Annotated in this window: 58 protein-coding genes, 2 pseudogenes and 2 riboswitches (2 of these 62 cut by a window edge); of the genes and pseudogenes, 39 read left to right on the forward strand and 21 right to left on the reverse strand. The window is 75.0% G+C overall.

Going from position 1 to position 55,751, the window contains the following annotated elements:
• Both BLT39_RS04875 and rnhA read left to right on the forward strand, forming a co-directional pair.
• A protein-coding gene (locus BLT39_RS04875; protein WP_091059808.1) for an amidohydrolase family protein crosses the window boundary here: on the forward strand, positions 1-462 show its 3' portion. The gene continues 834 nt to the left of window position 1, outside the view; only the last 462 of its 1,296 coding nucleotides appear in the window; its start codon lies beyond the left edge, outside the window; the stop codon is at positions 460-462.
• 73 nt (positions 463-535) lie between these two features.
• Positions 536-1,081, forward strand: a complete 546-nt coding sequence (rnhA, locus tag BLT39_RS04880; protein WP_091059812.1) for a ribonuclease HI — start codon at positions 536-538, stop codon at positions 1,079-1,081.
• Here rnhA and BLT39_RS04885 read toward each other — a convergent pair.
• A complete protein-coding gene (locus BLT39_RS04885) occupies positions 967-1,764 on the reverse strand; it encodes an MBL fold metallo-hydrolase (RefSeq protein ID WP_131801410.1) in 798 nt (265 codons plus the stop codon). The two genes, rnhA and BLT39_RS04885, sit on opposite strands and share 115 nt — an antisense overlap.
• Positions 1,765-1,774: 10 nt before the next feature.
• Positions 1,775-2,278, reverse strand: coding sequence for a low molecular weight protein-tyrosine-phosphatase (locus tag BLT39_RS04890; RefSeq protein ID WP_207507624.1), 504 nt, complete (start codon positions 2,276-2,278; stop codon positions 1,775-1,777).
• A gap of 43 nt (positions 2,279-2,321) precedes the next feature.
• Here BLT39_RS04890 and BLT39_RS04895 point away from each other — a divergent pair, with 43 nt between their 5' ends.
• The 3 genes from BLT39_RS04895 (at position 2,322) to BLT39_RS04905 (ending at position 6,806) form a co-directional block, all read left to right on the forward strand.
• Positions 2,322-3,836: a TldD/PmbA family protein gene (locus BLT39_RS04895; protein ID WP_091059816.1), complete on the forward strand. Its 1,515-nt coding sequence runs from the start codon at positions 2,322-2,324 to the stop codon at positions 3,834-3,836.
• Complete coding sequence (locus tag BLT39_RS04900) at positions 3,833-5,245, forward strand: metallopeptidase TldD-related protein (protein ID WP_091059819.1); 1,413 nt, start codon at positions 3,833-3,835, stop codon at positions 5,243-5,245. The genes BLT39_RS04895 and BLT39_RS04900 overlap by 4 nt, the downstream gene beginning before the upstream one ends.
• Before the next feature lie 35 nt (positions 5,246-5,280).
• Positions 5,281-5,362: riboswitch (ZMP/ZTP riboswitch) on the forward strand.
• A 16-nt stretch (positions 5,363-5,378) separates the two neighbouring features.
• On the forward strand, positions 5,379-6,806 hold the full coding sequence (locus BLT39_RS04905) for a glycine hydroxymethyltransferase (protein WP_091059822.1): 1,428 nt from the start codon (positions 5,379-5,381) through the stop codon (positions 6,804-6,806).
• Positions 6,807-6,905: 99 nt separating this feature from the next.
• Here BLT39_RS04905 and BLT39_RS22015 read toward each other — a convergent pair whose 3' ends face one another.
• Complete coding sequence (locus BLT39_RS22015; protein WP_091059825.1) at positions 6,906-9,185, reverse strand: beta strand repeat-containing protein; 2,280 nt, start codon at positions 9,183-9,185, stop codon at positions 6,906-6,908.
• Between the two features lie 246 nt (positions 9,186-9,431).
• A complete protein-coding gene (locus BLT39_RS22260) occupies positions 9,432-10,637 on the reverse strand; it encodes a hypothetical protein (protein ID WP_091059828.1) in 1,206 nt (401 codons plus the stop codon).
• Between the two features lie 152 nt (positions 10,638-10,789).
• Between BLT39_RS22260 and BLT39_RS04920 the strand changes: the two genes are divergently transcribed.
• The 4 genes from BLT39_RS04920 (at position 10,790) to BLT39_RS04935 (ending at position 13,005) form a co-directional block, all read left to right on the forward strand.
• A complete protein-coding gene (locus BLT39_RS04920; RefSeq protein WP_242658169.1) occupies positions 10,790-11,050 on the forward strand; it encodes a hypothetical protein in 261 nt (86 codons plus the stop codon).
• Positions 11,038-11,403, forward strand: a complete 366-nt coding sequence (locus BLT39_RS04925; protein ID WP_091059832.1) for a hypothetical protein — start codon at positions 11,038-11,040, stop codon at positions 11,401-11,403. The genes BLT39_RS04920 and BLT39_RS04925 overlap by 13 nt, the downstream gene beginning before the upstream one ends.
• A gap of 100 nt (positions 11,404-11,503) precedes the next feature.
• Positions 11,504-11,806, forward strand: a complete 303-nt coding sequence (locus tag BLT39_RS04930) for a hypothetical protein (RefSeq protein ID WP_091059835.1) — start codon at positions 11,504-11,506, stop codon at positions 11,804-11,806.
• A gap of 212 nt (positions 11,807-12,018) precedes the next feature.
• Entirely contained in the window at positions 12,019-13,005 is a 987-nt protein-coding gene (locus BLT39_RS04935; RefSeq protein ID WP_242658170.1) for a C40 family peptidase, read from the forward strand.
• Positions 13,006-13,143: 138 nt separating this feature from the next.
• Here the strand turns inward: BLT39_RS04935 and BLT39_RS22910 are convergent.
• Positions 13,144-13,611 (reverse strand): annotated as a pseudogene (locus BLT39_RS22910) (DedA family protein); the annotation flags it as partial.
• Between the two features lie 61 nt (positions 13,612-13,672).
• Positions 13,673-14,884, reverse strand: a complete 1,212-nt coding sequence (locus tag BLT39_RS04945; protein WP_091059841.1) for a saccharopine dehydrogenase family protein — start codon at positions 14,882-14,884, stop codon at positions 13,673-13,675.
• 160 nt (positions 14,885-15,044) lie between these two features.
• Here BLT39_RS04945 and BLT39_RS04950 point away from each other — a divergent pair, with 160 nt between their 5' ends.
• Positions 15,045-16,565 (forward strand): APC family permease, encoded by a 1,521-nt coding sequence (locus BLT39_RS04950; RefSeq protein WP_091059844.1) that lies wholly within the window; start codon positions 15,045-15,047, stop codon positions 16,563-16,565.
• 25 nt (positions 16,566-16,590) lie between these two features.
• A complete protein-coding gene (locus BLT39_RS04955) occupies positions 16,591-17,007 on the forward strand; it encodes a universal stress protein (RefSeq protein ID WP_091059847.1) in 417 nt (138 codons plus the stop codon).
• A gap of 114 nt (positions 17,008-17,121) precedes the next feature.
• Here the strand turns inward: BLT39_RS04955 and BLT39_RS04960 are convergent, their stop codons facing one another.
• Positions 17,122-18,510, reverse strand: coding sequence for an aspartate aminotransferase family protein (locus tag BLT39_RS04960; RefSeq protein WP_091059851.1), 1,389 nt, complete (start codon positions 18,508-18,510; stop codon positions 17,122-17,124).
• A gap of 95 nt (positions 18,511-18,605) precedes the next feature.
• Positions 18,606-19,175 carry a YdeI/OmpD-associated family protein gene (locus BLT39_RS04965; protein ID WP_207507625.1) on the reverse strand — a complete coding sequence of 190 codons (570 nt, stop codon included), beginning with the start codon at positions 19,173-19,175 and terminating at the stop codon, positions 18,606-18,608.
• Between the two features lie 50 nt (positions 19,176-19,225).
• Here BLT39_RS04965 and BLT39_RS04970 point away from each other — a divergent pair, with 50 nt between their 5' ends.
• The 4 genes from BLT39_RS04970 to BLT39_RS04985 are packed head-to-tail and all read left to right on the forward strand — an operon-like array spanning position 19,226 to position 21,830.
• The gene (locus BLT39_RS04970) at positions 19,226-19,948 is read left to right on the forward strand and encodes a histidine phosphatase family protein (protein ID WP_091059854.1); all 723 of its coding nucleotides are present in this window, start codon (positions 19,226-19,228) and stop codon (positions 19,946-19,948) included.
• A complete protein-coding gene (locus BLT39_RS04975) occupies positions 19,932-20,804 on the forward strand; it encodes an NAD(P)H-hydrate dehydratase (RefSeq protein WP_091059856.1) in 873 nt (290 codons plus the stop codon). The genes BLT39_RS04970 and BLT39_RS04975 overlap by 17 nt, the downstream gene beginning before the upstream one ends.
• A gap of 25 nt (positions 20,805-20,829) precedes the next feature.
• Entirely contained in the window at positions 20,830-21,471 is a 642-nt protein-coding gene (locus tag BLT39_RS04980) for an SRPBCC family protein (RefSeq protein WP_091059859.1), read from the forward strand.
• Positions 21,468-21,830, forward strand: coding sequence for an ArsR/SmtB family transcription factor (locus tag BLT39_RS04985; protein ID WP_091059863.1), 363 nt, complete (start codon positions 21,468-21,470; stop codon positions 21,828-21,830). The genes BLT39_RS04980 and BLT39_RS04985 overlap by 4 nt, the downstream gene beginning before the upstream one ends.
• Here the strand turns inward: BLT39_RS04985 and BLT39_RS04990 are convergent.
• Positions 21,797-22,351 (reverse strand): CGNR zinc finger domain-containing protein, encoded by a 555-nt coding sequence (locus BLT39_RS04990; RefSeq protein WP_091059866.1) that lies wholly within the window; start codon positions 22,349-22,351, stop codon positions 21,797-21,799. The two genes, BLT39_RS04985 and BLT39_RS04990, sit on opposite strands and share 34 nt — an antisense overlap.
• 80 nt (positions 22,352-22,431) lie before the next feature.
• On the opposite strand from BLT39_RS04990, the gene BLT39_RS04995 reads away from it, so the two are divergent.
• The 3 genes from BLT39_RS04995 to BLT39_RS05005 all read left to right on the forward strand — a co-directional run bounded on the left by BLT39_RS04995 (position 22,432) and on the right by BLT39_RS05005 (position 24,226).
• Positions 22,432-23,400 (forward strand): EamA family transporter, encoded by a 969-nt coding sequence (locus tag BLT39_RS04995; protein WP_091059871.1) that lies wholly within the window; start codon positions 22,432-22,434, stop codon positions 23,398-23,400.
• A 70-nt stretch (positions 23,401-23,470) separates the two neighbouring features.
• Positions 23,471-23,752, forward strand: a complete 282-nt coding sequence (locus tag BLT39_RS05000; RefSeq protein WP_091059873.1) for a hypothetical protein — start codon at positions 23,471-23,473, stop codon at positions 23,750-23,752.
• Between the two features lie 75 nt (positions 23,753-23,827).
• On the forward strand, positions 23,828-24,226 hold the full coding sequence (locus BLT39_RS05005) for an RNA polymerase-binding protein RbpA (RefSeq protein WP_242658171.1): 399 nt from the start codon (positions 23,828-23,830) through the stop codon (positions 24,224-24,226).
• Positions 24,227-24,228: 2 nt separating this feature from the next.
• Here BLT39_RS05005 and BLT39_RS05010 read toward each other — a convergent pair whose 3' ends face one another.
• Positions 24,229-24,492, reverse strand: a complete 264-nt coding sequence (locus BLT39_RS05010) for a DUF1905 domain-containing protein (protein WP_091059877.1) — start codon at positions 24,490-24,492, stop codon at positions 24,229-24,231.
• Between the two features lie 48 nt (positions 24,493-24,540).
• On the opposite strand from BLT39_RS05010, the gene BLT39_RS05015 reads away from it, so the two are divergent.
• Entirely contained in the window at positions 24,541-25,086 is a 546-nt protein-coding gene (locus tag BLT39_RS05015; RefSeq protein ID WP_091059882.1) for a gamma carbonic anhydrase family protein, read from the forward strand.
• Here the strand turns inward: BLT39_RS05015 and BLT39_RS05020 are convergent.
• Positions 25,055-26,635, reverse strand: a complete 1,581-nt coding sequence (locus BLT39_RS05020) for a peptide chain release factor 3 (RefSeq protein ID WP_091059886.1) — start codon at positions 26,633-26,635, stop codon at positions 25,055-25,057. The genes BLT39_RS05015 and BLT39_RS05020 overlap by 32 nt on opposite strands.
• 386 nt (positions 26,636-27,021) lie before the next feature.
• On the opposite strand from BLT39_RS05020, the gene BLT39_RS05025 reads away from it, so the two are divergent.
• From BLT39_RS05025 to BLT39_RS05080, 12 genes are all read left to right on the forward strand, one after another.
• Positions 27,022-29,388 carry a chemotaxis protein CheA gene (locus BLT39_RS05025; RefSeq protein ID WP_091059889.1) on the forward strand — a complete coding sequence of 789 codons (2,367 nt, stop codon included), beginning with the start codon at positions 27,022-27,024 and terminating at the stop codon, positions 29,386-29,388.
• Position 29,389: 1 nt separating this feature from the next.
• Positions 29,390-29,836 carry a chemotaxis protein CheW gene (locus BLT39_RS05030; protein ID WP_091059893.1) on the forward strand — a complete coding sequence of 149 codons (447 nt, stop codon included), beginning with the start codon at positions 29,390-29,392 and terminating at the stop codon, positions 29,834-29,836.
• Positions 29,837-29,926: 90 nt separating this feature from the next.
• A complete protein-coding gene (locus BLT39_RS05035) occupies positions 29,927-31,555 on the forward strand; it encodes a methyl-accepting chemotaxis protein (RefSeq protein WP_242658172.1) in 1,629 nt (542 codons plus the stop codon).
• A gap of 40 nt (positions 31,556-31,595) precedes the next feature.
• Positions 31,596-33,206, forward strand: a complete 1,611-nt coding sequence (locus tag BLT39_RS05040) for a methyl-accepting chemotaxis protein (RefSeq protein WP_242658173.1) — start codon at positions 31,596-31,598, stop codon at positions 33,204-33,206.
• A 41-nt stretch (positions 33,207-33,247) separates the two neighbouring features.
• Positions 33,248-34,867, forward strand: a complete 1,620-nt coding sequence (locus BLT39_RS05045) for a methyl-accepting chemotaxis protein (protein ID WP_242658174.1) — start codon at positions 33,248-33,250, stop codon at positions 34,865-34,867.
• A 9-nt stretch (positions 34,868-34,876) separates the two neighbouring features.
• Positions 34,877-35,782, forward strand: coding sequence for a hypothetical protein (locus tag BLT39_RS05050; RefSeq protein WP_207507627.1), 906 nt, complete (start codon positions 34,877-34,879; stop codon positions 35,780-35,782).
• An 82-nt stretch (positions 35,783-35,864) separates the two neighbouring features.
• On the forward strand, positions 35,865-36,953 hold the full coding sequence (locus BLT39_RS05055) for a protein-glutamate methylesterase/protein-glutamine glutaminase (protein WP_091059897.1): 1,089 nt from the start codon (positions 35,865-35,867) through the stop codon (positions 36,951-36,953).
• Complete coding sequence (locus BLT39_RS05060; protein ID WP_091059900.1) at positions 36,950-37,780, forward strand: CheR family methyltransferase; 831 nt, start codon at positions 36,950-36,952, stop codon at positions 37,778-37,780. Before BLT39_RS05055 ends, BLT39_RS05060 begins: the two co-directional genes overlap by 4 nt.
• Position 37,781: 1 nt before the next feature.
• Positions 37,782-38,177 carry a response regulator gene (locus tag BLT39_RS05065; RefSeq protein ID WP_091059904.1) on the forward strand — a complete coding sequence of 132 codons (396 nt, stop codon included), beginning with the start codon at positions 37,782-37,784 and terminating at the stop codon, positions 38,175-38,177.
• Positions 38,174-38,656: a chemotaxis protein CheX gene (locus tag BLT39_RS05070; RefSeq protein WP_091059908.1), complete on the forward strand. Its 483-nt coding sequence runs from the start codon at positions 38,174-38,176 to the stop codon at positions 38,654-38,656. Before BLT39_RS05065 ends, BLT39_RS05070 begins: the two co-directional genes overlap by 4 nt.
• Positions 38,653-39,015, forward strand: a complete 363-nt coding sequence (locus tag BLT39_RS05075; protein WP_091059911.1) for a response regulator — start codon at positions 38,653-38,655, stop codon at positions 39,013-39,015. The genes BLT39_RS05070 and BLT39_RS05075 overlap by 4 nt, the downstream gene beginning before the upstream one ends.
• The gene (locus BLT39_RS05080) at positions 39,012-39,500 is read left to right on the forward strand and encodes a hypothetical protein (protein ID WP_091059914.1); all 489 of its coding nucleotides are present in this window, start codon (positions 39,012-39,014) and stop codon (positions 39,498-39,500) included. The genes BLT39_RS05075 and BLT39_RS05080 overlap by 4 nt, the downstream gene beginning before the upstream one ends.
• A gap of 3 nt (positions 39,501-39,503) precedes the next feature.
• On the opposite strand, the gene metX is transcribed toward BLT39_RS05080, so the two are convergent.
• The 3 genes and pseudogenes from metX to BLT39_RS05095 all read right to left on the reverse strand — a co-directional run bounded on the left by metX (position 39,504) and on the right by BLT39_RS05095 (position 43,776).
• Positions 39,504-40,514, reverse strand: a complete 1,011-nt coding sequence (gene metX / locus BLT39_RS05085) for a homoserine O-acetyltransferase MetX (RefSeq protein WP_091059918.1) — start codon at positions 40,512-40,514, stop codon at positions 39,504-39,506.
• Between the two features lies 1 nt (position 40,515).
• Positions 40,516-41,808, reverse strand: a pseudogene (locus BLT39_RS05090) (bifunctional o-acetylhomoserine/o-acetylserine sulfhydrylase); the annotation flags it as partial.
• Positions 41,809-41,847: 39 nt separating this feature from the next.
• A riboswitch (SAM riboswitch) is annotated at positions 41,848-41,965 on the reverse strand.
• A 26-nt stretch (positions 41,966-41,991) separates the two neighbouring features.
• On the reverse strand, positions 41,992-43,776 hold the full coding sequence (locus BLT39_RS05095) for an ABC transporter ATP-binding protein (protein WP_091059925.1): 1,785 nt from the start codon (positions 43,774-43,776) through the stop codon (positions 41,992-41,994).
• Positions 43,777-43,852: 76 nt separating this feature from the next.
• Here BLT39_RS05095 and BLT39_RS05100 point away from each other — a divergent pair, with 76 nt between their 5' ends.
• The 4 genes from BLT39_RS05100 to BLT39_RS05115 are packed head-to-tail and all read left to right on the forward strand — an operon-like array spanning position 43,853 to position 46,803.
• Entirely contained in the window at positions 43,853-44,266 is a 414-nt protein-coding gene (locus BLT39_RS05100; protein ID WP_091059927.1) for a MarR family winged helix-turn-helix transcriptional regulator, read from the forward strand.
• Positions 44,267-44,295: 29 nt separating this feature from the next.
• Positions 44,296-44,589 (forward strand): Sec-independent protein translocase subunit TatA, encoded by a 294-nt coding sequence (tatA, locus tag BLT39_RS05105; RefSeq protein ID WP_091059930.1) that lies wholly within the window; start codon positions 44,296-44,298, stop codon positions 44,587-44,589.
• A gap of 38 nt (positions 44,590-44,627) precedes the next feature.
• Positions 44,628-45,764: a MalY/PatB family protein gene (locus tag BLT39_RS05110; RefSeq protein WP_207507629.1), complete on the forward strand. Its 1,137-nt coding sequence runs from the start codon at positions 44,628-44,630 to the stop codon at positions 45,762-45,764.
• 22 nt (positions 45,765-45,786) lie between these two features.
• Positions 45,787-46,803 (forward strand): zinc-binding dehydrogenase, encoded by a 1,017-nt coding sequence (locus BLT39_RS05115; RefSeq protein ID WP_091059940.1) that lies wholly within the window; start codon positions 45,787-45,789, stop codon positions 46,801-46,803.
• A gap of 125 nt (positions 46,804-46,928) precedes the next feature.
• Here the strand turns inward: BLT39_RS05115 and BLT39_RS22265 are convergent, their stop codons facing one another.
• Both BLT39_RS22265 and BLT39_RS05125 read right to left on the reverse strand, forming a co-directional pair.
• On the reverse strand, positions 46,929-47,405 hold the full coding sequence (locus tag BLT39_RS22265) for an Rv3103c transmembrane domain-containing protein (protein WP_091059944.1): 477 nt from the start codon (positions 47,403-47,405) through the stop codon (positions 46,929-46,931).
• Positions 47,402-48,307 carry a mechanosensitive ion channel family protein gene (locus tag BLT39_RS05125; RefSeq protein ID WP_091059947.1) on the reverse strand — a complete coding sequence of 302 codons (906 nt, stop codon included), beginning with the start codon at positions 48,305-48,307 and terminating at the stop codon, positions 47,402-47,404. Before BLT39_RS05125 ends, BLT39_RS22265 begins: the two co-directional genes overlap by 4 nt.
• 43 nt (positions 48,308-48,350) lie before the next feature.
• Here BLT39_RS05125 and BLT39_RS05130 point away from each other — a divergent pair, with 43 nt between their 5' ends.
• The 4 genes from BLT39_RS05130 to BLT39_RS05145 all read left to right on the forward strand — a co-directional run bounded on the left by BLT39_RS05130 (position 48,351) and on the right by BLT39_RS05145 (position 51,963).
• Positions 48,351-49,337 (forward strand): acyl-CoA dehydrogenase family protein, encoded by a 987-nt coding sequence (locus tag BLT39_RS05130; protein ID WP_207507631.1) that lies wholly within the window; start codon positions 48,351-48,353, stop codon positions 49,335-49,337.
• A 90-nt stretch (positions 49,338-49,427) separates the two neighbouring features.
• Entirely contained in the window at positions 49,428-50,429 is a 1,002-nt protein-coding gene (locus BLT39_RS05135) for an iron-siderophore ABC transporter substrate-binding protein (RefSeq protein ID WP_091059952.1), read from the forward strand.
• A 17-nt stretch (positions 50,430-50,446) separates the two neighbouring features.
• Complete coding sequence (locus BLT39_RS05140) at positions 50,447-51,481, forward strand: iron-siderophore ABC transporter substrate-binding protein (protein ID WP_091059955.1); 1,035 nt, start codon at positions 50,447-50,449, stop codon at positions 51,479-51,481.
• Positions 51,482-51,540: 59 nt separating this feature from the next.
• Entirely contained in the window at positions 51,541-51,963 is a 423-nt protein-coding gene (locus tag BLT39_RS05145) for a hypothetical protein (protein WP_091059959.1), read from the forward strand.
• 7 nt (positions 51,964-51,970) lie between these two features.
• Here the strand turns inward: BLT39_RS05145 and BLT39_RS05150 are convergent, their stop codons facing one another.
• From BLT39_RS05150 to BLT39_RS05170, 5 genes are all read right to left on the reverse strand, one after another.
• The gene (locus BLT39_RS05150; RefSeq protein ID WP_091059964.1) at positions 51,971-52,261 is read right to left on the reverse strand and encodes a DUF1540 domain-containing protein; all 291 of its coding nucleotides are present in this window, start codon (positions 52,259-52,261) and stop codon (positions 51,971-51,973) included.
• 79 nt (positions 52,262-52,340) lie between these two features.
• The gene (locus BLT39_RS05155; RefSeq protein WP_091059967.1) at positions 52,341-53,174 is read right to left on the reverse strand and encodes an ABC transporter ATP-binding protein; all 834 of its coding nucleotides are present in this window, start codon (positions 53,172-53,174) and stop codon (positions 52,341-52,343) included.
• Positions 53,175-53,188: 14 nt separating this feature from the next.
• Positions 53,189-54,283 (reverse strand): FecCD family ABC transporter permease, encoded by a 1,095-nt coding sequence (locus BLT39_RS05160; RefSeq protein WP_091059969.1) that lies wholly within the window; start codon positions 54,281-54,283, stop codon positions 53,189-53,191.
• A 10-nt stretch (positions 54,284-54,293) separates the two neighbouring features.
• On the reverse strand, positions 54,294-55,379 hold the full coding sequence (locus BLT39_RS05165) for a FecCD family ABC transporter permease (RefSeq protein WP_242658175.1): 1,086 nt from the start codon (positions 55,377-55,379) through the stop codon (positions 54,294-54,296).
• 87 nt (positions 55,380-55,466) lie between these two features.
• Positions 55,467-55,751 carry the final stretch of a TetR/AcrR family transcriptional regulator gene (locus BLT39_RS05170; RefSeq protein WP_091059976.1) on the reverse strand. Its footprint extends 303 nt past the window's final position, so the window shows 285 of its 588 coding nt (coding positions 304-588); its start codon lies off the right edge, out of view — the gene reads right to left on this strand; its stop codon occupies positions 55,467-55,469.

Raw genomic sequence — 55,751 nt, forward strand, 5'->3', positions numbered from 1 at the left:
CGCCTGCGCGACATGCTCGACCGCGGCATCCGGGTCGGGATCGGCACCGACGGCCCGGCGTCCAACGACAACCTCGACCTGTTCGAGGACCTCCGGCTGGCCGCGCAGCTGGCCCGCCTGCGCGAGCGGGACGCCCTCGCCCTCACCGCGCCCGAGGCGTTCTGGCTGGCCACCGGCGCGGCGGCCGCGGCGATCGACCGGCCCGACCTCGGTCAGCTGGAGGTGGGCCGCCGGGCCGACCTGGTGCACGTGGACACCGACGACATCGCCTTCACCCCGGTCGGGGACCTCACCGACCTGGTCACCCACCTGGTCTGGTCGGTCGGCTCGCGGCACGTCCGCGACACCTGGGTCGCCGGCCGCCAGGTCGTCCGCGACGGCGTCTCCACCACCGTGGACGAGGCGGAGCTGCGCGCCCAGGTGCAGGAGCGCGGCCTGCGCCTGGCGGCCGAGGCACGCTGACTCCCTCCCGGCTCCCTCCCGGCTGGACGTAGGGTCCCGCGGCGTGGCGGAACCAGCACTCCCCGTGGTGAGCATGTGGACCGACGGTGCGTGCAAAGGCAACCCAGGAGTCGGTGGCTGGGGCGTGCTGCTGAGGTCCGGCGTGCACGAGCGGGAGCTGTTCGGCGGCGAGCAGCAGACGACGAACAACCGCATGGAGCTCACCGCGGTCATCCAGGGCCTGGGTGCCCTGACCCGGCGCTCGTCCGTCGACCTGCGCATCGACTCCACGTACGTCATGAAGGGCATCCAGAGCTGGATGGCCGGGTGGAAGCGCAACGGCTGGCGCACCGCGGCGGGGGCGCCGGTGAAGAACGAGGACCTGTGGCGTGCCCTGGACGCCGCGGTGGCCGGGCACGAGGTGCGGTGGACCTGGGTCAAGGGGCACGCAGGCGACCTCGGCAACGAGCGGGCCGACGCGCTGGCCAACCTCGGGGTCGACCAGGTGCGGGCCGGGGGAGCGGGTCACGCGGTGAGCGGCACCGTCTGGCCGCGGACGACGGGGCGCAGCGTGCCGGGCAGCCGGCGCCGGGCCACCTCCCGGACGACGGTGCCCAGCGGGTCCTTGAACAGGCCGTAGTCGTCGTAGTGCACCGGCACGGTCACGCCCGGCCGCAGCAGCTCGACCAGGTCGGCGCCCTGCCGGCCGTCCATGGTCACCAGGAACGGGCCGAGCTTCGTGCCGCCCAGGTGCGGCACCAGCGCGTCCAGCGGGCCGCACCGTTCGAGCACCTGGGCCAGCGCGGGCCGGAACAGGGTGTCGCCGGTGACGTAGCCGCGCCAGCGCACCTCGCCGTCCCGCACCAGCTCCAGCACGCTGCCCATCACCTGCGGCAGCAGCCGGGCCAGCGGGCCCGGGCCGTGCACGCCGGGCACCGAGGTGACCCGCACGGTGACGCCGTCCCGCTCGACGCTGGTGCTCTGCCAGGGCCGCAGGTCCTCGGTGGCGGTGAACCCGCGCTCGGCCAGGCAGCGGGAGGCCTCCGGGGTGGTCACCACCCGCTGGGGCGCCGGCAGCCCTCGGGTGGCCCGGCGGTCCCAGTGGTCGCCGTGCATGTGCGAGAGCAGGACGGCGTCCAGCTCGGGTAGGTCCTCGGGCTGCAGGGCCGGGTCGGTGAGCCGGCGGCTGGACAGGCCGTAGCCGAGGTGGGCGCGCTCGCCGCGGCGCAGGAAGTTGGGGTCGGTGAGGAGGGTGACCGGGCCGAGCCGGAGCAGGGTGGTCGCCGTCCCGCCGAAGGTGAGGGTGACGTCGTCGGAGGACACCCCCGACCCCCTACCCCGCCGCGCGCCGGTCCATGAGTGCCGGCAGCTGCGCGACCAGACCGGCGCACGCGGCCTCGACCTGCCGGTAGACGGTGCTGAAGCCCCCGGGGCCGCCGCCGTAGGGGTCCGGGACGGACTGGTCCGCCTCGCCGTCGGGGTCGAAGTCGCGCAGCAGCACCACCTGCGGGTGCGGCCGGTCGCCGACCATGTCCAGCAGGTCGTCGCGGTTGGCGCGGTCCATCGCCACCAGCAGGTCGAACTCCTCGACCCGCCGCGCGGTCATCTGCTGCGCGACGTGCTGCGACGCGTCCAGGCCGTGCTCGGCCAGGACGGCGGCCGAGCCGGGGTCCACCGGGTCGCCCACGTGCCAGGGCCCGGTGCCGGCCGAGGTGACGACGACGTCCAGGCCCTCGGCCTCGACCATCCCGCGCAGCACCACCTCGGCGATCGGGGAGCGGCAGATGTTGCCCAGGCAGACCATCGAGACGCGGTAGGGACCGGTAGCCGTGCTCACGAACTGCAGTGTCCCCGCCGTCCCCGGCTGGTAGGAAGGACGGGTGGCAGAACCCCGTTCCGTGGACGCGTCGTTCCTGGCCCTCCCGCTGTCCGCGCTCACCGACGCCGCGCTCACCCGCGCCGTCGACCTGGGCTGCGAGCACGCCGACATCCGGGTCGAGCGCATCCGCACCCAGACCATCCGGCTGCGCGACGCCCGGGTCGAGGCAGCCGCCGACGGCGAGGACCTCGGCCTCGCCGTCCGCGTCGTGCACGAGGGCACGTGGGGGTTCGCCGCCGGCGTCGTCCTCACCGCGGCCGAGGCGGTCCGGCTGGCCGAGGAGGCCGTGGCCGTCGCCCGGGTCTCCGCGGCGCTGAACACCGACCGGGTGGAGCTGGCCCCCGAGCCGGCCTACCCCGACGCGGAGTGGGTGTCGGCCTACGACGTCGACCCGTTCGAGGTGCCCGAGGCCGAGAAGACCGGCCTGATGGTGGAGCTGTCCGAGCAGCTGCTGGCCGCCGACGGCGTGGAGCACGTGCAGTCCGACGTCATGCACGTCAAGGAGCAGAAGTACTACGCCGACACCGCCGGCACCCGCACCCGCCAGCAGCGGGTGCGCATCCACCCGACCTTCACCGCGCTCACCGTCGACCGGGTCACCGGCGGCTTCGAGTCGATGCGCACGCTGGCACCGCCGGCCGGCCGCGGCTGGGAGTACCTGACCGGCACCGGCTGGGACTGGCGCGGCGAGCTGGCCGAGATCCCCGAGCACCTGCGGGAGAAGACCAAGGCGCCGTCGGTCGAGCCGGGCCGCTACGACCTGGTCGTCGACCCGTCCAACCTGTTCCTCACCATCCACGAGTCGATCGGCCACGCCACCGAGCTCGACCGCGCGCTGGGCTACGAGGCCGCCTACGCCGGGACCTCGTTCGCCACACCGGACAAGCTCGGCAGCCTGCAGTACGGCTCGTCGCTGATGAACGTCACCGGCGACCGCACCGCCGAGCACGGCCTGTCGACCATCGGCTGGGACGACGAGGGCGTCGCGGGCCAGCAGTGGGACATCGTGAAGGACGGCGTGCTGGTCGGGTACCAGGTCGACCGCAACATGGCCCGCCTGCGCGGCATGGGCCGGTCCAACGGCTGCGCCTTCGCCGACTCCGCCGGGCACGTGCCGGTGCAGCGGATGGCCAACGTGTCGCTGCAGCCGGCCCCCGACGGTCCCTCGACGGAGGAGATCATCGCCGGCGTCGAGCGCGGCATCTACGTCGTCGGCGACAAGAGCTGGTCGATCGACATGCAGCGCTACAACTTCCAGTTCACCGGCCAGCGGTTCTACCGGATCGAGGGCGGCAAGCTGGCCGGCCAGGTCAAGGACGTCGCCTACCAGGCCACCACCACCGACTTCTGGGGCTCGATGAGCCGGGTCGGCGGGCCGCAGACCTACGTCCTCGGCGGCGCCTTCAACTGCGGCAAGGCCCAGCCGGGCCAGGTCGCCCCGGTCAGCCACGGCTGCCCCAGCGCCCTCTTCGAGGGCACGACCATCCTCAACACGGTGCAGGAGGGCGGCCAGTGAGCGCTCAGTCGAAGTCGCAGACCGGTCAGCAGGTCGTCGAGGCCGCACTCGCCGCGTCCACCGCCGACGGGGCCGTGGCCTACGTCGTGGACAGCTCCGAGGCCAACCTGCGGTGGGCCGGCAACAGCCTCACCACCAACGGCGCGATGCGCTCGCGCCAGGTCGTGGTCATCTCCTTCGTCGACGGCGGCGCCGGCATGGCCGCCGGCACCGTCGCCCGCACCGGGACGCCGGACGTCGCCGAGCTGGTCGCCGCCAGCGAGCAGGCCGCCCGCGACGCCGGGCCGGCCGAGGACGCGGTGCCGCTGATCGGCCCCGGCGACCCGATGGCCCCGGTGTCCACCGGCGACTGGGACGCCGACCCGGCCACCACCTCGATCGAGGTCTTCCGCGACGTCGCCCCGGCGCTGGGCCAGGCCTTCGGGGAGGCCGGCGGCCGCGACGAGCTGCTGTTCGGGTTCGCCGAGCACCGGATGTCCACCACCTGGCTGGGCACCTCCACCGGGCTGCGGCTGCGGCACGACCAGCCCACCGGCCGGGTGGAGCTCAACGGCAAGAGCCGCGACTTCGGCCGGTCGGTGTGGGCCGGCGTCGGCACCCGCGACTTCTCCGACGTCTCGGTCGAGGCGCTGGCCGCCGACGTGCAGCGCAAGCTGGCCTGGTCGCGGCGCCGGGTCGACCTGCCCGCCGGCCGGTACGAGACCCTGCTGCCGCCGTCGGCGGTCAGCGACCTGATGATCTACGCCTACTGGACGATGGAGGCCCGCGACGCCGACGAGGGCCGCAACGTCTACGCCCGGCCCGGCGGCGGCAACCGCATCGGCGACCGCATCTGCGGGCTGCCGCTGACGCTGCGCAGCGACCCGGCCGAGCCGGGGCTGGAGTGCGCGCCGTTCCAGGTGGTCGGCGGGTCCTCGGGTGCGGCGTCGGTGTTCGACAACGGCATGGCCACCCCGGCCACCGACTGGATCTCCGGCGGCGTGCTGACCAACCTGGTCCGGCCCCGGGCGTGGGCGCTGCAGCAGACCGCCCCCGCGGTCGCCGCACTGGACAACATCGTGCTCAGCGACCCCGGCGCCACCGCGACCACCGACGAGATGATCGCCTCGACGCAGCGCGGCCTGCTGCTCACCACGCTCTGGTACATCCGCGAGGTCGACCCGCAGACGCTGCTGCTCACCGGGCTCACCCGCGACGGCGTCTTCCTGGTCGAGGACGGCGAGGTGACCGGTGCGGTGAACAACTTCCGCTTCAACGAGTCGCCGGTGTCGCTGCTGGGCCGGGCCACCCAGGCCTCGGTCACCGAGCGCACGCTGCCGCGCGAGTGGAACGACTGGTTCACCCGGGCGGCCATGCCGATGCTGCGGGTGCCGGACTTCAACATGAGCTCGGTCTCCCCGGCGAGCTGAGCTGGTGGGGCCCGGCGGCGGGGTGGGTACCCTCGTCGCCGGGCCGTGACTGGCGCACAGGTGGGCCACCACCGGGGAGCGGTCCCGACGGAACCGCCGCGCGCCTGGGCACCAGCGATCCCGGAGGAGCCCCATGACCACCACCACGTCCCGCGAGAGCACCGCCTTCCAGACGGCGCTCGAGGTCATCGCCGAGGTCGAGCCCGGGGTGGCCGCGGCCATCGGCCAGGAGCTCGCCGACCAGCGCAGCAGCCTCAAGCTCATCGCCAGCGAGAACTACGCGTCGCCGGCGACGCTGCTGGCGATGGGCAACTGGTTCAGCGACAAGTACGCCGAGGGCACCCCCGGCCGGCGCTTCTACGCCGCCTGCCAGAACGTGGACACCGTGGAGCGGCTGGCCGCCGAGCACGCCCGCGAGCTGTTCGGCGCGCAGTACGCCTACCCTCAGCCGCACTCGGGCATCGACGCCAACCTGGTCGCGTTCTGGGCGATCCTGGCGCACCGCGTCGAGACCCCCGCGCTGGCCGAGGCCGGGGTGAAGAACGTCGACGCCCTCGGCGAGGCCGACTGGGCGCGGCTCCGCCGGGCGCTGGGCGACCAGCGCATGCTCGGCATGAGCCTGGACGCCGGCGGCCACCTCACCCACGGGTTCCGGCCCAACATCAGCGGCAAGATGTTCGAGCAGGCCAGCTACGGCACCGACCCGGCCACCGGCCTCATCGACTACGCCGCGCTGCGCGCCCAGGCCAAGGAGTTCCGCCCGCTGATCCTGGTGGCCGGCTACTCGGCCTACCCGCGGCGGGTCGACTTCGCGAAGATGCGGGAGATCGCCGACGAGGTCGGCGCCACGCTGATGGTCGACATGGCCCACTTCGCCGGGCTCGTGGCCGGCAAGGTCTTCACCGGTGACGAGAACCCGGTCCCGTTCGCCGACGTGGTCACCACCACCACGCACAAGTCGCTGCGCGGCCCGCGCGGCGGCATGGTGCTGGCCACCGAGGAGTACGCGCCGTCCATCGACCGCGGGTGCCCGCTGGTGCTGGGCGGCCCGCTGGGCAACGTGATGGCCGCCAAGGCGGTGGCGTTCGCCGAGGCCCGCCGGCCCGACTTCGCCGACTACGCCCAGCGGGTCGTCGACAACTCCCGGGCGCTGGCCGAGGGGCTGCTGCGCCGCGGGGTCACGCTGGTCACCGGCGGCACCGACAACCACCTGGTGCTGGCCGACGTCTCCGGCGCCGGGCTCACCGGCCGGCAGGCCGAGGCGGCGCTGCTGGAGAGCGGGCTGGTCACCAACCGCAACGCCGTCCCGGGTGACCCGAACGGGCCCTGGTACACCTCCGGCGTCCGGCTGGGCACGCCGGCGCTGACCACCCGCGGGCTGGGCACCGCCGAGCTGGCCGAGGTCGGCGACCTCATGGCCGACGTCCTGGAGGCCACCTCCGCGGTCGGCGACTCCAAGGTCAAGTTCACCATCGCGGACGGCGTGGCCGAGCGGGTCCGCGCCCGGGCCGCGGAGATCGTCGACGCCCACCCGCTGTACCCCGGCGTCGAGCTGGTCTGAGCAGGCCGACGGCCCGCCCCCCGGGGACAGGGGAGGGCGGGCCGTCGAGCTGGTGACCGGTCCGCCGTCCCGGGGCGCGGGACGGCGGCCCGGGGTCGATCAGGCCGCCGAGCGGCGACGGCCGGCCAGGGCCAGGCCCAGGCCGCCGGCCAGGGCCAGCAGGCCCAGGCCGAGCGCGTCGGAGACGTCGGCACCGGTGTAGGCCAGCGAGGCCGGGGCCGAGTACGACGCCGCGTTCGACGCGGAGTAGGACACCGCGTGCGACGCGGTCACCGCGGTGCCGTGGCCGGAGCCGGCGACGACCGGGGCGACGTGCTGCACCGGGGCGGCCGGGGCCGGGTGCTCCGGCTGCGCCGGGGTCCCCGGCTGGGCCGGGTGCTCCGGCTGGGCCGGGGTGGTCGGCTCCTCGGAGGCGCAGCCCGAGCCGGCGGTGGCGCCGTTGGCCGAACCGCCGACGGCGGAGGTGCAGCCGCCGACCGTGGTGTCGCCGACGTGGTTGGAGGCGTTGCCGCCCTCGTTCACGACGGTGGCGTCACCGCTGGTGGTGACCGGGTTGCAGTTGTTGTCGCTCTTGTAGTTGAAGCAGTGCACGATCACCGTGTTGCCGGAGTTCGCCCAGCCCTCGTTGCCGCCGGACCACGCGTACTGGCCCGGGGCGACGAGCACCCAGTGGCCCTCGGCCGAGGCCGAGCCACCCGTGGCCGAGTTGTCGACGGAGGTGCTCGAGCCGGAGCCGGAGCCGGAGCCGACGGTGAGGCTGTCGGCGGAGCCGGTGGCGCTGCCGGAGGTGGCTGAGCCGCCGGTGGCGGAGGTGCTGCCGCCGACGGTCGTGTCGCCGACGGTGTTGCTCGCGTTGCCGCCGGTGTTGGTCACCGAGGCGTCGCCGCTGGTGGTGACGGGGTTGCAGTTGTTGTTGCTCTTGTAGTTGAAGCAGTGGACGACGACGGTGTTGCCGGAGTTGGCCCAGCCCTTGTTGCCCTCGGACGAGGCGTACTGCTCGGGGGCGACGACGACGACGTGGCCCGCGGAGTCGGCCGAGCCGCCGGTGGCGGAGTTCCCGACCGAGGTGGAGGAGCCACCGCCGTAGCCGTGGCCCACGCTGGCGCTGTCGGCGGAGCCGGTGGCGTCGCCGGTGGTGGCGCTGCCGCCGGTGGCGGAGGTGCTGCCGCCGACGGTGGTGTTCCCGACGGTGTTGCCCGCGTTGCCGCCGTTGTTGGTGACCAAGGCGTTGCCGCTGGTGGTCACCGGGTTGCAGTTGTTGTCGGACTTGAAGTTGATGCAGTACACGTGGACGGTGTTGCCGCTGTTGGCGTAGCCCTCGTTCCCGCCGGCGTAGGCGCCCTGGGACGGGGCGACCGCCACGCCGTGGCCGTAGGCCTCGGCGTAGCCGCCGACGGCCCCGGAGAAGACGTCGGTGGAGGACCCACCGCCCGCCAGCCAGGCCTCGAGCATCTCGTAGAACTCGGCGAGGTCGACGCTGTCCGCCGAGCCCGAGGCGTCACCGGTGGAGGCGTTGCCCCCCGTGGCGGTGGTGTTCCCGCTGACCGTGGTGTCGCCGACGGAGTTGCTGGCGTTGCCGCCGGTGTTGGTCACCGAGGCGTTGCCGCTCGTCGTGATCGCGTTGCCGCAGGTGGTGACGTCCTTGAAGTTGATGCAGTAGACGGTCACGGTGTTGCCGCTGTTGGCCTCGCCGTGGTTGCCCGCCGCACTCGCCTCCTGCTCGGGGGCGACGACCACCACGTGGCCACCGGCGGTCGCCGAGCCACCGGCGGCACCGGTGCCCACCGTGGTCGAGGAACCACCCGAGGACCCGGACGTCGACCCGGACGACGAGGACCCGGAGGTCGAGGACCCGGACGACGAGGACCCGGACGACGAGGACCCGGACGACGAGGCGGACGCGTCGGCCTCGCCGGTGCCCGAGCCACCGCCGACGGACACGGAGTCCGAGGACCCGGTGGCGTCACCGCTGGATGCGCTGCCGGCCGTGGCGGTGGTGTTCCCGCTGACCGTGGTGTCCCCGACGCTGTTGCTGGCGTTGCCGCCGGTGTTGGTCACCGAGGCGTCGCCGCTGCTGGTGGTCGGGTTCCCGGAGTCGCTGCTGTGCGCGCCCTCGGACTCGACCGAGACGGTGTTGCCGCTGTTGGCGGCGCCGCTGTTGCCCCCGCTCTCGGCGGACTGGGTCGGTGCGACGGTGACGTCGTGGCCGACCGCGTCGGCGTCGCCGCCGACGGCCTCGGAGGAGGAGCTGCTGGACGCGGATCCGTTGACCGCGTCGGCGGTGGCCCCGGTGTCTGCCGAGGCGACCGCCTGGCCGAGGAGCCAGATGCCCCCGGCCATGGTGGCAACGGCGAGGCCGTTGCGCACGGTTCGGTTCATGGTGGGTCCTTCGTGCTGGTGTGCGTCGTTGCGCACGAGCTGGTGGTGCGGATGGGTGGTGCGGGGTGGTGCGGTCGCGGGGCCCCGTGGGGACCGCTGACCCGTGGTGCCGGCGTGCCGAGCGGCGCTCGGCGGAGGCGGGGCTGCTGCGCGGGTGCCGGGCCGGCCCGGCCCGGGGTGGCCGCCCGTCGTGATGTGCCCCCCGTGGGCACACCGGGGACGGGGCGGGACCGCGCTGCGGGGCGGTCAGTCCGGGCGGGAGCCCGGGTCGTCGTCGCTGTCGACGACGGTGGCCACGGCGGCGAGGGTGCGCGCGGTGGCGGTCCCGGCCGCGGTGGCGGGGACGTCGGAGCCGAGGACGGCGGAGGCGCTGCCGCCGCCGTTGAGCGGGTGGGCGGTCGAGGTGCCGCCGGTGGAGGCGCAGGGTGCCGGGACGGCGACCGGGCCGTCGGGGGAGCCGGGCGCCGGCACGGGCGCGGGGGCGCCGGGGGCCGCGGGGCCGGCCGGGGCGACGGGGAGGGCCCAGGGGCTGGCGGCCGGTGGCGCCGCGATGACGGAGTGCTGGGTCAGCGCCGTCGTGCGGGCGGCCGGCGCGGCCGCGGTGCGGCCCGGGCCGGCGGTGGCCGCGACGGGGGCGGGCAGGTCGGCGGGGGAGCAGACCGGGCCGGGGGCGACCGTGGCGGACGGCGCGGCCGGGGTGGTGCCGGCGTCGGCCTCGGCGACGGCGGTCGCGGCGTCGGCCGTGACCGGGCCGCCCGCGGCGGCGGTGCCGTCGGTGCCGGCGGCCGGGACCGCGGTGGCCCCGGGGTCGGCCGCCGTGGTCGCCTGGTCGGTGGACGTGGTCGCCGCGGTGGTCGCCGTCGTGGTCGCCGTCGTTGTCGTCGTGGTGGTCGCCGCGGTGGTGGCCGACGTGGTGGTGGCCGGCGAGGACGCCGTCGTCGAGCTGCCGGCCGGGGAGGAGGCCGGGGCCTGGTCGGTGGCCGGCGGGGTGCCGGCCCCGTCCGCGGTGGTGCCCGTCGTGGTCGCCGCGGTGTCGCTGGTCCCGCCCCCGGTGGAGGCGTCCCCGGCCGGGGCCGGCTCGGCGGGTGGCGGGCCGGCCGGCGCGGTGTCGGCGGGTGGGTCGCCCGGGCTGGGCGCCGGGGCCGGGTCCGCCGGTCGCGGCTCCGGTTCGGGGGAGGTCACCACGTAGGTCGTGACGGAGCTGTCCGGTCCCGGCTCGGCGGCCGGGCCGGACGCCGGTGCGGTGCCGTCGGTGGAGCCCGGTGCGGGGGTCTCGACGGCCGTGCCGTCGGCCCCGCCGCTGGTGGTCTCGTCGGCCGACGCGGGTCCGGCGAGCGCGACCCACGCGGCCGCCGACCCCAGGCCGAGGACCGCCCCGGTGAGCAGACGACGGCGCCACGGCCGACCACCGGACGGCGGTCGGCCGTCCACGGCGGGGTCGGCCTGGGTCACGGGGTGGAAGCTAGGGAGGCCGCAAGCCCCTGACCACGAAACGAGTCGCGAGCGGTCCGGTTGTCGGCGTGTCGGGCCACGGGGATCGACGGACCGTTCCTTCCCGGTCACGCTGGGTGGACCGTTCCCCCGAAGGTGTGATGCGTGACACCATGCCGGTATCACCGGAACGGGTCGGTGCGGTGGGCGAGGGGGCCCCGGTGGCGATGACGCTGCGGCTGTCGGCCGCGCAGAGCGAGGCGCTGCGCATCCAGGCGCGCGCCGAGGGTGTGTCGATGCAGGACGTCGCGAAGCGCGCGGTGGCGGAGTACCTGGCCGGCCACGGGCGGACGACGCCGCTGGAGCTCGTCCTCGACGCCGAGCTCGACCGCTACGCCGATGCCCTGAGGGAGCTGGCCCGGTGGACGGACTGACCGTCGACGACCTGCTGCAGGTCGCCGCCCGGGTGGTCGGGCCCGACGTCGCGGTCGCCGACCACGGCCTGCTCGCGGCGGCGGTCGCGCGGGTGGGGGCGACGGTGGACGGCGAGGACGTCTACGCCACGCCGGTCGAGAAGGCGGCGGCCCTGCTGCACTCCCTGGCCCTGAACGGTCCGCTGGTCAGCGGCAACCGGCCGTTCGCGCTGGCCGCCGCGCTGGTCCTGCTGGGGCTGCACGACGAGCCCGCGGGCATCTCCGGGCCCGACGCGGTCGCGCTGGTCACCGGCGTGATGACCGGACGGGTCGAGACCGTCGGGCAGATCGCCCGTGCGCTGCGGGGGCGCTGAGCCGGAACCCACCCGTCACGGCGGCGTCACCGCGCGGGAACGCCGCGCCGCGAGACTCGGGGTCCGGTGCCCGCAGCGGGGCCCGGCCGAGGGAGGCAGCGTGGTGCGGGAGCAGAAGCCGTCGATCTTCCAGCTCGGTGCGGTCGAGGGGGCCGACGGGCAGGTCGTGGTGTCCGGCTGGGGCCTGGGCATGTGCGCCCCGCGGTGCGCCTGCCACCGCGACCCCGCCGACGGCCAGCTGCGGATCAGCGAGGACCGGGTGGCCGGCACGCTGGGGCTGCACAGCTTCCGGCCGGCGCCGTGCGCGTGCTGCCGGCCGTGGACCACCGACGAGCTGCGGGCCGTGCTCCGCGACGCGGCCGCCGTCGCCGCGCTCGAGGCGCGGGAGCGCACGGCCGGCTGATGGACGCCGTCGCCGGTCGGCGACCAGGCGGTGTGACGGATGAGGCGGATGGGACAGACACGCCTCCCGGGGTGTCCGTACGGGCAGCATTCGTCCACCTACGTTCAGTTCCGACCTGCTCGGCGACGTCACCCCTCCCCGGGTGCGCGGGCGGGGACCGGAGGCACCTCATGGCACCGCGATCGACCGCGCGACGCTGGTCCCGGACGGCGGTGCCCGCCGTCGCGGCCGGCGTCCTGCTCACGCTGACGGCCGGTCCGGCGACCGCCGCCCCGACGACCGCCGCCGAGGCCGCCGACGCGGTCACCGAGGCCGCGCAGCAGGTCGAGGCGCTGGGCGAGCAGGTCAACGACGCCGAGCTCGCCGTGGCCGACAAACAGGCCGAGGCGGCCGCCGCCACCGCCGCCGCCGACACCGCGGCCGCCGCGGTCACCGCGCTGCAGCCCCAGGTGGACGCGATCGTGCGCAGCGGCTTCGTCGACGGCGTGCCGTCGGGCCTGGAGACCATGCTCAGCAGCGACTCGGCCGACGACGTGCTGCAGCGCGTCTCCACCATCAACCAGCTCACCGACCACACCGACGCCGTCCTCGGGCAGCTGGCCGCCGCGCAGCAGGCGGCGGAGCAGGCCCGCGCCGACGCCGACGCCGCCACGGCCGCCGCGGCCACGGCGCTGGCCGACCTGCAGGCCCAGCAGGACCAGGTGCAGGCCCAGCTGGCGACCTACCGGGCCGACTACGCCCGGCTCTCCGGTCCGGAGCAGGCGCAGGTCGACCGCGCCGTGGCCGGCCCGGAGCTGTCGGCCGCGTCGATGGCCGACGCGGCCGCGGCGGCGCCGGCGGCCGCGCCGACCGCGGCGGCGGGGGTCGCCATCGAGGCCGCGCTGGCGCAGCTCGGCAAGCCCTACGTCTGGGGCTCGTCGGGTCCCGCCGGCTTCGACTGCTCGGGCCTCATGCAGTACGCCTACGCCGCGGCCGGGATCTCGCTCCCGCACTCCAGCCGCGCGCAGTCCGGTCTGGGCACCCCGGTGTCGCGTGCCGACCTGCAGCCCGGTGACCTGGTGTTCTTCTACTCACCGGTGAGCCACGTCGGGATGTACATCGGCAACGGGCAGATGGTCCACGCCAGCGTCACCGGCCGGCCGGTCGCGGTCACCAGTGTCGACCAGCGGGGGTACGTCGGCGCGCGCCGCGTCGCCTGAGCCCGTCCGGGACCGCCGCCGGCGCACCCGGTACGCGACGACGACGGCGACCACCACGACGGCGGCGACCACCGCGCCGGTGGTGCCGACCTTGGACGCCACCGTCTCCCAGGACGCCCCGGCCAGGTAGCCGATGAGCACCGCACCCACGCCCCAGACCAGGCCGCCGAGGGCGTTCCAGACCAGGAAGGTGCGGTAGCGCATCCGGGCGACGCCGGCCAGCGCCGGGGTGACCGCACGCAGGAACGCGGTGAGCCGGGCGAGGAACACCGCCGGACCGCCGCGCCGGGCCAGGGTGTCCCGCGCCGAGTCGATGCCGTCCTGGTGCCGGTGCGCGATGCGGGTGGCGAGCAGGCGCGGCCCGGCCCGGCGGCCGACCTCGTAGCCCAGGCTGTCGCCGATGACCGCCGCGGCGACCACCAGCGCGCCGAGCAGCCACACGTCGACCCGGCCCTGGGAGGCGGCCACACCGCCCAGCACGACCGCGGTCTCGGCGGGCACCACGAAGCCGACGAACAGCGCGTCCTCGACGACGACCAGGGCCACGACCACGACGTAGACCCAGATCGGCGGGATCGACAGCAGGCGTTCCAGCAGCGCGGTCATGGGGTCGGTCGTGCCCCACCGACTGGGTGCAGGCTGTCGGTCCCCTGTGGGCTCCCTGGGATCAGCCGCCCTCGCGCATGCCCCACGGGGAGCCGTAGGCGGTCAGCAGCTCCAGGAACGGCACGGCGTCGAACGCCTCCGGGCCGAGCACGCCCGAGCCCGACCAGGTGCCCTCGGCGAGCAGCTCCAGCGCCACCACCGGGTTCACCGCGGTCTGCCAGACCACGGCCTGGTGGCCGTACTCCCGCATGGACCACTCGTTGTCGACCACGTGGTACAGGTAGACCTGCCGGGGCCCGCCGTCGGTCCCCGTGCCGGTGACCCACAGCCCCGCGCAGGTCTTGCCCGACATGCGGTCACCCAGCCGGGCCGGGTCGGGCAGGCACGCCGCGACCACGTCCCGCGGGCTGACCTGCACGCCCTTGACCGTCACCGGGTCGGTGCGGTCCAGACCGACCTTGTGCAGCGCCTTGAGCACGTCGATGAACTCGGTGCCCAGCCCGTACTTGAAGGTGACCCGGCCGGCGTCCACCCAGCGCGGCATGAGGAGCACCTCCTCGTGCTCCACGTTGACGCACTCGACCGGCCCGATGCCCTCGGGGAAGTCGAAGACCTCGGGCTCGCTGAAGGGCGGGGTGGTGAAGAAGCCGCGGCCGGCCTCGTAGACCACCGGCGGGTTCAGGCACTCCTCGATCGTGGTCCAGATGCTGAACGACGGCGCGAAGTCGTAGCCGGCGACCTCGAGGTTCGCCCCGTCGCGCACGCCGAGCTCGTCGATGGAGGAGAACAGGTGGTCGGCGGCGTACCGGGCGAACACGTCGGACAGGCCCGGCTCCACGCCCATGCCCACCAGCGCCAGCTGCCCGGCGGCCTCCCACTCCCCGGCCATCGCGAACTGCTCGTCGCCCAGCTTGACGCCGGTCTCGGCGTAGGGGTTCTCCGGGTGCGGGCGGGACAGCGACATGGCCATGTCCACGTAGGTGGCGCCGCCGGCCAGCGCCGCGCGGAACAGGGGCATGACGAAGCGCGGGTCGACGGCGTTCATCAGCACGTCGCAGCGGTGCTCGGCGAGCAGGGCGGCCACCGCGTCGGCGTCCCCGGCGTCCACCGACCCCGCCGAGGTGAACCGGGCGTCGCCCACGGCCTCCGCGGTGGCCCGTGCCCGGTCGCCGTCGTAGTCGGTGACCACGACCGCCTCGGGGAAGGAGCGGCGGGCGGCGATGGCGGCGAAGGCGCTGCCGACGCCGCCGGCACCGACCAGGAGGATGCGCATGGGGACCTTCTTCTGTCGCGGACGGGTGGCCGGAGCGTAGGGGAGGACGCGCTGATCGGCGACGGCTTCCGTCGCTGCACCAAGTCGTAACACGCGAAAACCTTGTGGAGAAGGTCTCAACCTGCGATAACCGTGGGATGACGGACAGTCTGTGCGCCTCATGAGCACCCCCGCCCCGGAGCCGCAGCTCAAGCAGGGCGCGATCGGCTTCGTCGACGCGCTCGTCATCGGCCTGGCCTCCACCTCGCCGGCGTACTCGCTGGCGGCGGTGGTGGGCGCCGTGGTCGCCCTGGTCGGCGTCTACGCGCCGGGGGTCTTCCTGGCCTCCTTCGTCCCGATGCTGCTCATCGCCTCGGCCTTCTACTACCTGAACAAGGCCGACCAGGACTGCGGGACGACGTTCTCCTGGGTCACCCGGGCCATGGGTCCGTGGGTGGGCTGGATGGGCGGGTGGGCCATCTCGATGACCGGCGTGCTGGTCATCGGGTCGCTGGCCGACACCGGCGTCCGGTTCGGCCTGCTGGCCCTGCAGCTGGACGGCCTGGCCGAGAACACCTTCCTGGTGCGCACGCTGACCGTGCTGCTCATCTTCGCGATGACCTGGATCTGCGTGATCGGCACCGAGACCAGCGCCAAGCTGCAGAACGGGCTGATCATCGCCCAGGTCGGCGCGCTGCTGGTGTTCGCCGTCGTCGCGCTGGTCGCGGGGCTCTCGGGCAACGGCGAGTCCGACGGCGGCAACCTGACCCCGTCGATCGACTGGCTGAACCCCTTCGGCGCCGGCGGTGCCGCCCTCACCGGTGGGTTGCTGCTCGGCGTGTTCATCTACTGGGGCTGGGAGTCCGCGGTCAACCTGACCGAGGAGACCTCGGACGCCGAGTCCACCCCCGGCAAGGCGGCGATCGTGTCCACCGTCGTCCTGCTGATCACCTACCTCGGCGTCACGATCGCGATCCTCAGCTACTTCGGCACCGACTTCCTCGCCTCGCGCGAGGACGAGGCCGAGACGATCTTCGCCACCATGGCCACCGAGGTGCTCGGTGGCTGGGACTGGGTGCTGCTGCTGGCCGTGGCCACGTCGGCGATCGCCTCGACGCAGACCACGATCCTGCCCGCGTCGCGCACCGGCCTGTCGATGGCCCGCCGGCACGCGATGCCGCAGTCGCTGGCCCGCATCCACCCCCGCTTCCGCACCCCGGACGTCTCCACCTGGCTGGTCGCGGTCATCGCCGCCGCCTGGTACGTGGTGGTGAACCTGATCAGCGAGAACGCGCTGTTCGACTCGCTGACCGCGCTGTCGCTGCTGATCGCCTTCTACTACTCCCTCACGGGCATCGCCTGCGCGGTGTTCCACCGCCGCCAGCTGACCCGCAGCGCCAAGGACTTCCTGCTCATCGGCGTCGGCCCGCTGGTCGGGTCCGCGCTGCTGATCTGGCTGCTGGTGGAGTCCATCGGCGACCTCGCCGACCCGGCCAACTCCGACCTCGGCACCGCCTGGTTCGGTCTGGGCCCGCCGCTGGTGATGGGCATCGCGATCTTCCTGGTCGGCGTCGTCTTCATGCTCTTCTGGCGGGTGCGGGACCGCCGGTTCTGGGCGGAGCAGACGACCACCTCCGACCGCATGCAGGCCGACATCGCCGCGGGCCGGTCCGCCGCCTCGGTCGAGGACCCCGCCCCGTGACCGCCCCGCGTACTGGAGAGCAGCGATGAGCATCGTGCTGGGCTACGACGAGTCCCCGGGCGCCCGCCGGGCGCTGTCCCTGGCCATCGACCTGGCCGGCCGGCTGGACGAGGAGCTGGTGCTGGTCTTCGGCGCGGCGCCGCCCGGCACCGTGGGCGAGGAGGCCGGCGCCCACGCGCAGGCGCTGGCCGAGATCGGGGGGACGGCGGTCGCCCACGCGGTGGAGGCCGCCGACGCCGCCGGGGTGCGCACCGTGGTGGAGGTGCTGCCGGCCAAGCCGGTGGACGCCCTCCTGGACGCGGCCGAGCGGCACGACGCCCGGGTGGTCGTGGTCGGCACCTACGGCGAGACCCCGCTGCGCGGCGCCATCCTGGGGTCGGTGCCGCACAAGCTGCTGCACCTGTCCCCGCGCCCGGTTCTCTGCGTCCCCGCCGAGGCCTGAGCCCGGGTCGCACGGTGATCAGGTGACCTGATCACCGTGCGTCCACCCGCACGGACGTTCGTGTGGTCGGCCGGACAGTGATCAGGTCACCTGATCACTGTCCGGCGGGCGACGTCAGAGGCGGGACCAGGCCTCGGTGAGGACGCCGCGCAGGATCTGCTCGATCTCGTCGAACTCGGCCTGGCCGGCGACCAGCGGCGGGGCCAGCTGCACGACCGGGTCGCCGCGGTCGTCGGCGCGGCAGTAGAGGCCGGCGTCGAACAGCGCCGCGGAGAGGAACCCGCGCAGCAGCCGCTCGCTCTCGGCGTCGTCGAAGGTCTCCTTGGTCGCCTTGTCCTTGACCAGCTCGATCCCGTAGAAGAACCCGTCACCGCGGACGTCGCCCACGATCGGCAGGTCGTGCAGCTTCTCCAGGGTGCGGCGGAAGTCGTGCTCGGTGTCCAGCACGTGCTGGTTGAGGCCCTCCCGGTCGAAGATGTCCAGGTTGGCCAGCCCGACGGCGGCCGACACCGGGTGCCCGCCGAAGGTGTAGCCGTGCGGGAAGGAGACGCCCGGGCGCAGGAAGGGCTCCATCACCCGGTCGCTGGCGATCATCGCGCCGATGGGGGAGTAGCCCGAGGTCATCCCCTTGGCGCAGGTGATCATGTCCGGCACGTAGCCGAACTTCTCGCAGGCGAACGTGGTGCCCAGCCGCCCGAAGGCGCAGATGACCTCGTCGGAGACCAGCAGCACGTCGTGCCGGTCGCAGATCTCGCGCACCCGGTCGAAGTAGCCGGGCGGCGGCGGGAAGCAGCCGCCGGCGTTCTGCACCGGCTCCAGGAACACCGCGGCGACGGTGTCGGGGCCCTCGAACAGGATGGCCTGCTCGATCTGGTCGGCCGCCCACTGGCCGAAGGCCTTCGGGTCGTCGCCGAAGTAGGGCGCCCGGTAGATGTTGGTGTTGGCCGCGCGGAAGGCGCCGGGCACCAGCGGCTCGAAGTCCTGCTTGAGGGCCGGCAGACCGGTGATCGACAGCGCCCCCTGGGTGGTGCCGTGGTAGGCGATGGCCCGGCTGATCACCTTGTGCTTGGCCGGCTTGCCGATCAGCTTGAAGTACTGCTTGGCCGCCTTCCACGCCGTCTCGACGGCCTCGCCGCCGCCGGTGGTGAAGAAGACCCGGTTCAGGTCGCCCGGTGCGGCGGCGGCCAGCCGCTGGGACAGCTCGATGGCCGCGGGGTGCGCGTAGGACCAGATCGGGAAGAAGGCCAGCTGCTCGGCCTGCTTCGCGGCGGCCTGGGCGAGCTCCCGGCGGCCGTGCCCGGCCTGGACGACGAACAGCCCGGCCAGCCCGTCGAGGTACTTCCGGCCGCGGTCGTCCCAGATATGGGCGCCCTCGCCCTTGACGATGACCGGCGGGGCCTGCTGGCGGTAGCCGCCCATGCGGGAGAAGTGCAGCCAAAGGTTGTCGACGTCGGCCGGGCCGTAGTGCCCGGGTTCGGTGACCGGCTGCTCGGTGGTGGTCATGCTGGGACTCCATCCCGCTGCGGATTCCGTCGTCGGAAGACGGCTCGACGATCCGGAGCGTAGCGAGAACACCCCCTGGCTGACGAGACCGTTCGTCAGATCGGTGTGCCCGAGGCCAGTCGGTCGACCAGGTCGGCGATCGTGGACGCCCGGCCGGCGGCGGTGCGCTTGGTGTGCACCCGGTGCAGCACCGAGTAGCGCCCCGCGGCGCCGAGGGCGTCGAAGGCGGCCTGTGCACCGGGTGCTGCGGCCAGCGCCGCCGCCAGGTCGTCGGGGACCGGCATGGCCGCCGACCCCGGGTAGGCCGCGGCCCACCGGCCGTCGGCCTGCGCCGCCTCGACCTGGGCGAGCCCGGCCGGGCGCATCCGGCCCTGCTCGACCAGCCGGGCCACCGTGGCCACGTTCTTGGCCGACCAGATGCTGCGCGGACGGCGGGGGGTGACCCGGATCGTCCAGCTCTCGTCGTCGAACCGGTTGGCCCGGCCGTCGATCCAGCCGTGGCACAGCAGCCCCTCCACCAGCTCCTCCCAGGTCACCGACGCGAACCCGGCGCCCTTCCTGGCCAGCCGGACGTAGAGGCCCGGCGCGGACCCCGCGTGCTCGGTCAGCCAGGCGTCCAGCTCCGCCCCGTCGGCGAAGCTGCGCACCTCGAACTCCCGCTCCACCCCGACCCCTCCCGCGTTTCGGAACCCCTCCGGACGGTCACGGGTCGACGGTGACCCGACGACCTCCCGGCCCGGAGCAACTGTGGCTGGTCCGGCACGGGGAGAGCCAGGGCAACCTCGCCGACGCCCGCGCGCACGAGCTCGGCGTCGACCGCCTCGACCTGGACGTGCGCGACCCCGACGTCCCGCTGTCGCCCGCCGGGGAGCGGCAGGCCGACGCGCTCGGTGCCCACCTGACGGGCCTGCCCGAGCGGCCCACGGCCGTGCTGTCCTCGCCCTTCACCCGGGCGGCTGACACCGCCCGCCGGGCCGCGGCGGCGCTGGACCTGCCGGTCCGGTTCGACGAGCGGCTGCGCGAGCGCGACTTCGGCGCCTTCGACGGGATGACCGCCCGGGGCATCCGGGAGCGTTACCCGGAGGAGGCCGACCGCCGGCAGCTGCTCGGCAAGTTCTGGTACCGCCCGCCCGGGGGCGAGAGCTGGGCCGACGTCGCCCTGCGGGTGCGCAGCGTGCTGGCCACCGAGGCGCTCCGGCACGACGGCGAGCGGCTGCTGGTGGTCAGCCACCAGGCCGTCGTCATGGTGTTCCGGTACGTGCTCGAGGAGCTGTCGGAGCAGCAGCTGCTCGAGGTGGACCGCCACCAGCAGGTCGCCAACGCCTCCCTCACCCGCTACCGCGCCGGCGCCGCCGGCTGGGAGCTGCAGGAGTTCAACACCGTCGAGCACCTGGCGGACGCACCCGTCACCGAGGAGCCCGATGTCCCCCACCCCTGACCTGGTCACCCCGCAGCTGCTGCGCGGTTGGCGGCTGCCCGAACCCACCGGCGGCAAGGAGGCCCGCGGCTCGGTCCTGGTCGTCGGCGGCAGCACCGAGACGCTCGGGGCGGTGCTGCTGGCCGCGGAGGCCGCACTGCGCTCGGGGGCCGGGAAGCTGCAGGTCGCCGTCCCCCGCAGCCTCGCGCCGGTGACGTCGTCGGCCCTGCCGGAGGCGCTGGTGCGCGGGCTGGCCGAGACCGACGACGGCGCGGTGCGGGCCGACGCGGCCGAGCGCGTGCTGGACCTGGCCCGGCAGGCCGCCGCCGTGCTGGTCGGGCCCGGCATGGTCGACGAGCCGCAGACCCGGGAGCTGGTCCAGCGGCTGCTCCCCGAGCTGTCCGGCCCGCTGGCGCTCGACGCGCTCGGGCTGGCCGCGGTCACCGCCGACCCGAGCTGCCTGCACCACCTCGGTGGCCGGGTGGTGCTCACGCCCAACCCGACGGAGCTGGCCTTCGGCCTGCACGTGGACCAGGTGGACGACGCCCCGGCCGCCGCGGTGGAGATGGCCGCCCGGGCGCAGGCCGTCGTGGCGCTGGGCGGCGCGACGAGCTGGGTGGCCGCCCCCGACGGCCGGCTCTGGCAGGACGAGAGCGGCGGGGCCGGCCTGGGGGTGTCGGGCTCCGGCGACGTCCGGGCCGGGGTGGTCGCCGGGCTGCTGGCCCGCGGCGCGGACCCGGTGCAGGCCGCGGTCTGGGCCGGCCACCTGCACGGCCGGGCGGGCGAGCGGTTGGCCGCCTCGGTGGGCCGGCTGGGGTTCCTCGCGCGCGAGCTGCCGGCGCAGCTGCCCCGGGTGCTCAGCGAGGTGGACCTGTAGGTCGGCAGACCATAAGCTACCGCTTATGCTCACCGACCCCGTCGCCACTGCCGGCCTCGTCGTCCGGGAGGTGCGCACCGGCTCCCGGGACGGCGCCACCACCCGGCTGGTCGTCGCCCGCCGCCGCTACCGCACCGACCGCGCCGACCTCTGGCAGGCCGTCACCGACCCCGAGCGGATCCCCCGCTGGTTCCTGCCGGTGACCGGCGACCTGCACGAGGGCGGCCGCTACCTGCTGCAGGGGAACGCCGGCGGCGTCGTGCAGCGCTGCACCCCGCCGGAGTCGTTCACGGTGACCTGGGAGATGGGCCCGATGGTCTCCTGGCTGAGCGTCTCCCTCGCCGAGGCCGACGGCGGCACCGACCTGGAGCTGGTGCACGAGGCGCCGGTCGACCCGCAGCTGTGGGACACCTACGGCCCCGGCGCGGTCGGCGTCGGCTGGGACCTGGGCCTCATGGGGCTCGGCCTGCACGTGGACTCCGGTGCCCCGGTCGACCCCGAGGAGGGCCTGGCCTTCGCGACCACGCCCGAGGGTCGGGCGTTCGTGGGTGCCAGCGCGGCCGGGTGGGCCGACGCCGCGACGGCGGACGGCGACGCCCCGGACGCCGCCCGGTCGGCCGCGGAGCGGACCACCGCCTTCTACACCGGCGCCGCGCCGGCGCAGTGACCACCGACCCCTTCGACGCGCTCGGCGACCCCACCCGCCGGCGGATCCTGGAGCTGCTGGCCGGCACGGAGCGGACCGTCGGGGAGGTGGTCGGCGCGCTCGGCCGGATGTCCCAGCCGGCGGTCTCCCAGCACCTGGCCGTGCTGCGGGACGCCGGTCTGGTGCGGGTCCGCGCCGAGGGCACCCGCCGTTTCCACGCGGTCGACGAGGCCGCCGTCGCGGCCGCGGGCGACTGGCTCGCCCGTCTCCTCGACCCGTTCGGGCAGCCGCTGGACGCCCTGGCCACCGAGGTCGCCCGTGGCCGGCGGGCGCGGGCCCGGGCCGCTCAGCCCGCGGAGGAGGCCCGGCGGGCGCGGTAGGCGGCGGCGTGCGTCCGGTTGGCGCAGCTGGAGTCGCAGAAGCGGCGCGACCTGTTCTTGGTGAGGTCCACCAGCGCGGCCCCGCACCCCTCGGCCTCGCACCGCCCGAGCCGGTCCAGCTCCTCGGCGCGCACCAGGTCGGCGACCGCCATCGCGGCCTCGACCGCCATCCGGTGCGCCAGCGGCGCGTGCGGCTCGGTGGCGTGGATGTGCCAGCCCCACTCGCCGTGCCGGACCAGCTGCGGCTGGGCGTCGCCGTCGCGCAGCAGCCGGTTCACCGTGCCGACGACGGCGTCGGACTCGTCGTCCCACATCTCGCCCAGCCGCGCCCGCAGCCGGTGCACGGCGGCGAGCTCGGCGGCGTCGCCGGCGCGGTCGCCGGTGAAGCCCCAGGTGTCCAGGAACGCGTCCAGCGCGGCCGGGTCGGGCAGCAGCTCGGTGCCGGTCCCCGACCCGCTGGCGGTGTTCACCAGGGCGGCCGCAGCCTGCAGCGCCACCTCGGTGTCATGGGCGAAGAGCATGTTGCTCCTGACGTCTGCTACGGTCCCGCACATCAGGATCGTACGTCCCTTCGGTCCTGACGGGTCTCGAGGAGGACGCCGTGCTGGACCGACGCGCCGGGTGGACCGGCCTGCTGCTCGCCCTGGCCTCGGCGGCCGCCTTCGGGACGTCGGGCGTCTTCGCCTCCGCGCTGCTGGACGCCGGGTGGAGCGCCGCGGCGGCGGTGACCGTCCGGGTCGGGCTGGCCGCGGTGGCGCTCACCGTCCCCGCACTGCTGCAGCTGCGCGGCCGCTGGCACCTGCTGCGGGCCAACGCGGGCTCCGTGCTCGCCTTCGGCCTGCTCGCCGTCGCCGGCTGCCAGCTCGCCTACTTCCTGGCCATCGGCCGGCTGTCGGTGGGCGTCGCGCTGCTGCTCGAGTACTCCGGCGTCGTCCTCGTCGTGCTGTGGACCTGGCTGCGGCACGGCCAGCGGCCCAGCCCCGTCACCGCGGCCGGCGTCGTGGTCGCCGTGGCCGGCCTCGTGCTGGTCCTCGACGTGCTCTCCGGCGCCGAGATCGACCTGCTCGGGGTGTTCTGGGGGTTGCTGGCCGCCGTCGGCCTGGCCGTGTACTTCGTCGTCTCCGGCCGCACCGACGACGCGCTGCCACCGCTGGTCAGCGCCTGGGGCGGTCTCGCGGTGGGGGCCCTCGCCCTGGGCGTCGCCGCCGCCGTGGGCGTCGTGCCGTGGCGCACCACCGCGGCGCCGGTGCAGCTGGCCGGCCACGGGGTGAGCTGGCTGGTGCCGGTGCTCGGCCTCGCGCTGCTGGCCGCCGCGTTCGCCTACGCCACCGGGGTCGCGGCGATCCGCCGGCTCGGCTCGCGGACCAGCTCCTTCGTCGGCCTCACCGAGGTCCTGTTCGCCGTCGGGTTCGCCTGGCTGGCGCTGGGCCAGCAGCCGGGGCCGGTGCAGCTGGTCGGCGGTCTGGTCGTGCTGGCCGGGATCGTGCTGGTCCGGGTGGGGGAGGAGCGCCCGGTGCCGGCCGGCGAGCCGCTGCCCGAGCCCGCCGGGGCGCCCGCACCCGGCCGTTGACCACCACAACGGGGCTGGTCACGGCCCCGTCGGACCCCCCAGGTCTGCTGTGAGCGCCTATCGTGGGGTGATGACCGGCAGCCAGGACACAGCCAAGGACGCCGCCGTGCAGGCCATCCGGGCCGCCGACGCCGAGCGTCAGGCCGCCCAGGCAGCGGCCCGCGAGGCGCAGCGGCGCTGGGAGGCCGCACTGGTGGCGGCCGTCGAGGCCGGCCACGCACCCTCCGCCGTGGCCCGCGAGGCGGGGGTCACCCGCAACCGGGTCTCCCAGCTGGTCTCCGCGCGCCGGGCCGCCGAGGCCGAGGGGCGCGCCCACCGCACCCCGCGGATCGTGCCGAGCCCGTTCGGCTGACCCTCCCCGCTGCGTAAACGCAGTTTGCAGATCGGCGTACGGTGGTAGCCAGAACGCGCCGACGAGGAGGCTGCCGTGCCCGACAACCTGCGCGGCTCCCGCATGGGGGCCACGAGCCTGGAGACCGTCCGCGGGGCCGTGCTCGCGGAGTCCACCACCCACACCTACGTGTGCGAACGCGACCACGACGTGCAGGTGACCTTCGCCGCCGACGCCGTCCCGCCCGCCGTCTGGACCTGCCCCCGGCACGGCGCCCCGGCCGCCCTGGTGGTCACCCCCGACACCCCGGTGGCCCCGCCCGTCGGTGAGGACGAGGAGCAGCCGCGCCGTGGCCGCGCCCGCAAGACCGGTCCGCCCCGAGTGAGCAAGACCCCGTGGGAGATGCTGCTCGAGCGCCGCGACATCGCCGACCTCGACGACCTGCTCGCCGAGCGGCTCGAGGTGCTCCGCGCCCGGCGGACCCGCGCCTCCTGACCTCAGCGGTCGGGGTCGACCACCAGCTCGACCTCGACCTCGTCGCCCGCCCCCCGGCCGGTGCGCTTGCGGGTCTCGGCGTTGAAGGACACCAGGTACCGGCCGCCCATGACGCCGATGGTGGTGGCGTAGGTGTGGTCGCCGTCGATCGTCACGACGACCGGTACGCGCTTGCCGCGGCCGAAGCCGAGGACGACGTCCTCGGGCACCACGATGCCGACGTTGTTGCCGCCGGTCGCCTCCAGGGTGGTCCGGAACGTGGTCACGGGCGCCGATGATGCCGGGTCCGGGGCCGGTGCGGTAGGCAGGTGCGCATGACCGGACCGCTCATCGCCGCCCTGGGGGACCGCGTCCCCGCCGTCGACCCCACCGCCTTCGTCGCGCCCTCCGCCGTGGTGGTGGGCGACGTCGTCCTCGGTCCGCGCGCCTCGGTCTGGTACGGCGCGGTGGTCCGGGCCGACGCCGAGTCCATCCGGATCGGCGCGGACTCCAACGTGCAGGACGGCTCCACCCTGCACAGCGACCCCGGCTTCCCGCTGGTCCTCGGCGACCGGGTGACCGTCGGGCACCGGGTGGTGCTGCACGGCGCCCGGGTCGACGACGACGTCCTGGTCGGCATGGGTGCGGTGGTGATGAACGGCGCGCACATCGGGTCCGGCTCGATCGTGGCCGCCGGCGCGGTGGTGACGGAGAACGCCGAGGTGCCGGCGGGCTCGCTGGTCGCCGGGGTGCCCGCGAAGGTGGTGCGCGACCTGGGCGACGCCGCCGTCGAGCGGATCCGGGCCAACGCGGTCAGCTACACCGACCGGCTGGACCAGCACCGCGGCCTCAGGCGAGTTGAGCAGCCACCAACGGCGTGAGGGTCAGGTGCGGCTTGTTCTGCTCCAGCGTGCGCAGCGCCCACTTGTCGGTGAACAGCGCCAGCAGCTCGCCGTCCGGGCGGGTCATCACCTCGGCGCCGCGGGCCTTGGCGACCTCCGGTGCGGACTCCGCGTCGGTCACCCGGGCCACGGTGTAGGGCAGGTGGTCCAGGCTGATCCGTGAGCCGAACTCGTGCTCCATGCGGTGGCTGGCCACCTCGAACTGCATGGGGCCGACGACGGCGAGGACCGGTGCGCCGTCGCCGCGGCGCTCGGAGATCAGCACCTGGACGACGCCCTCACCGGCCAGGGTGTCCATGCCCTTGCGGAACTGCTTGTACTTGCTGGTGTCGGCGGCACGGGCCACGGCGAAGTGCTCCGGCGCGAACGTGGTGATCGGCGGGTAGACGACCGGGGAGTCGGTGTAGAGGGTGTCGCCGACGCCGAGCGCGCTGGCGTTCACCAGGCCGACGACGTCGCCGGGGTAGGCGGTCTCGATCGTCTCGCGGTCGCGGCCGAACACCTGCTGGGCGTACTTGGTGGCGAAGGGCCGGCCGTTGGCGGCGTTGGTGACCACCATGCCGCGCTCGAAGACGCCGGTGCAGACCCGGATGTAGGCCAGCCGGTCGCGGTGGCCGGTGTCCATGCCGGCCTGCACCTTGAACACGAACGCGCTGAACGGGTCGTCCAGGGCGCGGGGCTTGCCGTCGGCGTCGGGCCGGTCGGCCGGGGCGGGCGCGAGGTCGACGAGGGTGTCCAGCAGCGCGGCGACGCCGAAGTTCGACACCGCCGAGGCGAACAGCACCGGGGTGGTGGCGCCGGCGAGGAAGAGCTCCTGGTCGTGCTGGGCGCCGGTCTCCTCGAGCAGCTCGCTCTCCTCGAGCGCGGTGGTCCAGGCGTCGCCCTCCTGGGCGAGCGCGGAGTCGGCGTCCATCACCCGCTCCGGGGCGATGGTCGCGCCGCCGGCGGTGCGGGTGAAGTGCCGGTAGCTGCCGTCGCGGCGGTCCAGCACGCCGCGGAAGTCACCGGCGATGCCGACCGGCCAGGTCAGCGGGGTGGGCTGCAGGCCGGTGCGCTCGGCGATCTCGTCCATCAGGGCCAGCGCCTCGTTGCCGGGCCGGTCCCACTTGTTGATCACCGTGATGATCGGGATGCCGCGGTGCTTGCAGACCGCGAACAGCTTCATGGTCTGGGTCTCCAGGCCCTTGGCCGCGTCGACCAGCATCACCGCGGCGTCGACGGCGGTGAGCACCCGGTAGGTGTCCTCGGAGAAGTCTGCGTGGCCCGGGGTGTCCAGCAGGTTGACCACCGCGTCGCGGTAGGCGAACTGCAGCGCCGCGGAGGTGATGGAGATGCCGCGTGCCTTCTCCATGTCCATCCAGTCCGACACGGTGGCGCCCCGGCCGGCCTTGCCGTGCACCGCGCCGGCCCGGCCGATCACGTGCGCGTGCAGCGCCAGCGCCTCGGTCAGGGTGGACTTCCCGGCGTCGGGGTGGCTGATGACGGCGAAGGTCCGACGGCGCGCGGCCTCGCCGGCGGCGGTGCTCATTCCCGCGAGTCTACGACCGCGACCGCGACCACCCGCCGCTGTGATGCGCACCGCCCGGCCAGGAATGGTCGGCGAACCCGTGTCGACACCGCGGACGGTCACCGCTCCCGGTGGTGTCGACACGTCGACGCGGAATGGTGCCGACCATTCGTGTTGATAGCGCACAACCGACCCTGAACTGGCCTTTCACCCCTCCGAGGGGGGTCGGTCCACCAGGTCGCCGAATGGTGAGGGAACGGCCTTCGGAATGGCGGCCGGAACGGGTCGCGCACATCGGCAGAAATGGCCCGGAACTGGAGAGGTTCGAGTGGAGGACGTGGCGGTCCTGCCGTAATCGGTCCTGACGACGCGGGGCGGACGGTGTCCCGCAGCAGGGGAGGACGAGCGTGGACGGCTTGGACGACATCGTCGAGGACTTCCTCGTCGAGAGCCACGAGAACCTGGACCAGCTCGACCGCGACCTGGTGGCGCTGGAGCAGGACCCGGGATCGCGGGAGCGGCTGTCGAGCATCTTCCGCACGATCCACACGATCAAGGGCACCAGCGGCTTCCTCGCCTTCGGCAAGCTCGAGCAGGTCGCCCACGTCGGGGAGAACATGCTGTCGCGGCTGCGCGACGGGGTGATGGAGCTGACCCCGCACCGCACCGACGCGCTGCTGGCCATGGTGGACACGGTGCGCGAGCTGCTGGGGTCGATCGAGACCACGGGCGGCGAGGGCTCGGTGGACGTGACCCGCGCGGTCGAGCTGATCAGCGCCGCGATGGACGACGAGCCGGCCGCCGAGGCCCCCGCCGCCGTCGAGGTCGCGGAGGTCGCGGAGGTCGCCGAGGTCGCCGAGGTCGTCGTCCCCGCGGAGGTGGTCGTCCCCGAGGCGCCCGCACCGGTCGCGGTCCCGGCCCCCGTCGCGGTCCCGGCCCCGGTCGCCACGGCCCCCGTCGCCCCGGCCGCCGCCCCGGCCGCCGCCCCGGCCGCCGCCCCGGCCGCCGCCCCGGCCGCCGCCGCGCCGGCCGAGGACGAGCAGGCGCCCCGCCGCGCGGTCGCCGACTCCACCATCCGGGTGGACGTCGACCTGCTGGACGCGCTCATGCAGCTGGTCGGCGAGCTGGTGCTCACCCGCAACCAGATCGTGCAGTACGTCTCCCGGCAGACCGACACCGACCTGGTGCGCGCCGGCCAGCGGCTCAACCTCATCGCCAGCGAGCTGCAGGAGGGCGTCATGAAGACGCGCATGCAGCCCATCGACCACATCTGGTCCAAGCTGCCCCGCGTCGTCCGCGACCTGGGCCAGCAGTGCGGCAAGTCCGTGCGGCTGGCGATGGAGGGCAACGAGACGGAGCTGGACAAGACGCTGCTGGAGGCGGTGAAGGACCCGCTGACCCACCTGGTCCGCAACTCCGTCGACCACGGCATCGAGACCCCGGAGGCCCGCCGCGCCGCCGGGAAGCCGGCCGAGGGCGTGCTCAGCCTGCGGGCCCGGCACGAGTCCGGCCAGGTCGTCGTGGAGGTCATCGACGACGGCGCGGGCATCGACCCGGCGCGGATCGGCGAGAGCGCCGTCCGCAAGGGCCTGGTCACCCCCGACGCGCTGGCCCGGATGGCGACCGCGGACATCCTGCAGCTGATCTTCGCGCCCGGGTTCTCCACCGCCGCCGCGGTCACCAACGTCTCCGGCCGCGGGGTCGGCATGGACGTGGTCAAGACCAACATCGAGGCCATCGGCGGCACCATCGAGATCGAGTCCGAGCCGGGCACCGGCACCTGCACCCGGCTGCGCATCCCGCTGACCCTGGCCATCGTGCCGGCGCTGACCGTGGAGTGCGCCGGCGACCGCTACGCCATCCCGCAGGTCAGCCTGCAGGAGCTGGTCAGCCTGGACGCCGAGAAGGCCGCCGCCGCGGTCGAGGAGATCGGCGGCGCGCAGGTCTACCGGCTGCGCGGCGAGCTGCTGCCGCTGGTGCGGCTGGCCGACGTGTTCGGGCTGAGCTCCGACCGGCACGACGGGCACGTGGTCATCGCCGTCCTGCGGTCGGAGGGCCGCCGCTTCGGCCTGGTCGTGGACCGGGTCATCAACACCGAGGAGATCGTGGTGAAGGCAGTCGGTGCGCAGTTGAAGTCCATCGGCCTCTACTCCGGGGCCACCGTCCTCGGCGACGGCACCGTCGCCCTGATCCTCGACGTGCAGGCCCTCGCCCGCCGGGCGCTGCGGGCCGAGACCGTCGAGCGGGCCGAGCAGCGCACCGCGGCCAGCGTCGCGGCGGCCACCGCCCGGGCCGGCACCGAGCGGCAGCGGATGCTGCTGGCCTCGATCGGCGGCGGACGCCGGGTGGCGATCCCGCTGGACACCGTCACCCGCCTGGAGCAGATCAGGAGCGGCACGGTGGAGCGGGTCGGCTCGCGGGAGGTGGTGCAGTACCGCGGCGCGATCCTGCCGATCGTCCGGCTGGACCGGCACCTGGGCGCGACGTCGTCCTACGGCTACGACGAGCCGGCCCCCGAGACGCTCGAGGTCATCGTCTACGCCGACCGCGACCGCAGCGTCGCCATCGTGGTCGAGGAGATCCTCGACATCATCGACGACAGCGAGGCCAAGCACTCCGACATCGACGACATGGGCCTGCTCGGCTCGGCGGTGTTCGGCGACAAGGTCACCGAGCTGCTCGACGTGCGCGCGGCGATCCTCGCCGCCGACCCCGGCTTCTACGCCTTCGACACCGCCGGTGCGCCGGCCCGCGACGACCTGATGGTGGTCTGACATGACTACGGCAACCGCCCCCCGCACCGGCACCGCCCAGCTGGCGACCTTCTGGCTGGACGGCGACCTCTACGGCGTCGAGGTCGAGCACGTCCAGGAGGTGCTCCGGGCGCAGAAGCTCACCCGGGTGCCGCTGGCCCCCCCGGCCGTCGCCGGCCTGATCAACCTGCGCGGCCAGGTGGTCACCGCCATCGAGCTGCGCGAGCGGCTGGGCCGTCCGGCCCGCGCCGCGGACGCCGAGTCCGTGGTCATCGTGGTCCGGATGCACGGCGAGGCCGTCAGCTTCCTGGTCGACGGGATCGCCGACGTCGTGCACGTGGACGCCGCTGACTTCGAGCAGCCGCCGGACACCCTCGACGGCCGGGCCCGCGAGCTGATCCTCGGCGCCTACAAGCTCGACGGCCGGCTGCTGCTGGCCCTGGACGTCTCCCGCGCCGTCGCGGCCTGACGCCGGACCAGCCCCACCCCCTCCCGCACCGGACCGCCGGCGACCTCGTCGCCGGCGACCCGGCCCCACCCCTGCCCGGAAGGCCCTCCCGTGAGAACACCCGGACGCCGCCTCGCCGACCTCGGCCTGCGGACCCGCCTCGGACTCGCCTTCGGCGTCGTCGCCCTCGTCGTGCTGGGCTGCGCCGGCGGCGGCGTGGCCGCCGTCGCCCAGCAGCGCGAGCTCGCCGGCCAGGTCCGCGCCGTGGACGGCGTGCTCCGCGACGCGGAGACCATGCGCTTCCAGATCGCCGACGCCACCGGCTGGCAGGGGTTCGTCCTGGCCGACGTCGCGGCCTTCGGGCCGGAGGAGTCGCTGCGGGACGACTCCTACAACCGGGCCGGCTTCCTGGCCAGCAAGGCCTCGATCTACGCCTGGCTGGACGACGTCGACACCTCGGCGATGGACGCCACCGAGCGGGAGGCCTTCGACCAGCTGCGGCCGGCGTGGGACGACTACTACCGCTGGGACGACCAGGTGGTGGAGTGGGTCCGCCCCGGCACGCAGGCCGGGCTCGCGCAGGCGCAGACCTCGATCAACGGCGGGGAGGCCGGCGCGGCCTACACCGTGGTGCTGGGCATCGCCGACACCATCGCCGGCTCCGCGCAGGACCGGCTCGACGCCCTGGCCGACCGCCAGTCGGCCGCGCAGACCCGGGCGACCTGGCTGCTGGTGGCCGCGGGCCTGCTCGGTCTCCTGCTGGCCGGCGGCCTGGCCTGGCACCTGACCCGCTCGCTGGTCGGGCCGCTGCACCGGATCCGGGACGTCGCCGAGGGCATCGGCGCCGGGGACCTGACCCGCCGCACCGGGCTGACCGGGGCCGGTGAGATGGGCCGGGCCGGGACCGCGCTGGACCGGGCCACCGAGCAGCTGGCCGGGGTGGTCGGCGCGGTGACCGGCTCCGCCGACGCGGTGGCCGCCGCCAGCACCCAGCTGTCGGCGTCCTCCGGGCGGATCGCGGCCTCGGCGGAGGAGACCAGCGCGCAGTCCGGCCTGGTCTCCGGTGCCGCCGACGAGGTGTCCCGCTCGGTCGCCACCGTCGCCGCGGGTGCCGAGCAGATGAGCGCCTCGATCCGGGAGATCGCGCAGAACGCCAACGAGGCCGCCCGCGTCGCCGCCGAGGCCGTCTCCGAGGCCGACGCCACCAACGCCACCATCCAGAAGCTGGGCCAGTCGTCCAAGGAGATCGGCGACGTGGTCAAGGTGATCACCTCGATCGCGGAGCAGACCAACCTGCTGGCCCTGAACGCGACCATCGAGGCCGCCCGCGCAGGCGAGGCCGGCAAGGGCTTCGCCGTCGTGGCCAACGAGGTCAAGGAGCTCGCCCAGGAGACCGCCCGGGCCACCGAGGACATCGCCCGCCGGGTCGAGGCCATCCAGGCCGACACCACCGGCGCGACCGAGGCGATCGGCCGGATCGGCGAGGTCATCGGCCAGATCAACGACTACCAGCTCACCATCGCCTCGGCCGTCGAGGAGCAGACGGCGACCACCAACGAGATGTCCCGGTCGGTCGCCGAGGCCGCCGCGGGCACCACCGAGATCGCCGCCAACACCGCCGGCGTCTCCGGCGCCGCGTCGGCCACCACCCAGGCCCTCGGCCAGACGCGGGTGGCCGTCGACGAGCTCTCCCGCATGGCCACCGACCTCCGCGCCACCGTCGGCCGCTTCACCACCTGACCCGACCGACCGACGTCCTGCCTTCTCCCTGGAGCCCACCGTGACCACCCTCCGCCGCCGCCTCACCTCCCTCGGGGTTCGCGCCCAGGTCCTCGCCGCCGTCCTCGTCGCCGCCCTCGTCGCCGGGGTGGTGGGCCTGGCCGGGCTGACCGCGCTGTCGGCCTCCGCCGGCCGCACCCAGACCGTCTACGCCGACGACGTCCGCGGGGTGCAGCTGGCCCAGGAGATGCGCTTCCAGCTCGTCTCCATCCGGTTCGCCCAGTCCAGCCGGACCAACGCCGCCCGCGCCGGCGACGCCGAGTCCCTCGCCACGTGGACGACCACCCGCTCGGACGCCGTGGACGGCCTCACCTCGGCCGGCCAGGAGCTGCTCGGCACGGTCGCGCTGACCTCGGCGAACCGGGACGCCGTGCAGGGCGCGATCGACGGCGTGGGGGAGTACATCGACCTGACCGGCCAGCTGGACGCGCTCACCGCCGCCGGGGACACCGCCGGCTGGACCCGGCTGCGCGACGGGCAGGTGACCCCGCTGATGACCGGCCTGGTCGACTCCCTCGACGGCCTGGTGCAGGACCGCGCCGCGGCCGCGGCCGACGACGCCGCCGCGGCGGCGGCCGCCTACCGGTCGACCCGGGTGGAGCTGGCGGTGGTGCTCGTGCTGGGCATCGGCCTGGCCCTGGGCATCGGCTACGCCGTCGCCCGCTCCTTCGTGCGCCGGCTGAACCGGCTGCAGGCCACCGCGACCGCGCTGGCCGGCGGCGACCTGACCGTGCAGACCGGCATCACCAGCAGCGACGAGGTCGGGCAGACCGCCGCGCTGCTGGACAGCGCCCTGGTCGACCTGCGCGCCCTGATGTCCACCGTCGCGGGCTCCGCCGACGCGGTCGCCACCTCCAGCGAGGAGCTGTCGGCCTCGGCGTCGCAGATCTCGGCGTCGGCCGAGCAGACCAGCGCGCAGTCCGGCGCGGTCTCCGGCGCCGCCGACGAGGTGTCCCGCTCGGTCGCCACCGTCGCCGCGGGTGCCGAGCAGATGAGCGCCTCGATCCGGGAGATCGCGCAGAACGCCAACGAGGCCGCCCGGGTCGCCGCCGAGGCGGTCGCGGAGGCCGACGCCACCAACGCCACGATCACCAAGCTCGGTGTCTCCTCGAAGGAGATCGGCGACGTCGTCAAGGTCATCACGAGCATCGCGGAGCAGACCAACCTGCTGGCCCTCAACGCCACCATCGAGGCCGCCCGCGCCGGGGAGGCCGGCAAGGGCTTCGCCGTGGTCGCCAACGAGGTCAAGGAGCTGGCGCAGGAGACCGCCCGGGCCACCGAGGACATCGCCCGCCGGGTGGAGGCCATCCAGGCCGACACGACCGGGGCCACCGAGGCGATCGGCCGCATCGGGTCGGTGATCGGCCAGATCAACGACTACCAGCTCACCATCGCCTCGGCCGTCGAGGAGCAGACGGCGACCACCAACGAGATGTCCCGGTCGGTGGCCGAGGCCGCCGGCGGCACCACCGAGATCGCCGCCACCATCACCGGCGTCTCGACCGCCGCCGACTCCACCACCCAGGCCCTGGGGCAGACCCGGGTGGCCGTCGACGAGCTGTCGCGGATGGCCAGCGACCTGCGCACCACCGTCGGCCGCTTCACCCACTGACCGCCCGCCCGACCCGCACCCGACCACCCCAGGAGGACCCCGTGAGCACCACGAGCGGCCGCCGGACCGGCATCCGCACCCAGGTCCTCGCCGTCGGCGCGGCCGGCATCCTCGCCGCCGCGGCGGTCGGGGCGGTGGCCCTGACCGGTCTGGCCGAGGTCGGCCACCGGGTGGCCGACCTCGACCGGCTGCAGGACGCCGTGTCGATCACCCAGAGCATCGAGACCGCCAACTCCGACGTCAGCGGCTGGCAGGTCGCCTACGCCTGGGACGTGCGGCGGATCGGCGCCGCCGAGGCGATCGCCCCGGACGCCGGTAACCGGGCCGGCTTCCTGGCCTCGGCGCAGGACCTGCGGGACACCCTGGCCACGATGCCGCTGGGCACCCTGACCACCGACGAGCGGGCCACCTTCGACGAGATCGGGCAGCAGTGGGACGCCTACTTCGCCGCCGACGACGACGCGGTCGCGCAGTACGCGGAGGGCACCCCGGAGAGCATCGACGCCGGTGACGCCCTCGTGCTGGGTGCCGGCTACGACGCCTACTTCCAGCTGATCACCCTCACCCAGGACCTGCGGGCCTCCCTGGACGACCGGATGGACGCCGAGTCCGCCGCGGCCGCGGCCGACCGCACCCGCGCCACCTGGTGGGTGGCCGGCGCGGTGGCCCTGGGCCTGGCCGTCGTGGTCGGGCTGGCGCTGCACGTCTCGGGCCGGGTGGTGCGGGGGCTGCGGGCGCTGCGCGACACCGCGGTGGCCATGGCCGGCGGGGACCTGACCCGCAGCACCGGTGTCCGCCGGGCCGACGAGGTCGGCGACACCGCGGTCGCGCTCGACGAGGCGCTGGGCACCCTGCGCGCCACGATGGCGTCGGTCGTGGGCTCGGCCGACGCGGTGGCGGCCTCCAGCGAGCAGCTCGCGGGGTCGGCCGGGCGGATCGCGGCGTCGGCCGAGCAGACCAGCGCGCAGTCCGGCGCGGTGTCCGGCGCGGCCGACGAGGTCTCGCGCAGCGTCGCCACGGTGGCGGCGGGCGCGGAGGAGATGTCGGCGTCGATCCGGGAGATCGCGCAGAACGCCAACCAGGCGGCCCGGGTCGCCGCCGAGGCGGTGGCGGAGGCCGAGGCCACCAACGCCACGATCACCAAGCTGGGTGTCTCGTCGAAGGAGATCGGCGACGTGGTCAAGGTGATCACGTCGATCGCGGAGCAGACGAACCTGCTGGCGCTGAACGCGACGATCGAGGCGGCGCGGGCGGGTGAGGCGGGCAAGGGCTTCGCGGTGGTGGCCAACGAGGTCAAGGAGCTGGCGCAGGAGACGGCGCGGGCGACGGAGGACATCGCGCGGCGGGTGGAGGCGATCCAGGCCGACACCGGTGGTGCGGTGGCCGCGATCGGGCGGATCGGTGAGGTGATCGGGCAGATCAACGACTACCAGCTGACCATCGCCTCGGCCGTGGAGGAGCAGACCGCGACCACGAACGAGATGTCGCGCAGCGTGGCCGAGGCCGCGGGCGGGGCGACGGAGATCGCCGCGACCATCACCGGTGTGTCATCCGCGGCGGGGACGACGACGCAGGCGCTCGGGCAGACCCGGGTGGCCGTCGACGAGCTGGCCCGGATGGCGGGCGACCTGCACGGCACCGTCCGCCGGTTCACCTTCTAGGCGCCCGCCGTGCCCTACTCCCTGGTCAGCGCCGCCACCATCGGCTTCGACCTGGTCCGTCTCCCCGGCGGGCCCGACGTCGCCACCGTGCTGCTGGCCGGCCTCGGCGCCGCACCCGACCACCTGCAGGGGTGGGCGGCCGCGCACCCGGTGGTGTCCGGCAGCGCCGCCCAGCGCCTCCGCTGGACCGAGCGGTCCGGTCGGGTGCGGGAGCTGGCCGGCGCCGGCGTGCCCGCGCTGCGCGACGTCCGGGCCGAGCACACCCGCAGCGAGGCGCTGGTGGCGCTGCTCGAGCAGGGCATGCTCGGCGACGCCGCCGCCGTCGAGCGGGTGCTGCGCGACGACGTGCTCGGGCCCGAGTCGGCCGCGGTGGCCGCGGTGACCCCCGAGGTCGCCCAGCTGGCCGCGGACGTGCTCGCCGACGCCGCGGTGGCCGGCTGGGCCGCCGCCACGGTGCCCGACCGCGACCGGCGGGCGCTCGCCCAGGCCGTCGAGCGGGTCGGCCCCGTGCCGCTGCCCGACCTCGGCCCGGCCACGACCGCCCTGCTCGGCATGCTCGACCACCTCGCCGCCGCCGACCCCGTGGTGCTCGGCCGGTGGCGGGTGGCCGTCGACGAGGTCCGCGACACCCGCCAGGACTGGGCCGCGGCGATGCACGGCGCCTCCTGGGCCGCGCACGTGTCGGGCCGCACCCGGGCCCTGGCCGCGGCCCTGCTGGCCGCCGTCCGGGCGTTCCGGGCCGCCGGCTTCACCCCCGGGGACGGCGCCCGCGGGGTCTGGAACGCCGTGGCCGGCTGCGTGCAGGGCGTGGCCATGGCCGACCTGGTCGACGGCGCCGCGCTGGACCAGCTGCTGCTGCCCTGGCTGCTCGCCGAGGGCGACCACCCCTCGGGGGTGCTGCCGCCGGCCCGATGAGCTCCCCGGCTCAACTGACGACGATCCCGTGCCGAAACCAACCCCACGGCCGAACCCCGGCCCCAGCAGAGAGCAGGACACCGTGCCCCCGATCCGCGTGATGGTGGTCGACGACTCGATCGTCGTCCGCAAGATCGTCACCGACGTGCTCGGCGCGGACCCCGCCATCGAGGTGGTGGGCACCGCCGTCAACGGCAAGGTGGCCCTGGCCAAGGTCGACCAGCTGCGGCCCGACCTGATCACCATGGACATCGAGATGCCGGAGATGGACGGCATCGCCGCGGTCCGGGCGCTGCGCGCCGCCGGCCGCCGCACGCCGATCATCATGTTCTCCACGCTCACCGAGCGCGGCGCCACCGCCACCTTCGACGCGCTGGCCGCCGGGGCCGACGACTACGTCACCAAGCCGGCCAACGTCGGCAGCGTGCAGCAGTCGATGGAGAGCGTCCGGGCCCAGCTGATCCCCCGGATCAAGGTGCTCACCGGCCGCCCCGCCGGGCTGCCGCCCGCCCCCGCGGCACCGCGGCCGGCCACCCCGCCGCCCGCGCCGGCCCCCCGCGGCGTCCGCAAGGCCCCCGCCGTCCTGGTCATCGGGTCCTCCACCGGCGGCCCCGACGCGCTGACCAAGGTGCTGCCCCGGCTGCCCCGGGACTTCCCGCTCCCGGTGCTCGTCGTGCAGCACATGCCGCCGGTGTTCACCACGCAGTTCGCCGCCCGGCTGGACCGGCTCAGCGCGCTGACCGTCGTCGAGGCGGGCGCCGGCACGCCGGTCGCCCCGGGCACCGTGCACATCGCCCCGGGCGACTTCCACCTCACCGTGGCCGCCGGCGCCGGCCCCCGGCGCACCGCGCTGGACCAGGGCGCCCCGGAGAACTTCTGCCGCCCCGCCGTCGACGTGCTCTTCCGCTCGGCCGTGGCCGCCTACGACGGCGCGGTGCTGGCCGTCGTCCTCACCGGCATGGGCTCGGACGGCAAGCTCGGCGCCGGCCAGGTCCGCGCGGCCGGCGGCACCGTCGTCGCCCAGGACCAGGCCACCTCCGTCGTCTGGGGCATGCCCGGCGCGGTCACCCAGGCCGGCCACGCCGACGAGGTCGTCCCGCTCGAGCGGGTCGCCGACACGGTCCTCCGCCTCACCACCCGATCCCCGTCCCTGGTCGGAGCCCGCCCATGACCACCGCCCTCGCCACGTCCGGGTTCGACTGGGTCTGCCAGCTCGTCCGCCGGGAGTCGGCCATCGTCCTCGCGCCCGGCAAGGAGTACCTGGTCGAGGCCAGGCTCATGCCGCTGGCCCGCCAGCTCGGCCTGCCCGGCGTCGCCGAGCTCGTCGAGCGCGTCCGCGCCCGGCCGGAGCCCGCGCTGGTCCGCAGCATCGTCGAGGCGCTCACCACCAACGAGACCTCGTGGTTCCGCGACGGTGACCCGTTCACCGCGCTCACCGGCACCGTCGTCCCCGCCCTGCAGGCCGCACGGCGACCCGGGGAGCCGATCTCCATCTGGTCGGCCGCCTGCTCCAGCGGGCAGGAGGCCTACACGATCGCGATGCTGCTGGCCGACTCGCTCCCCAACGCGACCAGCCGGGTGCGGATCACCGCCACCGACCTGTCCCGCGCGATGGTCGACCGCACCCGGGCCGGCCGGTTCAGCCAGCTCGAGGTCAACCGGGGCCTGCCGGCCCCCATGCTCGTCCGGCACTTCAGCCGGGTGGGCGCGGAGTGGGAGATCTCGCCCGCCCTGCGCCAGATGGTGACCGCCAGCGAGCTCAACCTCGCTGGGCCCCTGCCCCGGCTGGGTCCCTTCGACGTGGTGTACCTGCGCAACGTCCTCATCTACTTCGACCCGCCCACCAAGCGCGAGGTGCTGCGCAAGGTGCGACAGGTCATGCGCCCGGACGGCTGGCTGTTCCTGGGTGCCGCCGAGACGACGCTGGGCGTCGACGACTCCTGGGAGCGGGTCCCCTGCGGCCGCGGCTCCGCCTACCGACCGATGAAGGGGAAGTGACATGCGAGCGCTGGTGATCGACGACTCGCGCGCGATGCGCCGGATCGTCGCCTCCATCCTGGAGGGGTTCGGGTACGAGACCCGGCCCGCCGGGCACGGCCGAGAGGCCCTCGACGTCCTCGAGGAGGGCTGGGTCCCCGACCTGGCCTGCATCGACTGGAACATGCCGGTGATGGACGGGCTGCAGTTCGTCTCCGCCGTCCGGGCCAACCCGGCGTGGCGGCAGGTGACGCTGATGATGGTCACCACCGAGAGCGAGCACGGCCAGATCGTCAAGGCGCTGGCCGCCGGCGCCCACGAGTACGTCATCAAGCCCTTCACCGCCGACGCGATCGCCGACAAGCTGTCCCTGCTCGGCCTCATGCCCGCGGCGTCGTCCCCCGGGGTGCCGGCGTGAGCGCGCCGATCACCGCCCTCATCGACGGCGAGACCGTGACCGCGGTCGCCGGCGAGGTGTGGAGCGCGCTGGTCGGCGAGGAGGAGCTCCTCCTGCCCCGGGCCGTGCCCGTCGACGGGCCCAGCTCCTGGGTCACCGTCACCGGCCCCTGGGACGGCGTCGTCGTGCTCACCTGCGCCGCGTCCGGCACCGCCGACCTCGCCCGGTCGGTGCTGCAGCTGGACGACGACGAGCAGCCCACCGCCGAGGACGTCGACGACGTGCTCCGCGAGCTGGCCAACATCCTCGGCGGCAACGTCAAGTCGCTGCTCCCCGGACCGTCGGCCCTCGGGTTGCCGGAGACCGGACCGGCCCCGCTGCGCGCCGAGGACGAGGACACCTGCCGCGTGTCCGCGAGCTGGCGGGGCCACGACCTCGCCATCACCATCCAGGGCGCCTCGGAGGCGCCCGCCACCACCACCACGGAGGTCCCGAAGTGAAGATCCTGGTCGCCGACGACAGCCGGGTGATGCGGCAGATCGTCATCCGCACCCTCCGCCAGGCCGGCTACGACGACGTGGACGTCGTCGAGGCCGAGGACGGCGCCGACTGCCTGGCCAAGGTGGGCAGCGAGTCGCCGGACCTGGTCCTGTCGGACTGGAACATGCCGAACATGACCGGCATCGAGTGCCTGCGCGCGCTGCGCGCCCAGGGCTCGTCCGTGCCGTTCGGGTTCGTCACCTCGGAGGGGTCGCCGGAGATGCGGGAGACCGCCTCCGACGCCGGCGCGCTGTTCCTCATCGCCAAGCCGTTCACGCCGGACACCTTCCGCGACGCGCTCGACGCGGTGCTGGCGTGACCGCCCCCGCGAAGACCGGGCTGCCCAGCAACAAGGCCGTCCGCGACCTGCTGGAGGGCCTGCTCGGCCGTGACGTCACCGTCGGCCCGGGCGCGCCGGTCACCCCGAACCCGTCCCGCCCGGCGGCCGTGGCCGCCTACGTGGACCCGACCTCGCGGCTGAACGCGATCATCCTCATCGACCTGCCGCTGTCGGCCTGGTGCGCCGGTGCCCTCGCGCTGCTGCCCAAGGGCGGTTGCGAGGACTCCGTCGAGGAGGGCGAGCTCACCGACATGCAGGTCGAGGTGCTGCACGAGGTGGTCAACGTCGCCGCGTCGCTGTTCAACGCCGGCGGGGTGACCCACTCCAAGCTGGACCGGCTGTACGCGCCGGGCGAGGCGCTGCCCGGCGACATCGCCGGGCTGACCGCCTCGACCAACCGGGTGGACATCGACGTGTCGGTGGCCGGCTACGGCAGCGGCTCGCTGTCGGTCGTGCTGGCCTAGGGGTCAGCCCAGCAGTTCGCGGAGGAGGGCCCCCACGGCCGCGGTCTCGACGAGGAAGCCGTCGTGGCCGTAGGGGCTCTCCACCACCCGCAGCGGGACGCCGAGCGCGTCGGCCACCCGCTGCTGCTCGCCGATCCGGTACAGCCGGTCGGAGTCGATGCCGGCCACCAGGCTGCGCGCGGTGACCCGCGCCAGCGCCGCCTCCACCCCGCCGCGGCCGCGGCCGACGTCCCAGGTGTTCATGGCCTGGGTGAGCACGACGTAGCTGTGCGGGTCGAACCGGCCGGCCAGCTTGGTGCCGTGGTGCTCCAGGTAGCTGGCCACGGCGAACCTGCCGTCGGCCTGCACCTCGTTGCCGAAGCGGGTCTGCAGCTCGAAGGCGCTGCGGTAGGTCAGGTGCGCGATGCGCCGGGCCACCTCGAGCCCGCCCACCGGGTCGAGGGTGACCGCGGCCTGCTGGGTGGTCTGGGTGCCGATCTGGTCGGCCGTGGCCACCGCCCCCGAGGCCAGGAAGAACAGCTGCGCCACCCGCTCGGGGTGCGCGACCGCCCACTCCAGCGCCCGCATCCCGCCCATCGAGCCGCCGATGACCGCGGCCCACCGGTCGATGCCCAGCGCGTCGGCCAGCGCGACCTCCACGGCCACCTGGTCGGCGATGGTGACCTCGGGGAACCGGGCGCCCCACGGACCGCCGTCGGGTGCGGCCGAGGCCGGCCCCGTCGTCCCCTGGCAGCCGCCGAGGACGTTCGCGCACACGACGAAGTACCCGCTCACCTGCTCCTCGAGCGCCGCCCACCACCCGGGGGTGGGGTGGCCGGGGCCCGCCGCGCCGAACAGGTGGCTGTCGCCGGTGAGCGCGTGCTCCACCAGCACGGGCGGGTCGGCCGGGTCGCCCCAGGTCTCGTAGGCGACCCGGACCCCGGGCAGCGACCCGCCGAGCTCGAGCTGCCGCGGACCGAGGTCCAGGAACTGCCGGGCGCCCGACGGGTCCCCCTCCCGCCAGGCGCCCGCCACCTCAGGCGCCCTTCGCGGCGCGGAAGCCCGCGTCGAGGTCGGCGAGGATGTCCTCGATGCCCTCCAGGCCGACCGCGAGGCGGACCAGGCCCGGGGTGACACCGGTGGTCAGCTGCTCCTCGGGGGTCAGCTGGGAGTGCGTGGTCGAGGCGGGGTGGATGACCAGGCTGCGCACGTCGCCGATGTTGGCCACGTGGCTGTGCAGCTCGAGGGCCTCCACGAACGCCTTGCCGGCCTCGACGCCGCCGGCGATCTCGAACGCCAGCACCGCGCCGGGGCCCTTCGGGGCGTACTTCTGGGCGGCGGCGTGCCACGGCGAGGAGGGCAGGCCGGCGTAGTGCACCGACTCGACCTCGTCGCGGGCCTCGAGCCACTCGGCCACGGCCTGCGCGTTGGCCACGTGCCGGTCCAGCCGCAGCGACAGCGTCTCGATGCCCTGCACGACGAGGAAGGCGTTGAACGGGCTGATCGCCGGGCCGAGGTCGCGCAGCAGCTGCACCCGGGCCTTGAGCGCGTAGGCGGGCGCGCCCAGGTCGGCGTAGACCACGCCGTGGTAGGTCGGGTCGGCGGTGGTGAACATCGGGTGCTTGCCCTGCGTCCAGTCGAAGTTGCCGCTGTCGACGATGATCCCGGCGACGGCGGTGCCGTGGCCGCCGAGGTACTTGGTCGCCGAGTGCACGACGACGTCGGCGCCGAACTCGATGGGGCGGATCAGGTAGGGCGTGGCGATGGTGTTGTCCACGATCAGCGGGACGCCGTTGCGGTGCGCGACCTCGCTGACCGCGGCGATGTCGAGGACGTCGCCCTTGGGGTTGCCGATGGTCTCGGCGTAGAACGCCCGGGTGTTGTCCTGGACCAGCGCCTGCCAGGCCTGCGGGTCGTCGGGGTCCTCGACGAAGGACACCGTGATGCCGAGCTTGGGCAGCGAGTGGTGCAGCAGGTTGTAGGTGCCGCCGTAGAGGCTGGCCGAGGCCACCACGTGGTCGCCGGCCTCGGCCAGGTTGAGGATCGAGAGGGTCTCCGCGGCCTGGCCGCTGGCCACCGCGAGGGCGGCGACGCCGCCCTCGAGCGAGGCCACGCGCTGCTCGAGCGCGTCCTGCGTCGGGTTCATGATCCGGGTGTAGATGTTGCCCATCTCGGCGAGGGCGAACAGGTCCGCGGCGTGCTGGGAGTCGCGGAACTGGTAGCTGGTGGTCGCGTAGATCGGCAGCGCGCGGGCCCCGGTCGTGGGGTCGGGGCTGGTGCCGGCGTGGATCTGCCGGGTCTCGAAGCTCCAGGAACCGCTCATCGCGCCGTCCTCCTCGGTGTCGGGAGGGCCCGCGGCGCGCGGGCACTCCGTCGGTTGCTCCCCCGGCGGGCGCCGGGCGGCCGGCTCTTCCCCTGGGAGCACCGCAGACGGAGTAGCGGTTGCCGGGCAGCAAGCCAGGTGCTTGTCGCTGCCTCTCGTGAGCCGCCCCGATCCTAGGCGATGCCCGGATCAGGCCGCGAGGGCCACCGCACCCGCCAGGGCCGCGTACCGGCCGCCGGCGGCGACCAGCTCGTCGTGGGTGCCCTGCTCCACGACCCGGCCGTGGTCCAGGACGGCGATGGTGTCGGCGTGCCGCACGGTCGACAGCCGGTGGGCGATGGTGATCGTCGTCCGGCCCCGGGCGACCTCGTCGAGGGCGGCCTGCACGGCGCGCTCGGTCTCGTTGTCCAGCGCGCTGGTGGCCTCGTCCAGGACCAGCACCCTCGGGTCGCGCAGCAGCGTGCGGGCGATGGCCAGCCGCTGCTTCTCCCCGCCGGAGAACCGGTGCCCGCGGGCGCCGACGAGGGTGTCGTAGCCGTCGGGCAGCCCCGCGACGACGTCGTGCACCTGGGCCCGGCGGGCGGCCTGCTCGATCTCGGCGTCGGTGGCGTCGGGCTTGGCGTACCGGAGGTTCTCCCGGATGGTGGTGTGCAGCAGGTAGGTCTCCTGGCTGACCACGCCGACCACCTGCGCGAGCTCGGCGAGCGGCAGGTCCCGCACGTCGACGCCGTCCACGGTCACCCGGCCGGTCGTCACGTCGTTGAGCCGGCTGACCAGCGAGGCGAGGGTGGACTTGCCCGAGCCGGTCTCGCCGACCAGGGCCAGCGTCGTGCCGGCCGGGACCACGAGGTCGACGTCGGTGAGCGCGGGCCGGTCCCCGTAGGAGAACCCGACGTGCTCCAGCCGGACCTCGCCGCGGACGTGCGGCAGCGCGACCGGCTCAGCGGGGTCGTCGATGTCCACGGGCAGGTCGAGGTACTCGAACACCCGGCTGAACAGGGCCATCGACGTGATCAGCTGCCCGCCCACGTCGAGCAGGCCCATCAGCGGGCGGAACAGCGTGCCCTGCAGCGCGGTGAAGGCGACCAGGGTGCCGATGGTCATCCCGCCCGAGGTCGCCGGGAGGCCGGCGAACAGGTAGATCAGCGCCGGGATGCCGGCGAACACGATGCTCATCGAGGCCATCCGCCAGCGGCCGGCCAGCTGCGAGCGCACCTCGAGGGCGACCAGCTCCTGGGAGGTCTGCGCGAACCGCAGCGACTGCGCCGGGCCGGTGCCCAGGGTCTTGCCCAGCTGGACGCCGGAGATGGACAGGCCCTCCTCGACCTGGGTCTGCATGTCGGCCATCCGGCGCTGCCGCTCCCCGGTCACCTCGCGGCGCATCAGGGCGACCTTGCGGGTCAGCCACACGGCCGGCGGCAGGACGACGAGGGACAGCAGCGACAGCCGCCAGCTCAGCGCGGCCATGGCGACCGCGGTGCCGACGACGGTGGTGGCGTTGGAGGCCAGGCTGGTGGCGGTGGTGGTGACCACCGACTGCATGGAGCCGATGTCGTTGGTCAGGCGGGACTGCACCTCGCCGCCGCGGGTGCGGGTGAAGAAGCCCAGCGACTGGCGCTGCAGGTGGGTGAAGACGGCGGTGCGCAGGCCGTGCATGACGCGCTGGCCCACGGTGGTGGAGATCCAGGTCTGCACGACGCCGAGCAGGGCGGTGGCCGCGGCGACGGCGACCATGCCGGCGACGGCCCAGGCCAGCAGCCGGACGTCGGCGTGCGGGAGGGCGTCGTCGATGACGGTGCGCACCAGGAAGGGGGTGGCGAGGGCGATCAGCGAGCTGGCCACGATCAGCGCCATCACCGTGCCCACCTGGAGGCGGAAGGGTCGGAAGAGCGCGACCACCCGGCGCAGCGGCACGGGGGAGCGCTCGAGCTGGGTGCGGTCGGCGGGGTCGGTCCGGGTCTCGGGGCGTGGCATGCACGTCCCCCTCTCTGTCGGTTGCTGTGGTTACCTCACTATGCATGAACCTCAGCGATCGCGCTAGCATTCCGCCGTGTCGACCGACGACGACCTGGGCGAGCTCATCGTCCGCGCGGCCCGCTCGCTGCGCGGCCGGTGGCAGGCGGTGCTGGAGCCGTGGGACCTGTCCCCGCACCAGGTCAGGGCACTGATGGTGGCCGGGCGGGTCGACGGCCTGCGGCTGTCCGGGCTGGCCGAGCGGTTGCACATCGCGCCCCGGTCGGCCACCGAGGTGGTCGACGGCCTGGCCGGGCGCGGCCTGGTCGAGCGGGTGCCCGACCCCACCGACCGGCGGGCCGTGCTCGTGCAGCTCACGCCCGAGGGGGTGCGGGTGCGCGACGAGGTGTCCGCGGCGCGGGCGGCCGACGCCCGGGCCGCGCTGTCCCGGCTGCCCGCCGACGACCGCGCCGAGCTCGCCCGGCTGCTGCGCAGGTTCCTCGACAGCTGACCCCCAGGTTCGCGGGCCACGCTGGCGCCATGGACCTGGGCGTACCCGAGATCGGGCTGATCCTGCTCGCCGTCTTCGTGCTGTTCGGCTACAAGAAGCTGCCCGACGCGACCCGCTCCCTGGGCCGGTCGCTGCGCATCTTCAAGGGCGAGATGAACGGCATGAAGGACGACGACGTCCGGGCCGCGGCGCCGGCCCCGGCGCCGTCCTCGCCGGAGGAGCTGGAGGCCGCGGCCGCGGAGGCGGAGGCGGTGGCCCTGGAGGCCAGGGCCCGCGCGGCCCGCGCCCGGGCGGACGCCGAACGGCCCTCGATCACCTCCTGAGGCCCCGCCGGTGCCGGCGGGGTGGCACGGTCGGGTGCGTGGAGCCCGTGTTCCTGACCCTCGCCGACACGGTCGGTGCCGCCCGCCGGCGCAGCGCCAAGTGGGCCGCCGACGACCCCGACGTGCTGCCGCTGACGGTGGCCGAGCTCGACGTCGCGCTGGCCCCGCCGGTGGCCGACGCGCTGGCCGCGGCGGTCGCGGCGTCGGACACCGGCTACTCCTGGGCGGTCCCCGGGCTGGGCCGCGCGTGGGCGGGGTTCGCCGCGCGCCGGTGGGGCTGGGCGGTGGACCCGGCCGCGGTCACCGCCGTCCCCGACGTGGAGGTCGGCGTGGTCGAGGTGCTGCGCGCCCTCGGTGCGCGCGGGCGGCCGGTCGCGTTCAGCCCGCCGGTCTACCCGCCCTTCTGGGCCTGGGTCGCCGTGGTCGGGGCCGTGGCCTGCGAGGTGCCGCTGGCCCGTGACCCGTGGCGGCTGGACCTGGCCGCGCTGGACCGGGCGTTCGCCGAGCACCGGCCGGCGGCCTACCTGCTGTGCTCGCCGCAGAACCCGGTCGGCCGCGTGCACGAGGCGGCCGAGCTCGCCGAGCTGGTGGCGCTGGCCGGCCGGCACGGCGTCCCGCTGGTCGTGGACGAGATCCACTCGCCGCTCACCCTGCCTGGTGCCGTGCACACCCCGCTGCTCACCGTGCCCGGCGCGGCCGACGTCGCGGTGTCGGTGCTGTCGGCCAGCAAGGCGTTCAACCTGTCCGGGCTCACGTGCGCCGCGGTGGTCAGCGGGTCACCGGCGGGCCGGGCGGTGGTCGACCGGCTGCCGCCGGACCTCACCTCGCGGACCGGCCACCTCGGCGTGCTCGCCTCGGTGGCGGCCCTGGAGCACGGCGACGCCTGGCTCGACGGGCTGCTCGCCGCGCTGGCGGCCCGGTTCGACCAACTGGGCGACCTGCTGGCACGGCACCTGCCCGAGGTGGGGTGGACCCGGCCCGAGGCCACCTACCTGGCCTGGCTGGACGTCTCCGCGCTGCCCGGGGACCCGGTCGAGGCGTTCCTGCGCCGCGGCCGGGTCGCCCTGCAGGACGGCGCCCGGTTCGGCGGCCCCGGTTTCGCCCGCTTGAACGCCGGCACCGGGCCCGACGTGCTGGCCGAGGCCGTGGCGCGGATGGCGGCGGCGCTGCGCTGACCCGGTCGGGCAGGCTGGCGGCGTGCGCGCCCTGGTGTTCGAGGAGTTCGGCGGACCGCTGACCGTGCGGGAGGTGCCCGACCCGGCGCCCGCGCCCGACGGTGTGGTGGTGGAGGTGGGGGCCAGCGGCGTGTGCCGCAGCGACTGGCACGCCTGGTCCGGCCACGACGACGACGTCGTCCTGCCGCACGTGCCCGGGCACGAGCTGGCCGGGACGGTGGCCGCCGTCGGGGCCCGGGTGCGCGGCTGGTCGGTGGGCGACCGGGTGACCGTGCCGTTCGTGTGCGCCTGCGGCACCTGCCCGCCGTGCCGGGACGGCGACGGCCAGGTGTGCCTGCGGCAGACGCAGCCCGGCTTCACGCACTGGGGCTCCTTCGCGCAGTACGTCGCCCTCGACGCCGCCGACGTCAACCTGGTCGCCCTGCCCGACGACCTGGCCTTCCCCGTCGCGGCGTCGCTGGGCTGCCGGTTCGCCACCGCCTTCCGCGCGGTCACCGGGGTCGGGCGGGCCGCGCCGGGGGAGTGGGTCGCGGTCGTGGGCTGCGGCGGCGTCGGGCTCTCGGCCGTGCAGGTCGCGGTCGGCACCGGTGCCCGGGTGGTCGCCGTCGACCCCTCGCCCGGGGCGCGCGACCTGGCGGCGGCGATGGGGGCCGAGCACGTGCTGCCCTCGACGGACGGCGTGCTCGAGCTGACCGGCGGCGGGGCGCACGTCGCGCTGGACTGCCTGGGCTCGCCGGCCACCTGCGAGGCCTCGATCCGGTCGCTGCGCCCGCGCGGCCGGCACGTGCAGGTCGGCCTGCTGCCGCCCTCGGCGGGCCGGGCCGTGGTGCCGATGGAGCTGGTGGTGGCCCGGGAGCTGGCCGTGCTGGGCAGCCACGGCATGGCCGCGCACGACTACCCGGCGATGCTCTCGATGATCACCGCCGGCCGGCTGCGCCCGCAGGACCTGGTCACCCGCGAGCTGCCGCTCACCGAGGCGGGTCCCGCGCTGGTCGAGGTCGGCCGCACCCCCGGCGTCACGGTGCTCACCTCGTTCTGACCCGCCCCGCCGGCCCCTCGCGTTGATCTTGCAGAACCGCAACGGTGGCGCGCCGCCCACCGGCGTGGCGGCGTTGTCGTCCTGCAAGGTCGACGCGCGCCGCGGCCCGGCAGCTGGCGGAGGAGTCAGCCGGTGGGGGCGACCGAGGTGTCGGGGGCCGTGGTCGTCGCCGGGGCCGGCGTGGTGGTGGCCGGGGCTGACGTCGTCGGGGGCGCCGTCGTGGTGGGGTCGGCGTCCTCGGTGGTCGTGCTGGGCGCCGTCGTGGTCGGCCGGGACGTCGTGGTCGGGGCCGACGACGGCGACGGGTCCTCGGTCGTCGTCGTGGCCGGCGCCTCGGTGGTCGTCGTGGGTGCCGGGGCCTCGGTGGTGGGCGCGGGTGCCTCGGTGGTCGAGGCCGGCACCGGGCTGGTGAACGACGCCGACATCGCCGAGGGGTCCCAGGCGAAGAACAGCGCCACGAACAGCACCACCAGGACCAGCGTGGAGGTGCGGGCCGGTCCGATCCGGGCAGGCACCCGCTTGGGCAGCAGGCGGGGACGGCGACGCGTGGCCGGCTCGGCGGTGACGGTCGGCACCGGGGTGGTGGGGCGGCGGTCGGTCACGAGGTCACCTCACGGGGGTCGTGGCTGGTCACCGGCTCGTCGGGGCTCTGCGGGCGCACCACGATGCCCTCCCGGCGGAAGGCGAGCGCGATGCGGGAGCGCAGGTCGCGGCCGACGTCGAACTGCTTGCCGGGCAGCGTCCGCGCGACGATCCGCACGTTCACCTCGTCCAGGCCCAGGCTGGTCACGCCCATGACGCTCGGGGCGTCCAGCAGCAGCTTGGCCAGCTGCTCGTCGGCGAAGGCCTGCTCGCCGACCTCGCGCAGCACGTCCTGCACATGGCTGACGTCGGTGGTCGCGGGCACCGGGACGTCGATCACCGCGCGGGCCCAGTCGCGGGACAGGTTGATCACCTTCACGATCTGGCCGTTCGGGATGATCACCACCTCGCCGTTCATCGACCGCATCCGGGTGATCCGCAGCGTGACGTCCTCGACGGTGCCCTCGGCCGGGTCGCCGCCGCCGACCACCGCGATCGAGACCACGTCGCCGAACCCGTACTGCCGCTCGGTGATCAGGAAGAACCCGGCCAGCACGTCCTGCACGACCCGCTGCGCGCCGAACCCGAGCCCGACGCCGAGCACGGTGGCCGGCGCGACCAGGCTGGTCACCGGCAGGCCCAGCGTCGACAGCACCGTGACCGTGGCGACGGTGTAGATCACCACGACGGCGACCCACTGCAGCACCTGGGTCAGCGAGTGCCGGTGCTTGGCCGCCTCCGAGCGCACCAGGGCGTCGCCGCCGCCGGCGCTGGCGTCGATCCGGGAGGTGACCTTGCCGCCCACCCAGGTGACCAGGCGGGCTAGCAGCACGGCGCCGATGACGATGAGCAGCACCGCCAGGCCCCGGCCCCGGACCCAGTCGGTCAAGCCGGACAGCGGTGCGAGAGCGACGACGTCCATCCACCCCAGTGTGCCGCCGCCCGGACCGGGGCAGCATGTCCGGGTGCCCGACGTCGTCGCCCGTGCCCGCTCCCTCGCCGACGAGCTGCTGTTCCCGCAGGCCGGAGCGGTGGACGCCGCCGGCGCCGTCCCCCGGGTGACCCTGGACACCCTGGCCGCCGAGGGCCTCTACGGCCTGACCGGACCGGTCTCGCACGGCGGCCTGGCCGCCGACCCGGGCACGGTGCACGCGGTCGCCGAGGCCGTCGCCGGCGGCGACCTGTCCGCAGCCTTCATCTGGCTGCAGCACCTCACCGTGCCCGCGATGGTGACCGGCTCCTCGCTGGCCGACGAGTGGCTCGCCGACCTGTGCGCCGGGCGCCGCCGGTCGGGCATCGCGCTGCTCGCGGCCACCCGGCCGCAGCCGGTCGCCATCACCGCCCGCCGCGAGCGCGACGCCTTCGTGCTGGACGGCGGGGTCCCCTGGGTCACCGGCTGGGGGCAGGTGGACGTCGTCCTGGTGGCCGCGCGGGACGCCGACGACGTCGTGCACTTCCTGCTGGTCGACGCGGAGGAGGGCCCCACGCTCACCGCGGTGCCGCAGCAGCTGGTCGCGGTGCAGGCCAGCGCCACGGTGGAGTTCCGGGTGTCCGGGCACGTCGTCCCGGCCTCCAGGCTGGTCCGGTCGGTGCCGCTGGCGGCGTGGCAGGCCCGCGACCCCGGCAACCTGCGGGCCAACGGGTCGCTGGCCCTGGGTCTGGCCGCCCGCTGCGCCCGGCTCGCGCAGCTGCCCGGGCTGGACGCCGACCTGGCCACCGCCCGGGCCCGGCTGGACGCCGCCGGACCCGAGCAGCTGCCCGACGCCCGGGCCGCGGCCGCCGCGCTGGCGCACCGGGCGGCCGGCCTGCTGGCGGTCGCCGCCGGGAGCGGCTCGGTCTCCCGCGGCCACCCGGCCGAGCGGCTGTCCCGCGAGGCCCTGTTCCTGCTCGTCTTCGGCTCCCGGCCGGCGATCAAGGCGGCCCTGCTGCACCGGCTCGGCGCGGCCGGCTGATCACGATCCGGTCTCGGCGGACGGGAGGACCTGGTCGCACCGGCCAGATCAGGTGAGGCTAGCCTTACCGCCTCACCACCAAGGAGTCCCGTGCCCCGCCGCACCGCCCTGGCCGCGCTCGCCGCCGTCACCGCCCTCGCCCTGACCGCCTGCGGCGGCTCCACCGAGGGGACCGACCCCGCAGCCGGCCCGACGGCGTCCGACGGCGCCTTCCCGGTCACCGTCGAGCACATCTGGGGCGAGACCACCGTCCCCGACCGGCCCGAGCGGGTGGTGGCGCTGGGCGTGACCGACACCGACCCCCTGCTCGCGCTGGGCGTGGTGCCCGTCGCGGTCACCCCGTTCGTCTTCTACGCCGACTCGAAGGGCGTCGGACCCTGGGCCGAGGACCTCTTCGGCGACGTCGAGCCCGAGGTGTTCACCTCCGCCGAGGTCGACGTCGAGGCGGTCGCCGCGCTGGCCCCGGACCTGATCGTGGGCGTCTCCGCCGGCTTCGACGAGGCCGTCTACGCGCAGCTGTCGGAGATCGCGCCCACGCTGGTGCGCCCCGAGGGCACGGTGGCCTACGGCGTGGACCGGGACACCGCCACCCGGATGATCGCCCAGGCGGTCGGTGAGGAGGCCCGCGGCGAGGAGCTGATCGCCGACGCCGACCAGGCCTTCGCCGACGCCCTGGCCGAGCACCCCGAGCTCGAGGGCGCCACCGGCACCGCCGCGCTCTACTCCGGCGGCACCTACTACGCCTTCCTGCCCGCCGACGCGCGCGGCCGGGTGCTCGGCGACCTCGGCATCACCGCGCCGGAGGCCGTGCTCGCCGAGGACGCCGGCGACAGCTTCTACGTCGAGCTGTCCACCGAGCGGCTGGACCTGCTCGACGGCGACGTCCTCGTCGTCCTCACCGACCCCGAGTCGGTGGCCACCGTGGAGGCCGACGCCCTGCTCGCCCAGGTACCCGTCGTCGCCGACGGCGGCCTGCTCGTCGACGCCGGCGACGTCCGCGGCGCCATGTCCTACAACACCGTGCTCTCCGCGCCCTACCTGGCGCAGAACCTGACCCCGCTGCTGGCCACCGCGCTGGCTGCGACCGCCTGACCGGAGGAAGACCGACCATGTCCCGCCGTACCACCCTGGCCGCACTCGCGGCCGTCACCGCGCTCGCCCTGTCCGCCTGCGGCGGCTCCACCGGCGGTGGCTCGTCCGAGGAGACCGGCGGGTCGGCCGCGGCCGACGGCGCCTTCCCGGTGACCATCCCCAACGCCTTCGGCGAGACCACCATCGACGCCGAGCCCGAGCGCATCGTCGTGATCGGCTACACCGAGGTCGACACCCTCCTGGCCCTGGGCGTGCAGCCCGTCGCCTTCCAGGAGTTCGTCACCTTCCCCGACGCCTCGGTCCCGGGCCTGGGTCCGTGGGCGGAGGACCTCGCCGGCGAGGCCGAGATGCAGGTCTTCCCCGTCTCCTCCCCGCCCGGGGTCGAGGAGGTCCTGGCGCTGCGGCCCGACCTCGTCGTCGCCGTGGGCAGCGGGATCGAGCAGGACGAGTACGACCAGCTGTCGGCCGTCGTCCCCGTGCTCGCCCGGCCCGAGGGCTCCACGGCCTACCTGGTCGACCGGGACGACGCCACCCTGGCGATCGGCCAGGCGCTCGGCAAGGAGGACCAGGCGCAGGAGCTCGTGGACGGCGTGGACGCCGACTTCAGCGCGGCCCGCGACGCCAACCCCGACTTCGCCGGCAAGACCGTCGTGGTGACCCTGCCGGCCACCGACGGCAGCGGCGGCTACTCCGCCTACGTCACCGGTGACACCCGCGTGTCCTTCTTCGAGGACCTGGGCTTCGAGCTCACCCCCGGCATCGCCGACATCGACGCCGAGGGCGGCTTCTTCGTCACCATCTCCGCCGAGCAGGTGCAGCTGCTGGACGCCGACCTGGTGGTCGTGCTGGCGCTGAGCAGCGTCGAGGAGACCCGCAGCCAGCTCGAGGCCGACCCGGTGTTCGCCACCGTCCCCGCCGTGCAGGCCGGCCGGGTCATCTACACCGACCCGCTGTCCGGCGGCGGCGCAATCAGCTACAACGACGTGCTCAGCGTGCCGTTCGCGCTCGACCAGCTGGTGCCCCAGATCCAGGACGCCCTCGCCGGCAGCTGACCATCGACAGGACGGGTGGGGCGAGGTTAGCCTTGCCTCATCCGTCCTGGAGGTCCCGCGTGTCCCTGAAGCTGCCCGTCGCGTCCGTCGTCGTCCTGCTCGGCCCCGCCCCCGTGCGGTCGGCCGTGTGCGGCGCGCTCGACGAGGGCAGCGCCCGCTGCGCCGACGGCCACGGCGGTCTCGGCGCCGTCCGGCTGACCGCCCCGGCCCACGAGCCGCTGGCCGACCGGCTGGCCCGGGTGGCCGCGGCCGACGCACCGGTGGTGCTGGTGCAGCGGCTCACCGACGGCCTGCCCGCGGCGCAGCGGCGCACCCTGCTGAGTGCCCTGCGTGGGCTGGCCGCGCACGGCGCGACCGTGCTGGTGGACGACGTCGACCCGGTGGCCGCGCTGTCGGTCGCCGACACGTCGCTGCGCGCGCACGCCGACGGCCGCGTCGAGCTGGAGCCGCTGCCCGACGTGGCGGCGCTGCTGGCCTCCTAGGCCGGGGTCAGCGGGCGGAGTAGGTCAGGCAGTCGGCCTGGTCCGAGGCGGACCCGACCTGCACGGCCGACGCGGTGCACTCGAGCTTCTCGTTGTGCCGGCAGTCGGTGCGGTGGCAGGCGCCGACGACGCCGGTGCGCTCGAGCCCGGCGCGGAACGAGATCTCCACGAACGTGCCGCAGTGCGCGTGGTCGCCGCCGATGGTGATGGCGCCGGCGTGGCAGCCCGAGTCGGCGTTGTAGGAGCAGGCGCTCACCGAGCAGTCCTGGACCTGGGGCATCTCCTGGGTGCTGGTCATGGGGAGACGGTGACAGAGGTCCGGGCGCCCCGCCACCGAGCCAAGCCTGCCCTGACCTGCGGTTGCGCGGTTGTGGAGGTCAACGGAGCCGGCGGACCGGGACCACCATGGGGGTCCCCGAGACCGGGTCGGTGACGACCCGCGCCTCGAGGTCGAACACGTCGGCCAGCAGCTGCTCGGTGAGCACCTCGGCCGGGGTGCCGGAGGCGACGACCACGCCGTGCTTCATGGCGACCAGGCGGTGGGCGTAGCGGGCGGCCAGGTTGAGGTCGTGCAGCACGACGGCGACGGTGCGGCCGCGCTCGGCGTGCAGCCGGGCGATCAGCTCCAGCACGTCGATCTGGTGCGAGAGGTCCAGGTAGGTGGTGGGCTCGTCGAGCAGCAGCAGGTCGGTGCCCTGCGCCAGCGCCATCGAGATCCAGGCCCGCTGCCGCTGGCCGCCCGACAGCGCGTCCACCGGCCGGTCGGCGAACCCGTCCATGTCGGTCCAGCGCAGCGCCTCGGCCACGACGTCCTCGTCGTCGCGGGACCACTGCCGCAGCCAGGACTGGTGCGGGTGCCGCCCACGGGCGACCAGGTCGGCCACGGTCAGCCCCTCGGGCGCGATCGGGGTCTGCGGCAGCATGCCCAGCACCCGGGCGACCTCGCGGGTGGGGGTCCGGGCGATCGGCTTGCCGTCGAGCACGACCTGGCCCGACGTGGGGCGCAGCAGCCGGCCCAGGGCGCGCAGCAGGGTGGACTTGCCGCAGCCGTTGGGGCCGACGATCGCGGTGAACGAGCCGTCGGTGAGCTCGAGGTCCAGGCCGTCGACGACGACGTTCTCCCCGTAGGCCAGGCGCACCTGCTCGGCGGCCAGCCGCACCCGGGGCCGGGCGGCGGCGCGCAGGTCGGGGTGGGCCAGCGTCGCGGTCATCGGGTCTCCTCGCCTCATGCGGTGATCGATCGGCGGCCGCGGACGAGCAGCCAGAGCAGGTAGGGGGCCCCGACGACGGCGGTGACGATGCCGACGGGCAGGGCGACGGGCAGCACGGTGCGGGCCAGCAGGTCGGCCCCGACGACGAGGACGGCGCCCAGCAGCGCCGAGGCCAGCAGCGGCGGCCGGGACCCACCGGCGAGCCGGACGGCGACCTGGGGCACGACCAGCGCGACGAACTGGACCGGCCCGGCCGCGGCGACGGCGACGGCGGCCAGCGCGACGGCGACCAGCACGACGACGGCCTGGGTGGCGCCGACCCGGACGCCGAGGGCACGCGCGGTGTCGTCACCGAACTGCAGTACGCCCAGCTGGCGGGACAGCGCCAGCGCCACGGGCAGCAGCACGGCCAGCGCGAGCCCGAGCGGCCAGGCCTGGTCCCAGGTGCGGGCGTTGAGCGAGCCGGTGAGCCAGACGGTGGCGGCCGCGGCGTCCTGGATGTCGGAGCGGGTGAGCAGCCAGTCGACCAGCGCGAACCCCACGGCGGACAGGCCCACGCCGACCAGCACCAGCCGGTAGCCGTCGACGCCCTGCCGCCAGGCCAGCGCGAAGATCAGCAGAGCCACCAGCAGGCCGCCCAGCAGGGCCGCCACCGGCAGGCCGAGCCCGCCGAGCAGACCCGCCGCGGCGCCGGAGCCACCGCCGAGCACGATGACGCCGACCGCGGCGGCCGAGGCGCCGGCGTTGATGCCCAGGGTGTCGGGGGAGGCCAGCGGGTTGCGGGCGAAGGTCTGGATGAGCGCGCCGGACAGGCCGAGCGCCAGGCCGACCAGGACGCCGACGACGATCCGCGGCGCGCGCAGCTCGGTGACGATGAACTGCTGGGTGGGGTCACCGAGGCCGACCAGCGTGCGCAGCACGTCGCCCAGGCCGATCGGGTAGTCACCGCGCCCCAGGCTGACCGCGCTGACCAGCACGAGGGCGGCGAGCGCCACGACCGGCAGCAGCAGCTGGCGGGTGCGCACGACGCCGGAGAAGGGCCCGACGCGGACGGTGCGCCGGCGGTCGGTGCGCACGCCCGGGCCGCGGGTGGTGATCGTCGAGGTCATCGCGGCACCGTCACAGCGCGACCAGCCGGCGGCGGCGGACCAGGGCGATGAAGAACGGCGCGCCGACCAGGGCCAGCACGATGCCCACCTGCAGCTCGCCGGGGCGGACGACGACCCGGCCCACCACGTCGGCGACCAGCAGCAGCACGACGCCGAGCAGGCCGGAGTAGGGCACCAGCCAGCGGTGGTCGGGGCCGGTGATCGCGCGGGCGACGTGCGGGACGACCAGGCCGACGAAACCGATCGGCCCGCAGGCCGCGGTGGCCGCGCCGGTGAGCAGGGTGATGGCGGCGATGCCGGTGACCCGGGCGAGCAGCACGTGCTGGCCCAGCCCGCGGGCGACGTCCTCGCCCATGCCCAGCAGGTTCAGCGCCGGGGCGTTGACCATCGCCAGCACCAGGCCGACGACGACGAAGGGCAGCACCTGCCACGCGACGGCGGCGTCGCGGCCGGCCAGCGAGCCGACCACCCAGAACCGGAAGCTGTCCAGGGTCTGCTGGTCGGTGATGAGCACGGTGCGGATGAGCGCGTAGAGCAGCGCGCTGAGCGCGGCACCGGCCAGCGCCAGGCTGACCGGGGTGGCGCCGCCGCGGCCGCTGGAGCCGATGAGGAAGACCGCGACCGAGCCGAGCAGCGCGCCGAGGAAGGCGAACCAGACGTAGCCCGAGGGCGTGGTGATGCCGAGCAGGAAGATCGCGCCGACGACGGCGGCGGACGCGCCGGCGGCGACGCCGAGCAGGCCGGGGTCGCCGAGCGGGTTGCGGGTGTGGCCCTGCATGAGCGCGCCGGCCACGCCGAGGGAGAGCCCGACGAGGATGCCGAGGACCGTGCGCGGCGCCCGCAGCTCGCGGATGACCACGACGTCGTCACCGGTGGCGGCCGGGTCGGTCAGCGCGTGCCAGACGGTGCCCAGGTCGACCGCGCGGGTGCCGACGGCGACGCTGAGCCCGGCGGCGACGACGACCAGGGCCAGCAGCAGCCACAGCCCGCCGATGCGGGTGGCCGGACCGCGCAGCAGGCCGCGCCGCTCGGGGCGGGTCCCCGTGGCCGGGTCGCCGGGTGCCGTGCGCGGCGCGGGGCGCACGGCGGGGGCCACGGCATCTCCTGGCACGGTCGCGGGGTGGCCCGGACGGACCATGGTCGGTAAGCCTCACCTTACCCACGCGACCCGCGGGGTCAAGGTTCAGCTGCGGTGCAGCCCCGCGACGACGAGGGCCGCGAGCTCGGCGTAGGCCGCGGCGTCGTCCAGGTCGGTGGCCGCGGCGATCCGCCCGGCGTGGATGGCGGCCATCACCTCGGTCACCGCGGCACCCACGAAGGAGGCGTGCGCCGGGCGCAGCTCGCCGGCCGCCACCCCGGCGCTGACCAGCTGCTGCACCCGCCGGGCCGCCGTCCGGGTGTTGGCCGCGTACACCTCGGCCGCGGGCGGGAACGCGGCCAGGTCGGCGAAGAAGGCGGCCGAGGCCGG

Origin of the sequence: Klenkia brasiliensis (genome assembly GCF_900100695.1) — a bacterium.
Lineage (GTDB): Bacteria > Actinomycetota > Actinomycetes > Mycobacteriales > Geodermatophilaceae > Klenkia > Klenkia brasiliensis.

What these genes read in the sequence shown, in the direction of transcription:
- rnhA (WP_091059812.1), top strand. Translation starts at nt 536, where the DNA reads ATGTGGACCGACGGTGCGTGCAAAGGCAACCCAGGAGTCGGTGGCTGG.
- BLT39_RS04905 (WP_091059822.1), top strand. Translation starts at nt 5,379, where the DNA reads ATGACCACCACCACGTCCCGCGAGAGCACCGCCTTCCAGACGGCGCTC.
- BLT39_RS22015 (WP_091059825.1), bottom strand. Translation starts at nt 9,185, where the DNA reads ATGAACCGAACCGTGCGCAACGGCCTCGCCGTTGCCACCATGGCCGGG.
- BLT39_RS04920 (WP_242658169.1), top strand. Translation starts at nt 10,790, where the DNA reads ATGCCGGTATCACCGGAACGGGTCGGTGCGGTGGGCGAGGGGGCCCCG.
- BLT39_RS04945 (WP_091059841.1), bottom strand. Translation starts at nt 14,884, where the DNA reads ATGCGCATCCTCCTGGTCGGTGCCGGCGGCGTCGGCAGCGCCTTCGCC.
- BLT39_RS04950 (WP_091059844.1), top strand. Translation starts at nt 15,045, where the DNA reads ATGAGCACCCCCGCCCCGGAGCCGCAGCTCAAGCAGGGCGCGATCGGC.
- BLT39_RS04955 (WP_091059847.1), top strand. Translation starts at nt 16,591, where the DNA reads ATGAGCATCGTGCTGGGCTACGACGAGTCCCCGGGCGCCCGCCGGGCG.
- BLT39_RS04960 (WP_091059851.1), bottom strand. Translation starts at nt 18,510, where the DNA reads ATGACCACCACCGAGCAGCCGGTCACCGAACCCGGGCACTACGGCCCG.
- BLT39_RS04975 (WP_091059856.1), top strand. Translation starts at nt 19,932, where the DNA reads ATGTCCCCCACCCCTGACCTGGTCACCCCGCAGCTGCTGCGCGGTTGG.
- BLT39_RS04980 (WP_091059859.1), top strand. Translation starts at nt 20,830, where the DNA reads ATGCTCACCGACCCCGTCGCCACTGCCGGCCTCGTCGTCCGGGAGGTG.
- BLT39_RS04990 (WP_091059866.1), bottom strand. Translation starts at nt 22,351, where the DNA reads ATGCTCTTCGCCCATGACACCGAGGTGGCGCTGCAGGCTGCGGCCGCC.
- BLT39_RS05000 (WP_091059873.1), top strand. Translation starts at nt 23,471, where the DNA reads ATGACCGGCAGCCAGGACACAGCCAAGGACGCCGCCGTGCAGGCCATC.
- BLT39_RS05015 (WP_091059882.1), top strand. Translation starts at nt 24,541, where the DNA reads ATGACCGGACCGCTCATCGCCGCCCTGGGGGACCGCGTCCCCGCCGTC.
- BLT39_RS05020 (WP_091059886.1), bottom strand. Translation starts at nt 26,635, where the DNA reads ATGAGCACCGCCGCCGGCGAGGCCGCGCGCCGTCGGACCTTCGCCGTC.
- BLT39_RS05030 (WP_091059893.1), top strand. Translation starts at nt 29,390, where the DNA reads ATGACTACGGCAACCGCCCCCCGCACCGGCACCGCCCAGCTGGCGACC.
- BLT39_RS05060 (WP_091059900.1), top strand. Translation starts at nt 36,950, where the DNA reads ATGACCACCGCCCTCGCCACGTCCGGGTTCGACTGGGTCTGCCAGCTC.
- BLT39_RS05065 (WP_091059904.1), top strand. Translation starts at nt 37,782, where the DNA reads ATGCGAGCGCTGGTGATCGACGACTCGCGCGCGATGCGCCGGATCGTC.
- BLT39_RS05095 (WP_091059925.1), bottom strand. Translation starts at nt 43,776, where the DNA reads ATGCCACGCCCCGAGACCCGGACCGACCCCGCCGACCGCACCCAGCTC.
- tatA (WP_091059930.1), top strand. Translation starts at nt 44,296, where the DNA reads ATGGACCTGGGCGTACCCGAGATCGGGCTGATCCTGCTCGCCGTCTTC.
- BLT39_RS05125 (WP_091059947.1), bottom strand. Translation starts at nt 48,307, where the DNA reads ATGGACGTCGTCGCTCTCGCACCGCTGTCCGGCTTGACCGACTGGGTC.
- BLT39_RS05140 (WP_091059955.1), top strand. Translation starts at nt 50,447, where the DNA reads ATGTCCCGCCGTACCACCCTGGCCGCACTCGCGGCCGTCACCGCGCTC.
- BLT39_RS05150 (WP_091059964.1), bottom strand. Translation starts at nt 52,261, where the DNA reads ATGACCAGCACCCAGGAGATGCCCCAGGTCCAGGACTGCTCGGTGAGC.
- BLT39_RS05155 (WP_091059967.1), bottom strand. Translation starts at nt 53,174, where the DNA reads ATGACCGCGACGCTGGCCCACCCCGACCTGCGCGCCGCCGCCCGGCCC.
- BLT39_RS05160 (WP_091059969.1), bottom strand. Translation starts at nt 54,283, where the DNA reads ATGACCTCGACGATCACCACCCGCGGCCCGGGCGTGCGCACCGACCGC.